The following is a 57,671-nucleotide window of genomic DNA, read 5'->3' as shown; positions in this document are numbered from 1 at the left end:
CCGCTCTGGATGAGCTTACGCAGATCCTGAATTTAGGGTCGATCTATGAATTCCAACGCTAAATTGGAGCGGATATGGATCTGTTAACTTTATTGCTTGAAAATAAACTTGCCGACCATCTGATATTTCCAGAAACAATGAATGCGAGCTGGCTAGCAGAAGGGGTATTGCAACTTATTCCCCATACTCCCCATGAAGGAAAAAACCGGTCCTTGGTTATTTCTGCCGGTATTCACGGTAATGAAACTGCGCCCATTGAAATACTGATTCAATTACTGGCACAGTTGGCGGATGGCACGTTGCCGCTAAAAAATAACCTGCTGATTATCTTTGGTAACTTGCCGGCTATGCGGACGAATCGACGTTATCTGCATAACGATTTGAATCGTATGTTTGGTGGCCGTTATCTGGATTTTCCTCTGGGAAATGAGCGATCGCGTGCGGCTGAACTTGAAAATATTGTCAGCCGTTTTTTTACTGAACCTTCTGTGTCCTCTGCAAATATGCGCTGGCATATTGATCTGCATACCGCTATACGCGCTTCTCATCATGAGCAATTTGCGTTATTGCCTGCTCAAAGCTGTCCATTTTCTGCCGAATTTATGCAATGGTTGAATGACAGCGATATTGATGCGCTTGTTTATCACCGTTCAAAAGGAGGAACTTTCAGCCATTTTCTGCATGAAAAGTTTGGGGCGGATAGCTGTACGATGGAAATGGGTAAGGCAATGCCTTTTGGCGGAAATGATTTAAGCAGGTTTCAAAGAATTACTGATTCTCTTTATGGCTTAATCTCTTCATCGCAAATAGTCGCACGAGTTAAATCTGAGCTGAAACATTACCAGGTAATTGATTCCATTATTAAGAGCGATGAAAGTTTCCAGCTTCATATTCCCGCAGATACCATGAATTTCACTGAGTTGTCAGAGGGATTTGAAATCGCCAGCCAGCATGATTGCCATTGGAAAATTAAATTCCCAGCGAAATTTATTTTATTTCCTAATGCTGAGGTTGCTAATGGATTACGAGCGGGATTGTTACTTGCCTTAAATGAAAAAAATAATTAAATAAAACATAACTCCATTTTCTTTCTGAAGCAGTAGCAACTTTTTCTTCAGAAAGATTCAGCGGTCTGTTTCTTCGCTTTAATGACGGACAGGTATTATAATGATAAAAAATAATAAAAATCAACAAAACATTTCGGCAGGAAAATTTACTGATCCGCAAGAGCTTCATCGAGGGCTAAGTGCACGTCATATTCAATTAATTTCCATTGGCGGCGCTATTGGCACCGGCTTATTTATGGGTTCAGGAAAAACCATTGCTGTATCCGGTACATCGATCATTATTACCTATGCCATTGTGGGTTTCTTTGTCTATATGGTGATGAGGGCGATGGGGGAATTACTTCTCACTAAACTGAATTATCGCTCTTTTGCTGATTTCGTATCTGATTATTTAGGGACGAAAGCGAGTTTTTTTCTCGGCTGGACTTATTGGATGAGTTGGATTGTATCCTGTATTGCTGATGTCGTTGTTTGTGGCGGATATATTCAATATTGGTTCCCTGGCGTTTCTCTTTGGATACCTGCGTTTTTGACTCTGGGTTTACTTTGTACTTGCAATCTTCTTTCCGTGCGATTATTTGGCGAAGCTGAATTCTGGTTTGCTATTATTAAGGTGATTGCGATTTTAGCGTTGATTATTGTTGGTGTCGGTATGGTGATGATAGGTTGGCAATCACCGGATGGTATGACGGCATCGGTTAATAATCTGACTGATCCGTCAGTATTTTTGCCGAATGGTATTTTTGGTTTTTTTGCCGGTTTCCAGATAGCGATTTTTTCTTTCACTGGGGTTGAGCTGGTGGGTACCATGACAGCGGAAACAAAAAATCCGGAAAAGATATTGCCGAAGGCAGTCAAAAGTATTCCGATAAGAATCATTATCTTCTATATTTTCTCCATGTTAAGCATCATTGCGGTAACTTCCTGGGGGAGAATTTCATCTGAAACCAGCCCTTTTGTGACCTTATTTGCTTTGGCTGGTTTGCCCGCCGCGGCAGCTATTGTTAACTTTGTTGCATTAACGTCGGCAATGTCCTCCGCTAACAGTGGATTATACGCCTGTACGCGTATGCTTTATGGTTTATCGACTGAAAGAAATGCGCCTCGGAAATTTAAAGTTCTTACCCGTAATACAGCGATTCCTGTACATAGCCTGATATTTTCCTGCTTCTGTATGATCGTTGGCTCGTCACTTTTATTTATCATGCCGAATGTCATGAGATTATTTACTATTGTATCAACCGTTGCTTCTATTATGGTTATTTATAGCTGGTGTATGATATTAATTGCTTATTTAGCTTACCGTAAACATCATCCTGATTTGCATAAGCGTTCAATATTTAAGATGCCTCTGGGGGTGCCAATGACTTGGATAACGCTGGTTTTTTTCGCCCTGACCATTGTCGTTATGGTTTTTGATCCAGATACGTTGGTAGCTCTCTGTGGTACGCCTTTGTGGTTTATCGCGTTAAGTATTCTATGGCGCGTGAAAAAGAAAAATGAAGCACAGGAAGAACATGGTCATTCCTCATAACAAAAATAATAATTTCAGATCAAAAACTGGGATTATTATTTTATTTATGTGAGATATATTGGCGGTAATATATGAACTAAGCATTTGTGCATATATTACCATCCTATATTTAAGGCTCACTCCTCGTTTCATGATTACGATAATCTTTATCCGGAGATTCACAGGTTATTTTTGAAGTAATATTGTATTCTCCATTTTTGGATACTCTGACAAAATCTACACTTACTTGTAGAGCATAATTTATTGCAGTACCGAGTATAGTAAGTAGACCTGTTAGTTCTTTTGAAGAAGTTGTGACTCCATCAAGTATAAAATGGTAATAATTATTTTCTTTGTCTAACAATGTGAATGACACATATGTCTCACCATCGCCGATAGAAACAGGAAAAGTATAGTCTTTAATGATGCCAGATACTCTTTCATTTATTTTTAGGATACTGGTATTTTTCATGTATTCTCCATATGTTTTTCCACGCAATGGAATTTATTGTACGAAAATCAGTGGCATATTTTGAGGTATAAATATTCCTTATGATTTATGTATGCCCAGCCAGAAATTTTGTATGGGCATATAAGGAATAATGGAGTTTTTGATTTAATATTTAATTCATACGCCTCCGAATTTATCAACAGCGGCATTGTAATGTTTTTTTAACAAACTTGTCTCAGTGTAATTAACTGATCTTGATTGAATATCAATTTTCGTCTCTTTCCCTGGATCGTTCTTACTTTTTCCTGTCCAATTTACAATTCGAAGCCGCCAATTGACAACTGCTTCACCAATAGCATCAACGTTATCGCCATCAGGGTTAAGGGCAATTTGGATGGCTGTTGCTTTTTGACCAGAGTCGAAATCTGCTTTGTCATCCGAGCTCAGTCCGGCAAGCCAGCCACTCATAATAGACTCCATGCTTTTCTTATCAAGTGGAGAAATCAGTGTTGCAGATGTTGTATATGCGACTTTAACAAATGCCTCTTTGATTGCATCCACAGTTGAATAATAAGACTTGTTATGAGATGCAACGGAGACCTGACCAGGGAAATCCTTGTATTGGGTTTTAAGCCAGTTAAAAATTTCTTCATTTCTGGTAATGTAATCTAGCTGTCTCATTTCATGTAGCGCTCCATCAGGCTCCCAAAGCCCCTTGGATATTGTGACGACAGAGTTATGAAGGTGATTAATTCCGAATGCTTGGTACGCCCCGTTATATAATTGTGATCTGACATCTGTGATGTATTGCTGAAGTTTATCCAGGGTTGTATCTTCGCAGGTAAGACCAAGGATAGTTAATGTGTCTTTCAAACTTTCGACAGTGACTTGATCTGGGGTGATACTGTATAGCTTAAAGGGGAATCCACCTTCTTTGATAACCATAATTTTCTCCATATAATTTAATAGAATGTTTTTATTGACATATCTTAATAATTCAAAATGCATCAAAACTACATCAAGACTGAGCTTTAATTATTATAAGTATTAGGCTTTAATTATTAATAGCAAACTTACTTTTGTGTTTAAAGTCACATTTTATAAAAATAAATAGATTCTCACCCAATTTTCCTTTTACTGTAATAATAAATATAGCTGAATAAGTGTTCTCTGAATTATTTTCTCATATTGAATGAGTTAGGTATTATTCTTTATGAAAGAAATGGAATTTATATAAATTAGATAGATTATTTTATTACGATTACATTATTTAGGCCATTATGGCATAAGAACAATAACCACTTTATCGCATATATTGTTGACATGTTGTTACTATTTTGTTTTTATATATTTAAATTAAATATTTTTTATTTTAATCATATTGGAATTTGTTTTTGTTTTTTATGATTTAATAACATATCTTTATTTAAGTCAAGTAGTCACAAGAGAGAATAATATAATCGGTTAATTTATCATATGTCATCTGTAATGATATGTTTTAAAATAAGTATATTAATAACAACAATGAAATTTATTTTTATTCCATTGAACGTTAAACTTCTTAATTAAATAAAGCAAGGAGATAAGTATGATTTTGAATAAAAAAGTTTTCCTGATTTCCCCATTTTTACTCGCTATGAGTAGTTTTAGTATGGCATGTAAGACAGATCCACAGATAGAAAAAATAATCACTAAAAATGGACTAGAAAATACCAAAGTGATGTCTATGTATAAAAATTGCACACTTTCAGTCTTGGCAAATACACCTAATAAAGTGACATTAGTCAATAAGAAAGCGGCAAAACGTGATGATGAAGCAAAAAATGCGATGTACTGGTATAGAGGGATGGAAATAAAGGAATATAAAGTATTTCACCAGAATAAGTATAAAAGCCTTCCTTGTGTTAAAGGAGAAAGTTTTTGTGGCATTGCTCCCCAATATACCTATTCGCAAAGTTATCTGACAAATAAAAAACCTGGAGTTGTTATTGAGTTTAGTACAATAGAACCGAAATGGTTATATAATGACTTTACAACTAAGCATAAGTGTCAAGTTAAAGCTGAGGGAGGAGGCACATACGGGCTTGGTGTGACAGGAACATCAGCGAGTTGTGATGACCAATACAAGAAACTTGGAATAGGGAATGTATTTAATAAGTGGCTTGAAAAACCAGCAAAAATAGATGTTATAATTTCTTATGTATTATTAGCAAAATAAGATTTTATATCTTTTTTCAGTTTTGTGATTTTTAGTTTTAAATGTTTATTTTCAGAATATACAGCACCGAAACATTCATGATTTCGGTGCTGTATATTGGTGATGGATTCATACATAAATTGTAATCTTATAAGATTGTTTATATTATTATGATATAAAAAACCAATAGTTATTACGTAATTATAGATAACATGTAAATATTGATAAATAATTTATTTTATATGTTATTGAAATTGTGTTTTTTGATTTAATAATCTATCTTTATTTTATAACAATATTATGTATTAGGTAATTATATTCTTATGAAGTTGATATATGTTTATTAATTATAAAGATGAAGTATATATTATTCCATTTTGGATTAAATCAAGAAATTAAATCAAGCAAGGAGATAAATATGCATTTGAATAAGAAAATTTTCCTGATTTCCCCTTTCTTACTCGCTATGAGTAGTTTTAGTATGGCATGTATGAAAGATCCGGAGGTAATTAGGAATCAGGTAAAAGATGCAATAATTAAAAATGAATTGGAAAAAACCAAAGTGATGTCTATGTATGAAAATTGCAAACTTAGGGCAAATGTAAAAGATTTTGAAAAGAGAAATGATATTGAATTAAAAAAAGTTAAAGATTCCCAGGATCCTGAAGATTCTAATATAGAAAATGCGAAGTATTGGTATAGGGGAATGGATCAATATGAATATAGATCATTGAATGACAAGAATAATAATTATGAAAGAGTCGTTTGTGTTACAGAAGAGAAAAGCTATTGTGGAATTACACCTCAGTTTACTTATGCGAAAATTTATCCGAAACCTTCTCCGGGTAAATCTAAGGACAGAATAAAACCAAAAATTACTATAAGATTTAATACTGAAGAACACGGTTGGCTGTATAATGATTTTAACGGTAAACATGGCTGTGAAGGTAAAACTGAAGCTGGAGAATCGTCGTACGGACTTGGTAAACAAGGAACATCGAAAAATTGTGATGAGGAATATAAGAGACTTGGAATAGGAAATGTATTTAACAAATGGTTATCAGAAGGGAAAATACAAGCCGAAGTTTATTATGTACTATTGCCAAAAGATCCAAAAAAATAATTGTAACATTTTTCCTACAATTATGTAATCGTTAACCCTAAATTTGTGCAGATAAATGTAAACATGAAGTGCCGCATATCTGCGGCACAATTAAATTTTTCTGTAGTAACTTATGTTTTTACTTGGCAAACATAATTAGATTTCAATCAAACGGGTGAACAACAAATGCTGAATATCCTGCTTCTGGGCCATGATGACATGTGCTGAGATCTGATTAACATTATCTATTGAGTAAATAATTCGGTATCCACCTGATGTATTGCATTCACGGTATTTGCTGCAACCTAGTTTCATGAGTTCGGCAGAAATAGGTGATCCCTCAGGAAAAGAGCAAACTTTATTTTCAAATTCCTTCACTAGTTTTTTAATTATTGGCCTTGGGTCTATTTCCTTACTGCGTAAAAATTCTGAAATAACTTTTACGCTGGTTTTAGCTGTTTCTGTATATTGAACGGTAACATTATCTGACATTTTTGATGGCATTTAGCTCTCCGGTTATTAACAGCTCATATATTTGCCAATAACTGATCACTGGTATAGGTTCGTCCTTGTTCTTTATCTTTCTCAGAAAGTGTGAGTAATTTAAGTAAAGCTATTGCTTGATCTCGTTGTTTTCTTTCTGTAAATGATTCAATAACATAGGCTGGTACACCATTTTGTGTGACCAGAATTGGTTCAGATAATTCAAGAGCGGAGGCGTTCTTTTTTATAAAGCTGATCGTTTCTATTCTCATTATGACCTTCTAATCATTTTTGTAATTAATAGTATGCTTCCTCAAGTCTGGTGTGTCAGCGCTTGTCACTACCGTCCATGATGTGATTAAGTTGGCTGATTGGTCTAAATATAGTTTTTATTTGGTCTGCTTGCAAATTTTTATCTCACTTTACTTTGCCCTATTGAATTACGTTGATGATAGTACGTTCTTGAAGATATCAGTTTGAATTGGAAGCGATTTAGTTTAATAGAGAAATAGGAGAGGTTAGTAAGGACTGAGTTTTGTGTGGAATTCAGCCCTTATATTAGTTTGATATGCCAGAAACGGTTACGCTTCTCCCTGTGCCGATTGAATCGCCGTCAGTGCAACAGTGTAAACAATATCGTCTACTAAAGCGCCACGGGACAAATCGTTCACTGGTTTACGCATACCTTGCAGCATTGGCCCGATAGAAACCAGATCCGCAGAACGTTGTACCGCTTTATAAGTGGTGTTGCCGGTGTTCAAATCAGGGAAGATGAACACGGTAGCTTGACCGGCGACCGGTGAGTTTGGCGCTTTGGATTTCGCTACATCTGCCATGATAGCGGCGTCATATTGCAGTGGGCCATCAATGATCAGATCTGGACGTTTTTCCTGTGCTAAACGGGTTGCTTCACGAACTTTCTCAACATCACTGCCCGCACCGGAGTTACCGGTAGAGTAGGAGATCATAGCAACGCGAGGCTCGATACCAAATGCTTTAGCCGAATCCGCCGATTGAATAGCGATTTCAGACAGTTGTTCCGCCGTCGGATCCGGGTTGATCGCACAGTCGCCGTAAACCAGAACTTGTTCTGGCAGCAGCATAAAGAACACGGATGATACCAGTGAGCTGCCAGGTGCGGTTTTGATTAACTGTAATGGTGGACGGATCGTGTTTGCCGTGGTGTGTACCGCACCGGAAACCAAGCCGTCAACTTCACCCTGTTCCAGCATCAATGTACCCAGAACAACGTTGTCTTCCAATTGCTCGCGTGCGACGACTTCGGTCATGCCTTTGTTTTTACGCAGTTCAACCAGACGTGGGACATAACGCTCACGTACAGCAACCGGATCAACAATTTCAATGCCGGTACCCAGTTCTACTCCCTGAGCAGCTGCAACACGGCGGATCTCTTCTGGATCGCCCAGCAGCACACAGCGCGCAATACCCCGGTCAGCACAGATAGACGCCGCTTTCACGGTACGAGGCTCATCACCTTCAGGCAGAACAATCCGCTTACCTGCTTTGCGTGCCAGTTCAGTGAGTTGATAACGGAATGCCGGCGGCGACAGGCGGTGTGGACGTTCAGAGTTTGCTGTCAGCGAGTCGATCCACTCTTTGTTGATGTGTTGTGCGACGTAGTTTTGCAGTTTTTCGATACGTTCATGGTCATCTGCCGGGACTTCCAGGCTGAAACTTTGCAGGCTGAGGGAAGTCTGCCAGGTGTTGGTATCAACCATAAAGACGGGCAGGCCAGTGCCGAAAGCACGTTCACACAGTTGCTTAATAGGTTGATCAATGGCATAGCCGCCGGTTAGTAGAATTGCACCGATTTCAACACCATTCATGGCCGCCAGGCAAGCTGAAACCAGAACATCTGGACGATCAGCAGAAGTCACCAGCAGGGATCCCGGACGGAAGTGCTCCAGCATATGTGGAATGCTGCGTGCACAGAAGGTCACGGATTTCACACGGCGGGTTTTGATTGCGCCTTCGTTGATAATGCGGGCGTTCAGGTGTTTTGCCATATCGATTGCACGCGTCGCAATCAGATCAAAATTCCACGGAATGCAGCCAAGGATTGGCAATGGGCTATTTTTAGCCAGTTTGTTTGGATCGATGTTAGCTACGATGGCTTTTGAGGATTCGTCAAAGATTTCTGACAGATCAGGACGGGTACGACCTTGATCATCAACCGGCGCATTCAGTTTGTTAACAATAACACCCGTAATGTTCTGGTTTTTGCTGCCGCCAAATTCAGCACGAGCCAGTTCAACGCGTTCTTTCAACTGCTCTTGGGAATCGCTGCCTAGCGCTAGTACGAACACAATTTCAGCGTTCAGTGTCTTGGCGATTTCATAGTTCAGCGATTGGGCGAACGGATGTTTACGGGTTGGAACCAGACCTTCAATCAGGATAACTTCTGCGTCTTTGGTGTTTTCGTGGTAAAGGGCCACGATCTTTTCCATCAGGACATCTTTCTGATTTGTGGTCAGTAAAGATTCCACATAGGCCATATCCAGTGGTTCAGCGGTTTTAATGCTGGAGTGAGAACGGATGATTGTAGTGGTTTGATCTTGCGCGCCACAGCAACGGGATTGGGCGATGGGTTTGAAAACACTCAGGCTGACGCCTTTCTGCTCCATTGAGCGGATAACACCCAAACTAACACTGGTCAGGCCGACGCTGGTGCTGGTAGGGATCAACATAATTGTGCGAGACACGGAAACCTCTTTACGGTTGCTCGTTGGTCAAAATAGTACCGCCAGCAGCAGCTGGCGGTGTGCAAAGTATTACGCGGTCAGGCGCGCAGCGTCTTGAGCGATGACTAATTCTTCATTCGTCGGGATCACCAGAGCAGGACGGCTGTTGTCAGTCGTGATGGCGCCGGATTTACCGAAACGGGCAGCCAGGTTGCGTTCGTGATCATATTCAAAACCTAACAGCGCCAATTTTTTCAGCACCAGTTCACGCACCAGCGAGGAGTTTTCACCGATACCACCGGTAAAGATAATGGCATCCAGACGACCTTCCATCAGGGCAGAGTACGAACCGACGTATTTAGCCAGACGGTGGCAGTAGACATCCATAGCACGTTTGGCATCGGCTTTGGTTGCGTAGTTATCTTCTATATAACGGCAGTCGCTGGTGACTTCTGTCAGACCCAGCAAGCCGGATTCTTTAGTCAGCAGTTTGTTGATCTGTTCAACGCTCATGCCCAGAGCGTCATGTAGGTGAAAAATGATAGCAGGATCGATATCACCGCTGCGAGTACCCATGACCAGACCTTCCAATGGCGTTAATCCCATAGAAGTGTCAACACACTGACCATTAACGATAGCGGAGATAGAACCGCCATTACCCAGATGGCAGACGATAACATTCAGCTCTTCAACCGGTTTGTTCAGCACTTTCGCTGTTTCACGGGAAACGAAGAAGTGGCTGGTTCCGTGTGCGCCATAGCGACGGATACCATGCTCTTTATACAGGTTGTATGGCAGGGCATACAGGTAAGCTTCTTCCGGCATGGTCTGATGGAAAGCGGTGTCGAAAACGGCAACGTTTTTGTCCGCCAGATGTGGGAAGCCTTTTTTCGCTTCTTCAATACCAATCAGGTGAGCAGGGTTGTGCAGTGGCGCGAATGGAACCGCATCTTTAATGCCCTGAATAACGTCATCATTGATGGTGACAGACGCGGTGAACTTTTCACCGCCGTGAACAATGCGGTGACCGATGGCGGCGATTTTAGCGGAAAGTTCTGGTTTCTCCGCCAGAATAGTATTAACAATAAAGTTCAATGCTTCACTGTGGGCTGCACCAGCACCTAAAGCGGCTTCATGTTTTGCGCCATCCATTTTCCACTTAATACGGGCTTCAGGCAGGTTAAAACACTCAGCTAGACCAGAAAGATATTCTTCACCGTTAGTAGGATCGATGATAGCAAATTTCAGAGAAGAGCTACCGCAATTGAGAACCAGTACCAGCTTACTTGACATGGAAATACCTATATCTTGTTTGTCATTGTGTCTTACAGATAAGACATGTGATTAATAAAACGTCAATTACTCATTAGCATAGCGCATAACAGTGATGACGTTAAATGATTAACATCATGCTAAGTGTAAAGAGCATGATGATAAGGTTTACATTTTTTAAGAACCTTTTTTACCCGCCTGGTGTTAAATCATAGGGTAATTTGTTAACAAAATGAGCCTAAATGCAATAAAAAAGGTAAAATATGCTGCTTTACTGCTATGGACAGTATAAAAATGGATGTAGGATACCGATAGCCAGCAGTAAAGACAAAATATACTTAATCCTACAAAAAATATTTTATCACTTACAGACTTTTTTTAAAAATTATGTTTTTAATTGATCGAGGTCATGATGAGTACAATGCCTCCTGCCAGTAGTGGATGGATAAGAAAGATGCGACTGGGACAGCAATATATGAAAACTTGGCCGATTGAGAAACAACTTGCGCCCATGTTTCCTGAAAACCGGATTATTAAAGCAACCCGTTTTGGTATCCGGTTTATGCCGCCGTTGGCTATTTTTACGCTGACGTGGCAAATCGCACTGGGTGGTCAACTGGGCCCGGCTGTTGCGACTGCGCTGTTTGCGTGTAGTTTACCTATGCAAGGATTATGGTGGTTGGGGAAACGGGCATCGACACCTTTGCCCGCAACGTTGCTGAAATGGTTTCATGAGATCCGCGATAAATTTGCCGAAGCCGGTATTGCAATGGCGCCGGTGCGACAAACACCGACTTATCAATCTCTCGCAGAACTGCTGAAACGGGCGTTTAAACAACTCGATCGGTCGTTTCTTGATGATATTTAACCGGAAAAAATTGAAAAAACAGACGCATTGTTGATCGCAACTGGAGATTTTCCCTCAATAAAATGGTCTACTAATCACGTTTTCGACACCATATCTTCTTTAATTGTTGATAGAGGCCATTTTGAATAGCGAACTCTTGTGGGTGCTGACCCTGTTATTGATAGCTATCGTTCTTTTCACTACCAATAAACTTCGTATGGATATTGTCGCGTTATTGGTGATTATCGCATTTGTCATGAGTGGAACCTTGACGCTGGGTGAAGCAACTAGTGGTTTCAGTGATCCCAACGTTTTGCTGATAGCAGCCTTGTTTGTGATCGGTGAAGGGCTGGTGAGAACCGGTGTCGCTTATCAAATGGGGGACTGGCTGGTAAGGGTCGCCGGAAACAGTGAAACCAAGATGTTGGCGTTACTGATGATGACAGTTGCCGGTCTTGGTGCTTTTATGAGCTCCACGGGGGTGGTGGCGATTTTCATTCCGGTGGTGCTGAGTGTTGCGGCCAGAATGAAAATTTCACCGGGGCGGTTGATGATGCCTCTGAGTTTTGCCGGGCTGATTAGTGGAATGATGACGTTGGTCGCGACGCCGCCTAATATGGTCGTTAACAGTGAGTTGATCAGGGAAGGGCTGCCCGGTTTCAAATTCTTCTCCATTACCCCTATTGGTGTTTTGATTCTGTTTGTTGGCATTGGCTATATGCTGGTCGCGCGTCACTGGCTGGCAAGAAACCAGTCTGATAGTGGTGATGATAAATGGAACCGCCGCACTTTCCGTGACCTTATACGCGACTATAAATTATCAGGTCGTGCTCGTCGCCTGGCAGTCCGGCCTGGTTCACCGCTGATTGGCCTCTCTCTTGATGAATCGAATTTGCGTGCCCGCTATGGGGCTAATGTCGTTGGTATTGAGCGCTGGCGGCGTTTCCGGCGTGTTATGGTCAGCGCGGTCGGCAATACGGAATTGAGAGAACGGGATGTCTTGCTGATTGATATGTCAGACAGTGAGGTGAATCTGCGTGAATTTTGCAGCGAGCAATTGTTGGAGCCGATGGTGTTGCGCGGGGAATATTTCTCCGAACAATCCCGTAATGTGGGTATGGCTGAAGTCTCTTTGATCCCAGAGTCGGATTTATTGGGTAAATCCCTGCGGGAAATAGGTTTTCGTACCTGCTATGGTTTAAATGTTGTCGGCATTCGGCGTGATGGTGAACCGTTGTTAGGTAAACTGGTAGATGAACCACTGCAACTTGGGGATATTTTACTGGTTATTGGTGATTGGAAACTGATCCGCGTCCTGCAAACTAAAATGCGTGATTTTATTGTTCTCAATTTGCCCGTTGAGATTGAGGAAGTCGCGCCGGCAACATCTCAGGCTCCGCATGCAATTTTTAGTCTGGCGCTGATGGTTGCCATGATGCTTACCGATGAAGTACCCAATGTGATTGCTGCGTTGATAGCTTGTCTGTTGATGGGGAAATTCCGCTGTATTGATATGGAAAGCGCTTACCGTTCTATTCACTGGCCCAGTATTATCCTGATTGTCGGGATGATGCCGTTTGCACTGGCATTACAGAAAACCGGCGGGATTGATTTGATTGTCCGCGGCCTGATGGATATTGCGGGTGATATGGGGCCGAGAGTGATGCTGTTATGTCTGTTTATACTTTGTGCCGTAATCGGTTTGTTTATTTCCAACACGGCAACAGCGGTATTAATGGCGCCGATAGCCATTGCTGCGGCGCGTGAAATGGCAGTATCGCCGATGCCATTCGCCATGATTATTGGCGTGGCCGCTTCTGCCGCATTTATGACCCCGGTTTCATCACCGGTGAATACGCTGGTTCTTGGCCCAGGTGGTTATAAGTTCTCTGATTTTGTCCGTTTGGGCGTGCCGTTTACCATTTTAGTGATGGTGATTAGTGTGCTGGTTATCCCTTGGTTGTTTCCATTCTAATCTGGGATGTCGAGGCTAATCTCGTCCAGTGACAGGCTGAACCCCGGCACAAAAACTGTCATAAAGTAATTCATCTCTTGGCTGTGGCGAGCAGCCAAGGTTTTTTCAAGCCGGGCTTTCGCCAGATTGAATTCACTGTTACCTGCTGATAGCTCTTCCAGACATTTGAGGTAAGCGCACAGGGCGTCAGCCTGTTTAACAATAGCAATTTCTTCTTCTGTATGCTGACTATCATCCAATATCGGACGAAAATCTTCTTGCAACTCTGCCGGCAGCATTTCCAGTAATTTTTTCTGCGCGATTTTTTCTATCTTTTTATATTCCCGTGCAATATGCGGGTTGTGATATTTGATAGGGGTGGGCAAATCCCCGGTGATAACTTCGCTGGCATCGTGATACATCGCCAGCAGCGCAATGCGTTCAGCATTCACATTGCCGCTGAATTTGCGGTTTTTGATAATCGCTAAAGCGTGTGCGACAAAGGCCACTTGCAGGCTGTGTTCAGAAACATTTTCTGTACGCACATTGCGCATAAGAGGCCAACGATTAATCAGTTTCAGACGGGAAAGATGGGCAAAAAAATGGCTCATACTCATTCTCTTACAGTGGGAAATTGCTTTTATTGTGATCGGTTGGCTGGGGTAAGTAAACTTCTTAATTTTTATCCCTTGGTTGCAGAGGTAAGATGCTGTTTATCCGGCAATGTTATAATCGTAGTGGATATATTTTTTTGAGAAATTGATTTTCCCATTCCGTTTTATATACAATTTGCATACAAAAATTTAATATAATTTACAATAGTTCATTATTCATTCAAGCGATCTCCTTTATCAAGTTTAATAAATGCGATGTTTAATTCTTTTATATCCCGCCAATGCCTTATATAATCACCATAGACTCTCTGGTGAAAATAAAAAAAAACGGGTTTGTGTTACCGGTAAAAAATGAAAATTGACTGACCTTATTTTGTAAAGCGTCGTCATTTGATATGGATTATGCCAGTCATCTCCACTTGCAAACCAAAACCGTAAAAATCTATGGGAATACTCAGTAAAAAGAAAGTAATGGAAATGGTTACTAGGGATTTCTCTGGCTGACAGATGACGTTTTCACCAGTGAAGACAAATCGGGAGAGTAATTTATCGGTGTAATCGGTATCGTTGTAATCGGTGTAGAAGAAAGTCGGTTTTCTTCTACACCGGTAGAACTCATGGTATGAATAATGCCTGTTATCAGTAATATCCGCTTATCAAATGGTTCTTATTTTTACTGATGATATTTGCCAATAAATCGGGCGAATTTCTGAATAGCCATCTCCAGTTCATCAAGCCTTGGCAGTGTTACGATACGGAAATGATCGGGTTCCGGCCAGTTAAATGCAGTTCCCTGCACGAGCAGGACTTTCTCCTGTAATAAGAGATCAAGCACCATCTTCTGGTCATCATGAACGTTAAAACGCTTCGCATCAATTTTCGGGAACATATATAAAGCTCCCTTAGGTTTCACACAGGAAACGCCAGGGATTTGATTAATTAATTCCCATGCTCGGTTACGTTGTTCATACAAACGACCACCAGGTAAAATGAATTCACTGATACTCTGGTAACCGCCTAACGCGGTTTGAATAGCGTGTTGCATTGGCACATTGGCGCATAAACGCATTGATGCCAGCATCTCCAAACCTTCAATATAGCTCTTGGCGTGCTTCTTCGGACCGTTTAATACCATCCAGCCCTGACGAAAACCGGCAACCCGATATGTTTTAGATAATCCGTTAAATGTTACCGTTAACAGGTCAGGGGCAAGTGCGGCAATTGAATGATGCTCTGCATCGTCATATAAGATTTTGTCGTAAATCTCATCAGCAAAAATAATCAAATTATGCTGACGGGCAATTTCAACAATTTCCAATAACAGCGCCTTACTATATACAGCACCCGTTGGATTATTGGGGTTAATAATCACAATCCCGCGCGTGCGAGGAGTAATTTTGTTACGGATATCATCTAAGTCAGGAAACCAATCTGACCCTTCATCACACATATAATGTACGGCTTTACCGCTGGAAAGTGAAACCGCTGCGGTCCAGAGAGGATAATCGGGGGCAGGAACCAGCATTTCATCACCGGTATTCAGTAATGCCTGCATTGCCTGAACGATTAATTCAGAAACACCATTGCCGATATAAATATCTTCAACACTCACATCCAGCATATTCCGGGCTTGATAATGTTGCATGATCGCTTTACGTGCAGAATACAGACCTTTTGAATCCGAATAACCCTGTGCTGTTGGTAAGTTGCGGATAACATCTACCAAGATTTCATCGGGTGCTTCAAAACCAAAAGGGGCTGGATTACCGATATTTAATTTGAGGACTTTGTTACCTTCTTCTTCAAGGCGTTTAGCTTCCTTGAGTACGGGGCCGCGGATGTCGTAACAAACATTATCTAATTTGCTGGATTTTTTAACTGCTAGCATAGAGAGTCTTACCTTAGTCTTGGTAAAAAGGGGGCCTGGCATATAGCGTCTGACATTTAATGTACTCTTCCCTCCAGGTGTTTTGAAGATGCATTGATATATTTGGTTAAAATGGTTGTTTTAGTAGGGATGTTGTTATTTTAGTATCTTTTTATGCAAATTATGTTAGTTTTAAATTCTAAATTTCACTATAATATTGAAATTATAATCTGAATTATTCTTGTTTTTTAGTGTGGATATGAGGCATTTTTAACGTCGCAGCGGTGTGGTCGCATGGTTGTGGGGGGAAAATGAGCGCGGTTCAATTTGCCAATAAAAGTTATTGTGTTTGTATAATTTATTCTTATGTATAAGATTTGTCTTGAATTGGCAATTGAGGACTATATATTTTAGAAAGATCGAACAATATTTTTGAGCATTTCTGGAAACTAGTTGTAAATTTATCTGAATAGGATTATCAAACATTAGTAATATTGTAGATTTTTACTTTATATTTAGTTTTTCTGATATAACTTATGTTATTCTTTGACGTGAGTCAGAAAACAAAATAACCAAACTAGAAATCACATATAGGGTGTTGTAAATAGGGATTGTCCTTAGTTTATTTAGGAATCCGAGTAACTTTTGCTAAGAGAGAGGAGAAAATAAAACCCACTATGGGTTCAATAGGTAAAAAAACAGCAGTAAATCTTTGCCCTATTTAATAGAGTAGAGTACTGTCTAATCGACGTTATTTAATTTGATAGTGCTTACGTAAAAACACCAGGTTAGTTAGTAATTAAAATCAAAAAAAAGTGATGAATAAACAATGATAAATGCAAATCGTCCGATAATGAATCTCGATCTCGATCTGCTAAGAACTTTTGTTGCTGTTGCTGATTTAAATACGTTCGCAGCAGCAGCAGCAGCAGTCTGCAGAACGCAATCGGCTGTAAGTCAGCAAATGCAACGTTTGGAGCAGTTGGTGGGCAGAGAGTTGTTTGCCCGTCACGGCCGTAATAAGCTTCTTACAGAGCATGGTCTTCAACTTCTTGGCTATGCAAGACAGATCCTGCGCGCTAATGATGATGCCAGTGCATCATTAACCTATAGCGATGCAGAAGGCGAGTTAAGAATCGGTGCATCCGATGATACTGTGGATACACTGCTCCCTTTTTTGTTAAATCGCATCGCTTCGGTTTATCCGCGGATGGCAATAGATGTTCGTATAAAGCGAACTCAATTTATTGAAAGTATGCTGGATAACCATGAGATCGATTTGGCGTTAACAACGGCAAAGATCAATCATCATCCACGGACTGTTCTGCGCTCGACACCGGTATTATGGCATTGCGCTCCTGATTTTCAGCTACAGCCAAGCGAGCCTGTGCCGCTGGTGGTGATGGATGAAACAAATCCATTCCGTCAGCTGGCGCTGGATACGCTGGATGAGGCTGGGGTATCGTGGCGTGTTGCTTATGAGGCTGCTTCTCTGTCGGCTGTTCGCACGGCAGTGAATGCAGAAGTCGGTATTACTGCCCGTCCTTTGGAAATGCAAAATGCTGATCTGCGTATTTTAGGCGAGAGTGAAGGGCTTCCTCGTTTGCCTGAAACCCAGTTCTCTCTATATAGACATAGTAATGAACAGAATGAATCTGTTCTGACTGTTTTTAGTGCGATAGAGAATAAGAAAACCCCATACACTATATCGGTTGTTTCTGAAGAGCCGCTTTCTGATGACGAAGATATTATTGATGAGTAATATCTAAGGCATTTACTTTTGCTAATACCTCCATTATGGATGAAAGGAGGTATTAGCTTTCCAGTTATATTTATAAGTAATCATCAACTAAACTCACCTTATTTTACCGTTATCATGATCATTGAATATACGGTAGCTTTTTTCCTAACCCCGCCCTGATTTGGTTAACAAATTGTTATATTGTTAACAAAGTAATAATTTGCAGAATTGATAAAATAAGAGTTTCTGTAGTTAACCGTGATTTTTTTCTTATCTTATGGATGAAAAATATAATTTCCTCAGATTTGAATGAATTATCATCAGTGTTAACATTTTTTTCTGCTGAATTGTGTACTTGATCAAAGAAATACCTCCTATGAAACAGTGGAAAGGCCGGTTTTTCCTGAGATAATGATGTAGTAAAAGCGAGTTATCGGTTAAACTGGATTCCGATGCTGTTTGCATGTCAAGTGACTGACACGTTTTAGCAGTGTGGTAGCACGATCCGTTAAGATTAAGTTTGTTGTTTGTAAATAAATGTTAGATTAATTTTGTCATAACAGACAAAATATTGTTGAGAGGAGTAAAAACCAAGAAGATTCACTCCATCAATCATTGATTAGCAGTGTTTCAGATTTGGTTGTTACCCCTTCCCTTGAATCGATGTGGTGCAACACTGCCAGACAAAAGAGCAGACATTTTTGACACCACTTTTGATGAGTAAGCAATGAGTATGTCAACATCCACTGAACTCTTTGCCCATCACTGGGCATTCGCGGTATTTCTTTTAGGTGCTTTCGGTCTGTGTGCTTTGATGCTGTTAGGGGCATTTTTTCTGGGCGGGAGAGCTAAAGCCCGGGCAAAACATATCCCTTATGAATCAGGTATTGATTCTGTCGGCAGTGCTCGTCTCCGTATGTCGGCCAAGTTCTATCTGGTCGCCATGTTCTTTGTCATCTTCGATGTCGAAGCCCTGTTTCTATATGCATGGTCAGTCTCTATCAAAGAGAGTGGTTGGTTAGGCTTTATCGAAGCAAGTATTTTCATTTTGGTGTTATTGGCAGGCTTGTTTTACCTGGTGCGTATTGGTGCGCTGAATTGGACGCCATCCCGATCAAGTCGTCAGGTAAGTAAACCAAGCGTTGTGATTAACATTAACAATAGTCATCCGCAGTAATAGCGAGGCATAAAGATGGATTATACGCTCACCCGCATAGATCCGAACGGTGAGAATGACCGTTATCCCCTGCAAAAACAGGAAATTGTCGCTGACCCACTGGAGCAACATGTCCACCGCAGTGTTTACATGGGCAAATTGGAACACGCCCTGCATGATTTGGTGAACTGGGGACGTAAAAACTCCCTGTGGCCTTATAACTTTGGTCTTTCCTGCTGTTATGTGGAAATGGCGACATCATTTACTGCCGTTCATGACGTCGCCCGTTTTGGCGCTGAAGTTTTGCGGGCGTCACCCCGTCAGGCGGATTTTATGGTGGTCGCTGGAACCTGTTTCACCAAAATGGCCCCGGTTATTCAGCGTCTTTATGACCAGATGCTTGAGCCGAAATGGGTTATCTCAATGGGAGCCTGCGCCAACTCTGGTGGTATGTACGATATCTACTCTGTGGTTCAGGGGGTTGATAAGTTTATCCCCGTTGATGTTTATATCCCTGGTTGTCCTCCCCGTCCTGAAGCTTATATGCAGGCTCTGATGTTGTTGCAGGAGTCGATCGGCAAAGAACGTCGCCCATTGTCTTGGGTCGTGGGCGATCAAGGGGTTTACCGTGCCAATATGCAGTCAGAAAGAGAACGTAAGCACGGGGAACGTATCGCAGTGAAAAATCTGCGTACGCCAGATGAAGTTTAGGGCTTTTAGCCGTACAGCGTAACCAGAGCAATGTGTTGCGATAACAATACCTGATCAAAACAAACACTGATCAAAGCGTTGTGGTGAAGAATGATGATAGATCAGATAGCGCAAGAAAGTGCCCGGCCTGCGTGGCAAACTCATGACCATCTTGATGATCCGGTCGTGAGTGAACTACGTAACCATTTTGGCCCGGATGCCTTTACTGTTCAGCCAACCCGCACCGGTATACCGGTTGTCTGGGTAAAGCGTGAACAATTACTGGAAGTAATCACTTTTCTGAAAAAACTGCCTAAGCCTTATGTCATGCTATTTGATTTGCATGGCATGGATGAACGCCAGCGTACTCACCGCCAGGGGCTGCCTGACGCGGATTTTTCTGTGTTTTATCATTTGCTCTCTATTGAACGTAACCGCGACATTATGTTGAAGGTCGCGCTCAGTGAGAAAGATTTGCATCTCCCAACTGCAACTCCTCTGTTTCCAAATGCCAACTGGTATGAACGCGAAACATGGGAGATGTTCGGGATTGTCTTTAACGGCCACCCGAACCTGCGCCGCATTATGTTGCCGCCGACCTGGGAAGGGCATCCGCTGCGTAAGGACTATCCGGCCCGTGCGACAGAGTTCGATCCTTTCGAACTAACCCGACAGAAAGAAGATCTGGAAATGGAAGCGTTGACTTTCAAGCCGGAAGAGTGGGGAATGAAACGGGGTACCGATAATGAGGACTTTATGTTCCTTAACCTTGGTCCTAACCATCCTTCTTCTCATGGCGCATTCCGTATCATTCTTCAATTGGATGGCGAAGAGATTGTCGATTGTGTACCGGATGTCGGCTATCACCATCGCGGTGCGGAAAAAATGGGTGAGCGCCAGTCTTGGCACAGCTATATTCCCTATACAGACCGTATTGAGTACCTTGGTGGTTGCGTCAACGAAATGCCTTATGTGCTGGCGGTGGAAAAACTGGCGGGTATTGAGGTGCCTGACCGGGTGAAAACCATTCGTGTCATGTTGTCGGAATTGTTCCGGATTAATAGCCACCTGTTGTATATCTCGACCTTTATTCAGGACGTCGGTGGGATGACGCCGGTGTTTTTCGCCTTTACTGACCGCCAAAAAATTTATGATCTGGTGGAAGCGATAACCGGTTTCCGTATGCATCCGGCCTGGTTCCGTATTGGCGGTGTGGCGCATGATCTGCCGCGTGGTTGGGATAAATTGCTGAGTGATTTCTTGGACTGGATGCCGAAACGCCTTGATTCCTATGTGAAAGCGGCGTTGAAAAACAGCATCCTGAAAGGCCGTTCTATTGGCGTTGCCGCCTATAATTCCAAACAAGCTCTTGACTGGGGCACGACCGGAGCTGGTTTGCGGGCGACGGGTGTTGCATTTGACGTGCGTAAATGGCGCCCATACTCTGGCTATGAAAATTTTGAGTTCGACGTGCCTATTGGTAATAACGGCGACTGTTATGACCGTGTGATGCTGAAAGTTGAAGAAGTGCGCCAAAGCATGCGGATCCTGAAACAGTGTCTGAAAAATATGCCTGAAGGCCCATTCAAGGCCGATCACCCACTGACGACGCCGCCACCGAAAGAACGTACTTTGCAGCATATTGAAACCATGATTAACCACTTCCTGCAAGTGTCATGGGGACCGGTAATGCCGGCAAATGAGTCTTTCCAGATGATTGAAGCAACTAAGGGTATCAACAGTTACTATCTGACCAGTGACGGCAGTACCATGAGTTATCGTACCCGTGTCCGTACACCGAGTTTCCCTCATTTACAGCAGATTCCTTCGGTGATCCGCGGTAGCTTGGTTTCTGACCTGATCGTGTATCTGGGCAGTATTGATTTTGTTATGTCTGATGTGGATCGCTAACTATGCAAAGTGAAATTAACGCGAATGCTCAACAGGCGCGCCTTGATGTGGTTAACGTGACAGAGTCTCAGGCAAAAGCAGATTTTGTACTGAGCGCCGAAGAGCACGATGCGATTGAGCATGAAAAACACCACTATGAAGACCCGCGTGCCGCTTCTATCGAAGCATTGAAAATTGTGCAGAAGCATCGTGGTTGGGTGCCGGATGGCGCCATTTACGCGATTGCTGATGTTCTTGGTATTCCCGCCAGTGATGTGGAAGGCGTGGCGACGTTTTACAGCCAGATTTACCGTCAGCCAGTGGGCCGCCATATTATCCGTTACTGTGACAGCGTGGTTTGCCACATTACCGGTTATCAGGATGTCCAAGCCGCTATTGAAAGGCATTTGAAAATCTGTCCGGGCCAGACGACCCAAGACGGGCGTTTTACGCTGCTGCCAACTTGTTGTCTGGGTAATTGTGATAAAGGTCCGACCATGATGATCGATGACGATACTCACAGTTCGGTCAAACCTGAAGAGATTGAGAAGTTACTGGAGCAGTATCCATGACAGCACATTCAGGAATAAAAGAAATGATCCGTACTGAGGAAACCCATCCTCTTACCTGGCGTCTGCGTGATGACAAACAGCCGGTATGGCTGGATGAGTACCGCAGCAAAAGTGGTTACTGCGGCGCTGAAAAAGCGCTGAAAGGCATGGCTCCGGCGGAAGTGGTTTCTCTGGTAAAAGACGCTGGGCTGAAAGGCCGTGGAGGCGCCGGTTTCTCCACCGGTCTGAAATGGAGTCTGATGCCAAAAGACGAAAGCATGAATATCCGTTATCTGCTGTGTAACGCAGATGAAATGGAGCCGGGTACTTACAAAGATCGCCTGTTAATGGAGCAACTTCCTCACCTGCTGGTGGAAGGAATGCTGATCAGTGCGTTTGCCCTGAAAGCTTATCGTGGTTATATCTTCCTGCGTGGTGAATATGTAGAAGCGGCGGTGCATCTGCGTAAAGCCATTGAAGAAGCTAAAGCGGCAGGTTTACTGGGTAAAAACATTATGGGCAGCGGCTTTGATTTTGAGCTGTTTGTTCATACTGGCGCAGGGCGCTATATTTGTGGTGAAGAGACCGCGCTGATTAATTCCCTTGAAGGTCGCCGGGCTAACCCTCGCTCAAAACCGCCATTTCCAGCCACTTCCGGCGCATGGGGCAAACCCACTTGTGTCAATAACGTTGAAACTTTATGCAACGTTCCCTCAATTCTTGAATTCGGTAAAGAGTGGTATATCGGCCTGAGTGCGGGCAAGAGTAAAGATGCCGGTACTAAACTGATGGGATTCTCCGGTCGGGTGAAAAATCCGGGGTTGTGGGAGTTGCCATTCGGTGTGACTGCTCGTGAAATTCTCGAAGATTATGCTGGCGGCATGCGTGACGGCCTGAAATTCAAAGCGTGGCAACCGGGTGGCGCAGGGACAGACTTCTTGACCGCTGACCATCTGGATCTGCCAATGGATTTCGAAAATATCGCTAAAGCGGGCAGCCGTCTGGGCACTGCATTGGCAATGGCTGTTGACCATGAAATCAACATGGTTTCTTTGACCCGTAATCTTGAAGAATTCTTTTCCCGTGAATCCTGCGGCTGGTGTACGCCATGCCGTGACGGACTGCCGTGGAGCGTGAAAATTCTGCGGGCATTAGAACGTGGCGAAGGGCAGCCGGGGGATATCGAAACGTTGGAACAGCTCTGTCGCTTCCTTGGGCCGGGTAATACATTCTGTGCTCACGCACCCGGGGCTGTGGAACCATTACAGAGTGCCATCAAATATTTCCGTGATGAATTCGAAGCTGGAATTGTGACCAAAAACTATGGGAATTCCCACCTGATTGCGGGTATCCAACCAAACCTGCTAAAGCAGCGTTGGTAATGGGTTCTTCACGAAATTAGCAGAATTTTTGATTAACACTTGCTGAAAAGCAGGTCACTTGGAAGCATGCTGACTATGGCTACGATACATGTAGACGGCAAAAAATATGATGTAAACGGGGCTGATAACCTGTTACAAGCTTGCCTCTCTTTGGGGCTAGATATTCCTTATTTTTGCTGGCATCCGGCGCTGGGAAGCGTTGGCGCTTGCCGCCAATGTGCGGTAAAGCAATACCAAAATGCGGATGATACGCGCGGTCGTCTGATTATGTCCTGTATGACTCCGGCAATGGATGGCGCCTTTATCTCTATTGATGATGAAGAGGCTAAACAGTTCCGTGAGAGTGTGGTTGAGTGGTTAATGACTAACCACCCGCATGATTGCCCGGTGTGTGAAGAAGGGGGCAACTGCCACTTGCAGGATATGACCGTGATGACCGGCCATACATTCCGTAAATACCGTTTCACTAAGCGAACTCATAATAACCAGGAATTGGGGCCGTTTATTTCTCATGAAATGAACCGCTGTATTGCCTGTTATCGTTGTGTGCGCTACTACAAAGACTACGCTGATGGCACGGATTTTGGTGTCTATGGCGCTCACGATAATATCTATTTCGGTCGTCCTGAAAGCGGCACGCTGGAAAGTGAGTTCTCTGGTAATTTGGTTGAAATCTGCCCGACCGGGGTATTCACGGACAAAACCCATTCTGAACGTTATAACCGTAAATGGGACATGCAGTTTGCGCCAAGCATCTGCCAGCAGTGCAGTATTGGCTGTAACACTAGCCCGGGGGAGCGTTATGGTGAATTACGCCGTATTGAAAATCGTTATAACGGCACGGTAAACCACTACTTTATGTGTGACCGCGGTCGTTTTGGTTACGGTTATGTCAACCGTAAAGACCGTCCTCGTCAACCACAGCAACTGCGTGGCGATCATTGGATCTCGCTTAACGCTGAACAGGCCATGCAGGGTGGGGCGGATATTTTGCGTCAGGCCAAAAATGCTATTGGTATTGGTTCACCACGCGCCAGCCTGGAAAGCAACTTTGCCTTGCGTGAACTGGTGGGGGCGGAAAACTTCTATAGCGGGATTGCCGCTGCTGAACAGCAACGTCTTGATATGATGCTGGAAATTCTCCAGCAGGGTGGTGTTTATACTCCATCGCTGCGTGAAATTGAAAGCTATGATGCGGTACTGATTTTAGGTGAAGACTTGACTCAGACCGGCGCCCGTATGGCACTGTCCGTTCGTCAGGCGGTGAAAGGCAAAGCCCGCGAAATGGCGGCAGCTCAGAAAGTCGCTGACTGGCAGATTGCCGCGGTGATGAATATCGGCCAGCATGCTAAATATCCCCTATTTGTGACTAACGTGGATGATACCCGTCTGGATGATATCGCGGCGTGGAATTACCGTGCGCCGGTTGATGATCAGGCTCGTTTTGGTTTCGCCGTCGCTCATGCATTGGATAACACTGCGCCGGCGGTCGAAAATTTACCTGACGAACTGAAAGCGAAAGTGGAAATGGTTGCGCAGGCACTGATTGGCGCGAAGAAACCACTGATTATCAGCGGCAGTAACGTGGGCAGTGATGCGATCATTCAGGCAGCGGCCAATGTTGCCTGGGCGCTGAAAGATAAAGGCTCAGATGTCGGCCTGTCATTTGTCGCGATCTATGCGAACAGCATTGGATTGGGAATGATGGAGGCTCAACCACTGGATGTTGCTTTGCAACGTATCAGCAGTGGTCAATCTGATACGGCTATCGTGATGGAAAATGATCTCTACCGGCATGCGGCAGCTGATAAGGTCGATGACGCACTGAACAAGCTGAAAAACCTGATTGTGGTTGACCATCAGCGCACGGCTATCATGGATAAAGCCCATCTGATTCTTCCGGCTGCCAGTTTTGCAGAAAGCGACGGCACGCTGGTGAATCAGGAAGGCCGGGCGCAGCGTTATTTCCAGGTTTTCCAGCCCTCTTTCTACGACAAATCCGTGGTGATGCTGGAGAGCTGGCGTTGGCTGCACTCCCTGCACATGACTTATACCGAATGTCATTTAGATTGGACTCAGCTTGACCATGTCATTGATGCCTGTGTTGACGTGATGCCACAGCTTAAGGGCATTGTTGATGCTGCGCCTGATTCCACATTCCGCATCCGTGGTCAGAAACTGGCGCGTTCACCGCACCGTTACAGCGGCCGTACTGCGATGCTGGCGAATCTCAGTGTCCATGAGCAGCGTCAGCCTCAGGATATTGACTCGCCGTTTGCTTTCTCAATGGAAGGCAACAATAGCCCTGATGCCTTTCGTCAGCAGGTTCCGTTTGCCTGGGCGCCGGGCTGGAACTCACCGCAGGCATGGAATAAATTCCAGGCGGAGGTCGGGGGTCATTTGCGCTTTGGTGATCCGGGGGTACGTCTGATTGAAACAACTGACGGTGGTCTGAACTACTTTGATCAGATTCCGGCGGAATTTTCTGTACAGGATAACCAATGGGTCGTCGCTCCTTACCACCACCTGTTTGGCAGTGAAGAATTAACCCAACGTTCCGATGTGATTCAGGAACGCATGCCGGAGCCTTATGTGATGCTCAATAACAAAGATGCGGATCAACTGGGTGTGAAAACAGGTTCTGTTCTGGAGTTTGATTGTTTTGGTCAGCAACTGCGCTTGGCAGTCCGTCTGAGTGAAAAGCTCGCTCAGGGTCAGATTGGCTTACCAATGGGAATGCCGGGTATTCCTCCGGTACTGGCGGGTGTTTCAGTGAATAATCTGCGGGAGGCGGCACAATGAGTTGGTTAACCTCCGACGTTATTGATGTACTGATCGCTATTCTGAAATCAGTGGTGATCTTGGTGGTGGTGGTTGCCTGCGGGGCGTTGATGAGTTTTGGTGAACGACGTTTGCTGGCGCTGTTCCAGAACCGTTATGGGCCAAACCGTGTCGGTTGGGGCGGATCATTACAGATCGTGGCCGACATGATCAAAATGTTCTTCAAAGAGGACTGGGTGCCGCGTTTTGCTGACCGGTTGATCTTCACCTTAGCGCCTGTTATTGGTTTCTGTTCTCTGTTGCTTGCCTTTGCCATTGTGCCGATTACGCCTAACTGGATGGCTGCGGATCTCAACATCGGCATTTTATTCTTCATGATGATGGCGGGTCTGGCTGTCTACGCGGTTTTGTTTGCCGGGTGGGCAAGTAACAACAAATACTCCCTGTTGGGGGCGATGCGTGCTTCTGCACAGACACTGAGTTATGAGGTGTTTCTCGGCCTCTCTTTTATGGGCGTTGTTGCACAGGCCGATTCTTTCAATATGGTGGATATCGTCAACGCACAGGAACACATGTGGAATATCATTCCGCAATTCTTTGGCTTCCTGACTTTTGCTATCGCGGGTGTGGCCGTGTGTCACCGTCACCCATTTGACCAGCCGGAAGCAGAACAGGAGTTGGCTGATGGTTACCACATTGAATACTCCGGTATGAAATTTGGTCTGTTCTTCGTTGGTGAATATATCGGTATTGTCACGGTTTCTGCCCTAATTGTGACAATGTTCTTTGGTGGTTGGCACGGTCCATTCCTGCCGCCGTTTGTCTGGTTTGCGCTGAAAACTGCGTTCTTCATGGTGATGTTTATCCTGATACGTGCATCTTTACCGCGCCCGCGTTATGACCAGGTAATGGCGTTTGGCTGGAAAATCTGTTTGCCGCTGACCTTACTAAACCTGCTGGCGACTGCGGCAGTGATTTTGTACAACGCTCAATAAGGGGGGAATGAACCATGACATTGAAAGAGTTAGCGGTTGGTTTCGCCACCCAGGTACGCAGTATTTGGATGATTGGCCTGCATGCCTTTCATAAGCGCGAAACCCAAATGTATCCTGAAGAACCGGTTTATTTGCCACCCCGTTACCGTGGCCGTATTGTGTTGACGCGCGATCCGGACGGCGAAGAGCGTTGTGTTGCCTGTAACCTGTGTGCGGCAGTTTGCCCGGTCGGCTGTATCTCATTGCAAAAGGCCGAACATAAAGATGGTCGCTGGTATCCGGAGTTTTTCCGCATTAACTTCTCACGCTGCATCTTCTGCGGCCTGTGCGAAGAGGCTTGCCCGACTACCGCAATCCAGTTAACGCCGGATTTCGAAATGGGGGAGTTTAAGCGCCAGGATCTGGTGTATGAAAAAGATGACCTGACGATTTCGGGTCCGGGTAAATATCCTGATTATAACTTTTACCGTAAGACAGGTATGGCGATTGACGGCAAATCAAAAGGTGAAGCCGACAACGAAGCGAAACCTATCGACGTTAAAAGCCTGTTGCCGTAAGGAGCGATATTCATGGAATTTACGTTTTATACCGCCGGGCTGGTTGCGATATTGGCAACCATCAGGGTGATTACACACACCAATCCGATACACGCGCTTTTGTATTTGATTGTTTCTCTGCTGGCGCTTTCAGCGGTGTTTTTTTCGCTGGGCGCTTATTTTGCCGCGGCGCTGGAGATCATCGTTTACGCCGGGGCCATTATGGTGCTGTTCGTTTTCGTGGTGATGATGCTTAACCTTGGCAGATCTGTTGTTGAACAGGAGCGTATTTGGCTGAAACCGCGAACTTGGGTTGGCCCGGGTTTGCTGTCAGCCGTGTTGCTTATCGTGCTGGTGTATACCATTGTCAACGTTTCTCATGGTGATATTGCCGACAATATCTCAGGTGAAGTTGTCAGCGCCAAAGAAGTGGGCATCAGCCTGTTTGGCCCATATGTGCTGGCCGTTGAACTGGCCTCTCTGTTGTTACTGGCCGGTATGGTGGTGGCTTATCACATTGGCCGTGAACACAAACAGGGTGAAGTTCTCAGCAACCGAAACGCGGAGGAGCAACCATGATACCTCTTCAACATGGACTAATTTTGGCGGCAATCCTATTTGTTCTGGGCCTGACCGGGCTCATTATCCGTCGTAATCTGTTGTTTATGTTAATTGGCCTTGAAGTGATGATTAATGCTGCGGCCTTGGCTTTTGTGGTGGTAGGCAGCTATTGGGGTCAGCCGGATGGTCAGGTGATGTTCATTCTGGCTATTAGCCTGGCTGCGGCAGAGGCGAGTATTGGCCTGGCGCTGTTATTGCAGCTTTATCGTCGTCGCCAGAGTCTGAATATTGATACAGTCAGTGAGATGCGCGGATGAACTTACTCTATTTAACAATTCTGCTGCCACTGCTGGGATTTTTGCTGTTGGCATTTTCCCGTGGCCGCTGGTCTGAAAACACATCAGCCACCGTTGGGATTGGTTCTGTTGGTCTGGCTGCGCTGGTGACTTTGTGGGTTGCTATTGATTTCAACAGCCAGAATGTGGCGGGTGATCTGGTTTACAGTCAAAACTTGTGGAACTGGATGGAAGTCGGGGATTTCAGTATTCCTTTCACTCTGGTTCTCGATGGTTTGTCTCTGACCATGCTGAGTGTGGTCACCGGTGTCGGTTTCCTGATCCATATGTATGCCTCATGGTATATGCGTGGTGAAGAGGGTTATTCCCGTTTCTTCGCTTATACCAACCTGTTTATTGCCAGCATGGTGATACTGGTTCTGGCAGATAACATGATGCTGATGTATCTCGGTTGGGAAGGGGTGGGGCTGTGCAGTTATCTGCTGATTGGCTTCTACTATACCAACCCGGCAAATGGCGCTGCGGCAATGAAAGCCTTTGTCGTTACCCGTGTGGGCGACGTCTTCCTGGCTATCGGCATGTTTATTCTGTATGACAATCTGGGAACCTTGAACTTCCGCGAATTGGCGGTTTTGGCTCCGCAACATCTGGAAGCCGGTTCTTCGGTGATTACTTGGGCGACCCTGATGATATTAGGGGGAGCAGTCGGTAAATCAGCTCAATTGCCGTTACAAACCTGGCTGGCCGATGCGATGGCTGGTCCGACGCCAGTTTCTGCGCTTATTCACGCCGCAACGATGGTGACCGCAGGGGTTTATCTGGTTGCCCGCAGCCACGGTCTGTTCTTGATGGCCCCGGAAATCCTGCAACTGGTTGGGACTATTGGCGCTGTCACTCTAGTGTTGGCAGGTTTTGCTGCGTTGGTGCAAACCGATATTAAACGTGTACTGGCTTACTCAACGATGAGTCAGATTGGCTACATGTTCCTGGCATTGGGTGTTCAGGCGTGGGATGCGGCAATTTTCCACCTGATGACGCATGCATTCTTTAAGGCGCTGTTATTCCTGGCATCCGGTTCCGTCATCCTGGCCTGTCATCACGAGCAGAATATTTTCAAAATGGGTGGCTTGCGTAAATCCATTCCACTGGTTTATGCCTGCTTCCTGGTCGGTGGCGCGGCGCTATCGGCGTTGCCAATCGTCACTGCCGGTTTCTACAGTAAAGATGAAATTCTGTGGGGGGCAATGTCACATGGTCATATCAATCTGATGCTGGCGGGTTTGGCAGGTGCGTTTATGACCTCTTTGTATACCTTCCGTATGATTTTTATCGTGTTCCACGGTGAGGCGAAAACCAAAGCGCACTCTGTTAAAGGGATTACCCATCACCTGCCATTACTGGTATTGCTGGTGCTTTCCACCTTTGTGGGCGCACTGATTGCGCCACCACTGGCGGGTGTGTTGCCGGTAGACCATGCAACGAGCGATACAGGTAAAATGATGCTGGAAGTGGTTTCTGGTGTGGTTGCGGTTGCAGGTATTTTGCTGGCGATGGCACTGTATTTAGGTAAACGTCAGTTGGTGAATAGCGTGGCGCAAAGTGCTCCGGGACGCTTCTTTTCCGTATGGTGGTTTAATGCCTGGGGCTTTGATGTTCTATATGACTGGGTATTTGTTAAGCCATTTAAGAGCATTACCCATTTGTTGCGAAACGATCCGCTAAATTCACTGATGAATATTCCGGCGGTGTTATCACGCTGGAGTAACAAAGGTCTTAGCCTGAGTGAAAACGGACAAGTCCGTTGGTACGTTGCCTCTATGGGGTTGGGTGCAGTGCTGGTTTTAGCTCTGCTGCTACTGGTTTAATTTAAGGGACACATTGCGCCATGCTATTACCTTGGCTAATTCTTTTGCCCTTCATCGGAGGTTTGCTGAGTTGGCAGACTGAACGCTTTGGTACCCGTGTACCACGTTGGATCGCGTTAATTTCGATGGGGTTGACTCTGGTGCTCTCACTGCAATTGTGGTTGCAGGGGGGCTATACCCTGGCTAATCCGCAGGGGATCCCGCAATGGCAATCAGAATTTCTTATGCCGTGGATCCCACGTTTTGGTATCAGCATTCACCTTGCACTGGATGGCTTATCCTTGCTGATGGTCGTATTGACTGCGTTGTTGGGGCTGATGGCTATTCTCTGTTCATGGACGGAAAACCAGCCGTATCAGGGATTCTTCCACTTGAACCTGCTGTGGATCCTGGGTGGTGTGATGGGGGTGTTCCTCGCTATCGACATGTTCCTGTTCTTCTTCTTCTGGGAAATGATGTTGGTGCCGATGTACTTCCTGATTGCATTGTGGGGACACAGAGGATCTGGCGGTAAGACCCGTATCACCGCAGCGACCAAATTCTTCATTTATACCCAGGCGAGCGGTCTGGTGATGCTGATTGCGATTATGGCGCTGGTATTGGTGCACTACAACGGGACAGGCGAATGGACATTCAGTTATGAGAAATTGCTGAATACGCCGATGTCACATACCGTTCAATACCTGCTGATGTTGGGTTTCTTCATCGCCTTTGCGGTAAAAATGCCGGTTGTGCCTTTGCATGGATGGTTGCCGGATGCTCACAGTCAGGCGCCAACCGCAGGTTCTGTTGACCTGGCGGGGATCTTGCTGAAAACGGCGGGTTATGGTCTGTTGCGTTTTGGCTTGCCGTTGTTCCCGGAGGCTTCTCATGAATTCACCCCAATCGCGATGTGGCTGGGTGTGCTTGGGATCTTCTATGGCGCATGGATGGCATTCAGCCAGACAGATATCAAACGCCTGATTGCTTATACCAGTATCTCGCATATGGGATTTGTGTTGATAGCGATTTACTCTGGCAGTCAGCTTGCTTACCAGGGGGCGATTATCCAGATGATTGCTCATGGTTTATCAGCCGCGGGCCTGTTTATTCTCTGTGGTCAGCTTTATGAGCGCTTGCATACCCGTGATATGAGTTTAATGGGTGGTTTGTGGCGACGAGTGCAGTTTTTGCCTGCATTATCGCTGTGCTTTGCTGTTGCGACACTGGGGATGCCGGGAACCGGTAACTTTGTCGGTGAGTTTATGATTCTGTTTGGCAGTTTTAGTGAATACACGTTAATTATCACGATTTCTGTGTTCGGCTTGGTTTTCGCTTCTGTATATGCCCTGTATATGATGCAGCGTGCTTATTACGGAGCGCCAAAATCAGATGAACCACTAAGACGGATGGATATGCGGGAAATATCTATTGTCATGTTGTTGTTGATATTACTGGTGGTGATGGGTTTCTACCCACAACCTATCCTTGATACTTCAGCGGCAGCGATGGATAACATCCAGACCTGGTATTCAGCTTCAATTTCAACTACAAGGCCGTAATTCGCCATGACAATAACTCCTCAACAACTGATCGCGCTGTTACCGCTGTTGATCGTCGGATTGACGGTAGTGGTTGTGATGCTGTCCATTGCGTGGCGACGCGATCACTTTATCAATACCACGCTGACCGTAGTAGGTTTGAATCTGGCTCTGCTGTCCCTCTACTTTGTTGGGCAGCAGGACGCGATGGATGTCACACCACTGGTTCATGTGGACGGCTACGCTATGCTCTATATCGGCTTGGTGCTGGTTGCGAGCTTGGCAACTTCTACTTTCGCTTATTCCTGGCTGGAAAATTATCCGGATAACAAAGAAGAGTTCTACCTGCTGGTGCTGATTGCGACCGTAGGCGGTATTCTTCTGGCTTGTGCAAACCATCTGGCGTCATTGTTTATCGGTATTGAACTGCTTACTTTGCCGCTATTTGGTTTGATTGGTTATGCATATCGTCAGAGACGTTCTCTGGAAGCGGCGATTAAGTACATGCTACTGTCTGCGGCGGCATCGTCTTTCATGCTGTTTGGTATTGCGTTGCTCTATGCGGAATCCGGCGATCTCTCTTTTGCTGCATTGGGGCATCGTTTGTCTGACAGCTATATCTATCAACCTTTAATACTGGCAGGTTTGGGTATGATGGTTGTTGGTCTTGGCTTCAAATTGTCGCTGGTCCCTTTCCATCTTTGGACGCCGGATGTTTATCAGGGGGCACCTGCACCTGTTTCTACCTTTCTGGCAACCGCCAGTAAGATAGCGATTTTCGCAGTAGTGATGCGTCTGTTCGTTGAAGCGCCGATGGCGGACAATGAAGCGCTGCGTACGGTATTAACCGTCATTGCGATTGCCTCTATGTTGTTCGGTAACTTAATGGCGCTGACCCAGACGAATATCAAACGCCTGCTTGGTTACTCTTCTATTGCGCACTTAGGTTATCTGTTAGTGGCGCTGGTAGCGGTACAAAACCATCAGCTTTCAGAAGAAACCGTGGGTATCTACCTGGCGGGTTATCTGTTTAGCAGCATCGGTGCGTTTGGTGTCGTTAGCTTGATGTCCAGCCCATATAAAGGGCCGGATGCGGATTCCCTCTACTCATACCGTGGTCTGTTTTGGTATAAACCGATTTTGTCTGCGGTCATGACGGTGATGATGTTATCACTGGCGGGTATCCCAATGACGCTGGGCTTTATTGGTAAGTTCTATGTGATTGTCGTGGGTGTGCAATCTGAACTGTGGTGGCTGACTGCGGCGGTGGTTCTTGGCAGTGCTATCGGCCTTTATTACTATCTGAGAGTGATGGTCAGTCTGTACTTACACGCGCCGAAAGCCCTTAACCGTGATGCACCAAGGAATTGGGCCTTAACTGCCGGCGGGATGGTCGTTCTGATTTCTGCATTATTAGTGCTGGCGCTGGGTATCTGGCCTCAGCCACTGATTGATGTGGTGCAACAAGCGAAAATCATTCTCTAAATAGTCAGTCGGTTGTGATGAATTATTTGGAATAATCGAAACCCGGTAAGGTTGTCCTTACCGGGTTAGTTTTGAAAATATTTTGGTTATAAAAATAAAATCTTTTATTGATTAAAATAGTCTCGTCATATGATTTTAGGTTTTCTATTAAAACCATGTCTATTTAAATGATGTTTAAATAAATCAGCAAGTTCATTTAATAATGTTTTATTACAGGGGGATTAATTAGCTAGAAAGGTTATAATATTTAAATGGATATTTAAGCGTTAACAGAGTGCGAAAATAACTTTGAAAAGTAACGTTATAAATTTATTTTAGCGTTAAATTACATTAAAGGTATGATTTAAATAAAACCGTAAAAAAGCAATGTTATTGGACAGGGTAAAATAGTGCAAAAAATTTAAACGGACATATTTAATGTATTGCGGCATTGCATAATAAATACAACATAATAACGATAAAAGTAATCCAGTTTGTACTTTGTTAAATCATTTATTTTCGGATTTTGTCATTCGTATTCTTTATAAACGATTATTTGACTGGCGGATAAAAATTTAATCTCTAGTTGAAAACGTTATTAAAATCGGTTGATTTTTTAAATATACTGTCTGATTAATCTATTGCATATTCTTATTTATTCTTTTTACCGGGTATATAAGCATTAATAAAGCCAATTCCTTTTTCTCATTTTCCACTGATAGCTTTATGATAGGTAGGTTTTAAACTACTTTTAATGCCTGGTTTCTATTAAGTTTAATCATCAGGTATATTGTGTTTTACATTTAATCAACGTTAGTCATACTTGCTTTTTATCTTTATTGGTATTGTTTCACTGGCAATTTTTAATAGCTTTCATAAATTACACTCCTTTCTTTTATCTTTATAAATCAGACGGTAAATAGCTTGATGGTATAAATATTTTTCTTTATATTTTTTAGGAAAATATTATTTTTTCGCTGATTTTTTTAAATTTTCTGTTAATGGTTAATGAGCTTCGGTTAAATTTGATTAACGTCTTTTTAAAAAACTGCGCTTATATTTAAATTTGTCTTTTATATAAAAGATTTAATATCTCTGTTTTTGTTTTTTTAAATGGTTATGGCAGGTTAGGTAAATGTAAAATAAGCCGAAGATAATATCGTCGGTAAATACATTAAACATGACAGGGAATAAGCCGTTTTTAGTCACTCTGTACCTTTTAAAATCTGGCGTTAATGGATACCTGTTTTTTTTACCCTTAGCGAATTAATCACTGAAAAAGAAAACAGTTTGCCGATCACCAAAAATGAAAGAATCAGCTCAAAGTTAAATGGCCTGAGTCTGGTGGAGTTCCGGACTTAGGTATTAGAGAGAATTTATGGTCACCCTGTTAGCGTACCGCTTATCGGGCGACCATCTCATTAAAGTCCTAAAGAGGCTTAAACATTTATGTGCTATGTAGTTAAGCAGCTTTGTTGCGCTTATTGACTGATTTTCTTTTTTTACTTTTCATTGCATTGCTGTGAGTTTCAATAAGAATCCGTTTTTTTTCACAATTAGCAAAGCGATTTAAAACTTGTCTGATTAGTGGTTGATAACCTAAGCCATTAAGGTCAGCTATCATTTTAAAGTCTTCTATCAGAGACTTATTTAATCTGATTGATATTAGCTGTAACTCCAATGCTTCATTAATCAGATCTTCTGTCATATCATCAGATACTTTAACGTGAGCCTCACTGCAACCGAGCTCACGGTTATCCCATGCTTCATCAGTGGAAGCTATCAGGTTATTTGTTCGCTTATCAGTTTGTTTGCTCATTTTTCTGTTCCTAGACCGTATTTTTCGTAAATTCTCAATTCATCTTCATTAGGTGAGTATGCTGTCCTTATAGCAACCCCTTTTTCTGGGTAATAGATAAAGACTATCTTTAACTTAACACCATAATCAGTTTCAGATATAAACCACTTAGTTGGCGGGTCAGTTCTGTTGTCTTCTCTTGTGTCCTCAAGAAAACGCCCGACCCGATTACAAAAACACTGGAGTACATCCTCTTCATTAACCGGAGGGATTTTACCTGCTAACTTCAACCTGATTTTTGATGATATCAAGAGCTTCATGTGGTTCGGTGTCTTTAACTCATGGTTGATTTGTATATACAGATTACACCACGAAACAGATCTAAACAACTCAATATAACTCACATAAAATCAAAGAAATTTTGTATTACAAACAGATGAAATGCACTAGCTGTTTATCATTTTGTATATACAAAATGATATGGCTAACCAACAAATCTATGTTTCCCCTTTTTTGCGACACTGATTTTGATGTATGGTGTGTTCGCTTAAATCTATCCGGCGTCTGCTGGGAACCTGTTCCCGCGCCACGATGGGTTTTGATGGTCGCCGATTTGTTCTCGACTCATTGATTTTTATTCCCCTGCTCATCTTTCTGCACTTGCAAATCCAATCCGGTGAATAGTGTTGTGGCGAACAGATCGCTAGATTGGTCAATAACCTGACCCGGTAAGGCTACCCTTACCGGGTTATTGTGAGTTGTTGATAACGCTTTCTTCCCCCTGAGCTGTACTTCACATAAGTTTCATTGACCTATTATGCTTATACTTTGTATTACCTGGTGAAAGCCCGGGGACAGTTGTGTTTAGCTCAATAGGAGCGTGCTGTATTGCGACTCCAGATTATTAAGGAAGTTCAGCTGATTATGTATGAGTTTGGTCAGATCTTGCTGGTCAGTTTTATTGTCTATTGTCTCCTGTAATTGATTGGCAAATATGCTCCATACTTGTTCCAATGTTGTTGCCTGGCTTAGTAGTGTGGTGCGCTCTGTCTCGATTTGTTGTGCAGCGCTGATACCGGTAATGCGTTTTTCTGTCTCTTTCAACTGGTTTTTCAGGTTATCGGACACCTTATTCAACTGAGTAATTTGCTCATCCAGTTTGGATCTGGCATCAGCTAATTCTATATATTTCAGACCCTTAGAAATATTGTCGAGAATCTTTTTGGCGATTTCAATTCCCTGCTTAAGTGCCTGTTTGATGGCCTCTTTTTTAGGGTTGCTTATGTCCAATTTGTCCACTTCGCTGGCATTGGGAATGTAGTCCTTGAACATATCAGCCAGATTGTATTGGCGAATGACATCTTGGCTTGCGATGATTTTGTCGCGGTCTTCGGCTAGCTTGGTTTTTTTCTGCTCCTTCTGGGCAATATCAGCTTGCAGTTCCACTTTTCGCGCTTGTTCTTCTTCCAGGACTCCTCCCAGACGTTCTGAAATCACAACGTTACGCACATCAGCAATTTTGCTGGTCAGTTGATTAGCTTCATTGTGTAAGTTGAGAATAACGTTTTTGACATCTTTATTCAGGCTGCGGATCTGCTCTGAACGTGCTTCTAACAGCGTATCCCGGGTTTCATCGTCCAGCTCAGGATTTTCCAGCTCTGCATCAATTTCGACGATGGTCTGAAAGTATTCTTGAGGAGGGAGCTGCCGCAGGATCGTTTGCAGGTGAGGCACAGAGATACGTACCGTTTCGTCAAGATCACGGCTGTATATGCCGACCCGCAGCGTTTTTTCCTGGATTATTTCAATGCCTGAAGTTTGCTGCTGTACCAGACGCCAGATATTTTTCACCGCTTGATTCAAAGCTTTGATGTTAATTTCTGGATAAATAGCAGAGTTTTGTGGAAAAGTGATAATTTCAGTCATTTTAATGCTCCTTTTTTCTATTTCCTATGTAATACAGGGGAGAGTTGTGATTAGTTATAGCGCTGTTTGTACTCTTTCAACGCCTCATCGAAAACCTTGACCAGTTGTTTAGCGGAACCTTCTACCTCTTTCCAAGGGCTTATCACTTGCTGGAATTTAGTGATAAAAGAGGTCAGTTTCAGTGCATCGTTAATTTCGGCGAATTTATCTTTGGAAGCATTGATCTGAGTTAGCATGGCTTGCCACATGTAATCCAAGTGGTTCAGTGCGATTTCTGCATCCAGCAAACGGGTATCAATATCGCTAAAGTCAAGAGACAAATTAGCCATAGATTCTTGCAATGCACGTTTACCTTTGATGCTTTCTTCCAGGCCGCGCACTTCTTCGATCAATACGTTTTTCCGTTTACGTACTTCCTCTGCTTTAGCACCAAAAATACCACCTGTAATAGCAAGGCCAATAAGTCCCGCAGCGATGCCGGAGAAAGCCAAGCCCACGAATTTGTCGTAGTCTTTCTTAAGCTGAGTGATTTCTGCTTTTTTCTCGCTAATTTTTTCATCCAGATCTTTGATGCCAACTGACATTTTATTGTCTTTCATCAGCTTTTTCTTATTTTCTACCTGTGGCTGTAAACCAAATGCAATACCGCCATTTGAGAGCCTGCCGCCGATCAATTTGAGCTTGAAATCAGATACTTCGGTTTTGACTTTTTCGGTTTTCTGTTGTTGTTTTTGAATATCGTTCTTCATGTTATCCAGGATTTCTTCCAGTGCGTGCGACACCTCTTTATCTTCATTGGTGTAGGTGATACTGGCTAATTGTCCATCCGATAACTCTCCCAGTTTTTTCTTTATGCGTTCAATAATTGGCATCTCATTAATGATGCTGATGATATTCCCTCCGGTCTCGGTAATTTGTTTACCGACAATTTCCAGATCGATACTCTGTTGCATAATATCGTTTTCCACTCCGCTCCAGCTAAGTGAGTGAATGCGGATTTCTTCAAATAAAGTATGAATATCTGCTGGTTCCAGTCCAGGAATATCGACCTTTTGGTAGCCTAGATAGTTTTTCACTTCCTCCAGATTAAAAGGCAGTGAAAGACCTTTCTTAACATACAATTTGATATTAATAAGGTCTTCTTTGGTAAATATTCCGCCGGGGCGGGCAACACCTGCTTGTTTACCTGTCAGTAATTGCAAGGTAGCTGAGGGAATATCTGTTTCATTCAGTGTTTTTTCCGCTGGAAGTTGAACTAATAACATATATTTCTCCATTATTGGTTATTGCTTTATTGAAAAAATTGTTAAATACATCAAGGCACAACCGGATGTCATAATACCCATGCTGTTGAATTTTCGTTGTATTTTTTATTGAGTAATCTTAATTAAAAATACATTGATTAGCGTGATTGTTTGTTGAAAAAATAGATTAATTCATAATTTTAATTAAACATTTGCCTTCATTTTGAGCGGAGTTGAAATTAGGTATTTTTAATATATAAATGTGATATATATGGAATTAAATATTGTTATTTTTTTAATGGTTGATAGTTAAGTTTGAAAGTAATACTTTGGTTTGCTTGTTTATTTGTTTTGATTTTTTATATTATTTCTTGATGTTAGCATGAAAAATATGAAATATTTAAATACTATTTGTATGAAAATGTATTTTAAAACAAGTAATTACATTTGTGTTGTTATGTAATGATTATATAATCTCTTTCTTTTTGATTTACCGTTTATGGCATGTTTAAAACATGGGTAAGATTGCACCCTACTTATCTTGTGTCATGAAATAAAGATTTAGAACCCTATTTTTACTAAAGTCTTAATTGTTCATATAATGGCCGGAGTTAACAAATAAGGGGGGTGTTTTTATAATTCTATTTTACTATTGTGCAAATAAGATATGTTTTTTAGAGAAAGGATTTTATTCGGAAAATAAAGGTTTTTTTATTTCCTGGCTTATAATAACAGTCTTTATTTAGTAAATTTTTAGTAGTAAGTGAAAGAGTTGCCTTGTTGCAAATTACATAGTGCAAATTGATCATATTAATGAACTTAATATTCGTTATCGGAAGAGCAAAACGTCTGATTTATGCTGTCTCAACATTGTAGAGAGAGTCTTCGCCGCTAATATAATTGAATACGTATAACTACACAAATAATCAGGGCTTTAATTATTATTAATGCTCCGTATAATCCTACTTTTTATCATGTTTTTTGGGGCAAAGACTATAAATCAAGTTGCCAAGGTGGTCGTTGATGCAGGCAAAGGCTGGAGAAGGTAGTGATAGAGCAAGATTCAATTGATACTGGGTGAATCCTTATCTGTTGTACCGCTTATGGCTGCAAGTTGTCAGATAAAGCACCGTAGTCGGTGAAAACAAGTCTTCGATTAAATGGCAATTCATTGAACTAGGATAAAGAAAAAATTATCCGTGTCGTTAAGCTGACAGCGAGCTTTTATCAATGTTTTTTGAGTGAAATATGTCAAACAGCGCATTTAACCGCCGCTGGGCGGAACTTTTATTGGAAGCACTTACCCGCCACGGATTACGTCATGTTTGCATTGCGCCAGGTTCACGTTCCACGCCTTTAACAATGGCCGCGGCGGAAAATAACAAACTGATTTGTCATACCCATTTTGATGAACGCGGGTTAGGCTATCTGGCACTGGGATTAGCCAAAGCAAGTAAAGAGCCGGTTGGGATTATCGTCACTTCCGGGACGGCGGTGGCAAACCTCTATCCTTCATTAATCGAAGCTGGCTTAACGGGTGAACGCATGGTTTTCCTGACTGCCGATCGGCCACCAGAATTGATAGATTGCGGTGCGAATCAAGCTATTCATCAGCAGGGTATTTTTGCTTCTCATCCATCTCAGACAATTTCTTTGCCAAGACCAACAGACGATATCGCTGCAAGCTGGCTGGCTTCTGTCATAGATAATGGTATGGCGAACTTGCAACACGGGGCCTTGCACATTAATTGCCCATTCGCGGAGCCGTTATATGGTAATGAAGAGCCTTCTTATTATGCGTGGCGGCAACAGCTAGGCAACTGGTGGAACAGTAATAAGCCTTGGTTAAGTCAGCCGGCGATCTGTGCGGTGGCAGAAGTGCCGGATTGGAGATATTGGCAACAGAAACAAGGGGTTGTACTGGCTGGACGAATAAGTGCTGAAGAGGGGATTTATGTTGCTGAATGGGCAAAAACGTTAGGCTGGCCGCTGATTGGTAATGCGCTTTCACAAACCGGGCAACCATTGCCTTGTGCCGATTTATGGTTGGATAATCCTCACGCACAGGCAATTTTGGCGCAAGCGCAACTGGTTGTTCAGTTTGGTTCCAGTCTGATGGGAAAACGTCTGTTGCAGTGGCAGGCTAAATGCCAGCCGGAGGAGTTTTGGATTATTGATCCAATTCCTGGCCGGCTTGATCCCGCCAATCATCGTGGCAGAAAATTAACCTGTAGTATTGCTGACTGGTTACTGGCTCATCCGGCACAATCGCGTGCATCGTGGGCAGAAGAGCTGATAATCTGGTCAGAGAAAGCAGTTAACTGCGTCAAAACAGAATTAGCAGGGAAGTTCAGTGAAGCCGCCGTAGCTTATCAATTAGATGAATTACTGCCTGAATATGGACAGTTATTTGTGGGTAACAGCCTGATTGTGCGTTTGATAGATGCACTTGGGCAATTACCGGCAGGGTATCCGGTCTACAGTAACCGGGGGGCAAGCGGTATTGATGGATTGATTTCCACTGCGGCAGGCATGCAACGGGCAACGGCAAAGCCAACTCTGGCGATTATCGGTGATTTATCTGCACTTTATGATCTGAATGGCCTGGCATTGCTGCGTCATCCTTCTGCGCCAACCGTATTAATTGTGGTAAATAATAATGGCGGACAAATTTTCTCTTTACTGCCTACGCCGGAAGAGGAAAGGCAACGTTTTTACTGTATGCCTCAGCATGTTAATTTTGATCATGCGGCGGCGATGTTTGGTTTGAATTACGCCAGTCCACAAAGCTGGGCTGAATTACGGCAATGTACTGAGCAGGCATGGCAACAAAATGAAACCACGCTGATTGAACTGAAAGTGCCAGATAAAGAAGGGGTTGAGTGTTTGCAACAGCTTTTAAAACAGGTGGCTATGTTGTGAGTCTGGCTGGTCGCAAGTTCAACAGTCACAATGACCGTCCTTGGTTGGTGTGGTTGCATGGATTATTGGGTAGTGGCGATGAATGGTTGCCATTAGTGAATCTGTGCGCTCATTATCCCTCATTGGTAATCGATCTGCCTGGTCATGGTGATTCCAAGGATGTTCAGGTAAAAGATTTCACCGATATGAGTCGTCTGCTGTCTGAAACGTTAACAAAACAGCAAATTGATAAATACTGGCTGATTGGCTACTCCTTAGGGGGCCGTATCGCTATGAGTCATGTCTGTTATGGTGATATTCAGGGATTGTGTGGGGTGTTGGTTGAAGGAGGAAACCCCGGTTTGTTCTCCCAACAGGAGAGAGATGCCCGTCTTGAACATGATAGATGCTGGGCCAGACGTTTTCGTTCTCAGCCGATTGAACAGGTTTTGTCCGATTGGTATCAGCAGGCGGTTTTTTCTGATCTATTACCTGAACAGCGCCGGCAACTGATCAACGTACGCAGTCATAATTATGGCGATGGTGTGGCTGATATGCTGGAAAATACCTCGCTTGGATACCAACCTTGGCTGGTGCCTGAACTGCAACAATTGGCGTTACCTTTTGCTTATCTGTGTGGCGAAAAAGACGAAAAATTTCAGCAAGTAGCAAAGTACTGCGCTTTACCACTGCAAACCATTGCGCATGTTGGGCATAATGCTCATCGATCGAACGCGGCGGCGTTTGCTGCGGCAGTAAACCATTTTTTATCACTCTTTGATTGAAGGAATACGAATATGATTTACCCGAGCGAAGAAGAGCTGTATGCCCCGATTGAATGGCAGGACTGCTCTGAAGAATTTGAAGATATTCTTTATCACAAATCCATTGATGGCATTGCTAAAATCACCCTCAATCGCCCGCACGTACGTAATGCGTTCCGTCCATTGACTGTTCAAGAGATGATGCAAGCGCTGGATGATGCCCGTTATGATGACACTATCGGTGTGATTATCCTGACCGGTATGGGTGAAAAAGCTTTTTGTGCTGGCGGCGATCAAAAAGTCCGGGGTGACTACGGTGGTTATCAAGATGCCAGAGGCACCCATCACCTGAATGTGCTGGATTTCCAGCGTCAGATCCGTACTTGTCCAAAACCCGTCGTTGCTATGGTGTCCGGATACGCGATTGGGGGCGGTCATGTATTGCATCTGGTGTGTGATTTGACTATCGCTGCTGATAACGCTGTTTTTGGTCAGACTGGGCCTAAAGTCGGTTCTTTTGACGGCGGTTGGGGGGCATCTTATATGGCGCGGGTTGTCGGTCAGAAAAAAGCCCGCGAAATTTGGTTCCTGTGTCGTCAATATGATGCGAAACAAGCACTGGATATGGGGCTGGTTAACACCGTTGTACCTTATGCAGATCTGGAAAAAGAGACTGTTCGCTGGTGCCGTGAAATGCTGGAAAATAGCCCAATAGCCTTGCGTTGTCTGAAAGCTGCTCTGAATGCTGACTGTGACGGCCAGGCTGGATTGCAGGAGCTGGCCGGTAACGCCACTATGCTTTTCTACATGACAGAAGAAGGTCAGGAAGGGCGTAACGCCTTTAATGAGAAACGCCAACCTGATTTCAGCAAATTTAAACGTAACCCATAATGCGTACTGCAACTTTATACCGGTTCAGACTGCCGCTGGAGGCAGGCGTTATCCTGCGATATCAGCGGCTTAAAACCCGTGATGGTTTGTTGGTTCACTTGCAGGAAAATGGTCAACAGGGATGGGGCGAAATTTCACCCCTGCCGGAATTCAGCAAAGAAACTGTTGAGCAGGCGGGGGAAGCTGCGGTGGAATGGCTTAAACTGTGGTGCCTTGGTGCTGAACCGGGCGAAAGTGAATTGCCTTCTGTCGCATTTGGGATTAGCTGTGCATTAGCTGAATTACAGGGTGAATTGCCGGAAGAAGCTGATTACCGGAAAGCGCCACTGTGTAGCGGTGATCCTGATGAACTGATTGTTCGTCTCAGTGAAATGAGTGGGCCGAAGGTTGCTAAAGTGAAAGTCGGGCTGTATGAAGCGGTGCGTGATGGTATGGTGGTGAATGTTCTGCTGGAAGCGGTACCGGATTTATCTTTGCGACTGGATGCTAACCGTAGCTGGAGCCGCGCTAAAGCGGATGGTTTTGCTAAATATGTTGATCCTGATTACCGCCACCGGATTGCCTTTTTGGAAGAGCCTTGTCAAACCCCGGCAGAATCTCTCGCTTTTGCCTGTGATACTGGGATCGCCATTGCCTGGGATGAGAGTCTCCATGATGAAGGTTTCAACGTGGAGGCCCAGGAAGGTGTTGCTGCTATTGTAATCAAACCCACCTTGACAGGAAGCCTTGCCCGTTGCCGTCAGTTAATTTCAACAGCGCACAATGCCGGATTGGAAGCGGTGATCAGCTCCAGTATTGAAACCAGTTTTGGTCTGACTCAACTTGCCCGCATTGCTCATTGGCTGACGCCTGCGACCATTCCAGGGTTGGATACGCTGGAACTTATTCAGTCTCAGTTAGTGCGCCGCTGGCCGGATAGTACGATTCCAGCGATCGGATTGGATGAATTGGACATCGCATGGCGCAGTTAAATCCATTTACCCAGTGGCCGTGGCGCTACTGGGCATCTTTTAACCCCGAAAAGATTGCCATTCGGTTGTGTGACCGCGTTTTAAACTGGCATCAGTTGGTTGCTGCTTTGGATGTGATCGCGGCAAATTTCCGCCAACAGGGGGTAATTGAAGGTAGTGGCGTAATGCTACGGGGGAAAAATAGCGAACAGATGTTGCTGAGTTATCTCGCAGCACTACAGTGTGGCGCCCGGGTGTTGCCACTGAATCCTCAGTTGCCAGAAGTACTGCTGTCTGAATTACTGCCTCATCTGAATATTGATTTTGTTGCTGATTTCTGTGGTGGCGATTTGCCGGTTATAGATGCCAGATCCCTTGATTGGCAAAGTGAACCACTGAATTTTGATGCTAACTCAGCAGCGTGGGATGCAATGCGCCCTGCCAGTATGATTTTGACTTCCGGCTCTTCCGGGTTACCTAAAGCTGCCGTTCACTCAATTCATGCGCATTTTTCCAGTGCGCGGGATGTCCTTTCTGTGATGAATTTTCAGCAGCAAGATAGCTGGTTGCTCTCATTGCCGTTGTTTCATGTATCTGGTCAGGGGATTATCTGGCGTTGGTTAATGAAAGGGGCTGCTTTGGTATTGAAAAATATTAATCCACTGGAGCAGGCTTTAGCCGATTGTACTCACGCTTCATTGGTTCCGACTCAGCTCTGGCGGTTATTGGAGCAGTCGCAAAATCAGCCGCCGAATTTGAAGGAAGTGCTGCTGGGTGGGGCGATGATCCCTGTTGAATTGACGCAAAGGGCAGAGCAGCAAGGTATTCGTTGTTGGTGTAGTTATGGTTTAACCGAACTGGCTTCAACAGTATGCGTTAAACGGGCCGATGAGTTGCCTGGTGTGGGAAATCCATTACCGGGCAAGGAAGTTCGATTGATCAAGGAGGAGATTCAAATTCGTTCTGACAGCCTAGCCTGTGGATATTGGCTGGATGGAAAATTACAACCGTTGGTTGATCGTGACGGCTGGTTTCATACCCGTGATCGGGGAGTGATACAGCAGGGTGAATTACGAATACTTGGCCGGATGGATAATCAGTTTTTCAGCGGTGGAGAAGGCATTCAACCGGAAGAGATTGAACGAATGATTAATACCTATCCGCAGGTAGAACAAAGTTTCGCTGTTCCTGTGCCCGATCCTGAATTTGGTTATCGACCTGTCGTTGTCATTGATAGTAACTCGCCTGAAATTATTGATTTATTACCTGAATGGTTGGTTGATAAACTGGCTGCTTTTCAGCGCCCGGCAGCTTACTATCTCTTACCTCAGCAGTTTAAAAATGACGGTATTAAAATTTCCCGTCAGCAGATCAAAAAATGGGTATTGGATTTACCTGGTTTCTCTTGAGCTATTTTGATTTGCTATCAATATGCTGAATTTCGTACTGCCCATTATCACTGATGGAGTCATGGGCAGAGATAATTAATGATATGGTGTTGTTAGCAATCAGTCTTTAATTTTTGCAGTGCTTTTTCGACACCAGCGCCATATTCTGGGTGAACTTTTCTAAATAGCTCAACCTGACGGCGTTGAGTCTCTTCATGTGCTTGTGACAGTTCACTGGCGATACGGTCGAACATACGCTGACGCTCTTTACTGTTGATTAAGTTAAACAGTGCGCGGGGCTGACTGAAATAATCTTCATCTTTACGGTGGTTCCAGTGGTCAGCATCTCCTTCTAAAGACAATGATGGGTGTTTGAATTCAGGTTGTTCTTGGAACAACCCGGCGTTGTTTGGTTCATAAGTCACTGTGTTTCCGCTGTTGCCATCTACACGCATTGCTCCATCACGGTGGTAATTATGGAACGGACAGCGAGGTGTATTAACTGGAATTTGATGGTGGTTAACGCCAAGGCGATAGCGTTGAGCATCACCATAGGAGAACAGGCGGCCCTGTAACATCTTATCAGGGGAGAAACTGATACCTGGCACGACATTCGCAGGGTTGAAAGCGGCTTGTTCAACTTCTGAGAAGTAGTTCTCAGGGTTACGGGTCAGCTCAAAATAACCGACATCAATCATTGGGTAATGGCCATGAGGCCATACTTTTGTCAAATCAAACGGATTGTATGGCACCTGAGAAACGTCTTTCTCTGGCATAATCTGAACTTTTAATTTCCAGCGTGGGTAATCTTCTTGCTCAATTGCAGTAAACAAGTCACGCTGAGAGCTTTCGCGATCTTTACCGACCAGCGCTTCCACCTCATCATCCAAAAGATTTTTAATGCCCTGTTGACAACGGAAATGGAATTTCACCCAGAAACGTTCATTATCTGAGTTGATAAAGCTGAATGCATGGCTACCAAAACCGTGCATATGGCGGAAAGATCTCGGTATGCCACGGTCACTGAAATCAATGGTTAATTGATGCAGTGATTCAGGTTGATGAGAGAAGAAATCCCATTTATAGGCAGGATTTCGCAGGTTGGTATGCGGATCACGTTTAACTACATGGTTAAGGTCTGGGAATTTCAGGGGGTCACGAAGATAGAATATCGGGGTATTGTTACCGACTAAATCCCAGTTACCTTCTTCAGTATAGAACTTAAGCGCAAAACCACGAATATCACGTTCCGCATCTGCTGCCCCGCGCTCACCGGCAACGGTTGAGAAACGGGCAAACATTTCTGTTTGTTTGCCTATTTCAGAGAAAATCTTAGCTTTGGTGTACTTAGTGATATCGTGAGTAACGACAAAGGTTCCATAAGCTCCAGAGCCTTTGGCGTGCATACGGCGCTCTGGAATAACTTCACGGTCAAAATGGGCAAGTTTTTCTAAGAACCAAACATCTTGTAACAACATAGGACCCCGTTGGCCTGCGGTTATGACATTATTATTGTCAACGACAGGGGCTCCGGCATTCGTTGTAAGTCCTCTCTTTTTCATCACACTTCTCCTGTTTTACATGAAAAAAAACAGCGTAATCGCTGATTAAAAAAAACAGTTCTGGTCAAATGTTAAAATTCAAATGTTGTATTTTTTCTATAAGTTATTTATTGTTTTCTTCTTTACTGTTTAATATTAAATTATTTATATAGTTAATTATTAAGTAAATGAAATGAAAAATTCACACATATTTAGTAAGTATAGATGATTCATTTCCTTTTGTTGTCTACAGGTTTAGTTCTATTTAAGTAAGATGCTTAACATTAAGTAAATAAAGAGGAAATATATGAAGGCTTATTTTGCCGCAGCAGCAACCAGTTTATTGTTCATTGCCGGGACAGCCAATGCGATTTCGGTGAATGTTCAGGCTGGTCGCCATTTCACCAATACTTCAGCTGCAATTGGTGATAACGGTGCTGGATTATCTTTTAACGGTAACTGGGCACGCAGTGATCATAATGGGCAACTGGGAAGTTTGGGAACCGCCTTCAGCCTGCCCGTCGGCCCATTGACCGCTAGCATTGGCGGTAAGGTGCTTTATTTATCGCCTAAAGATGGGGAAAAGGGTGAGGCATTGGCAGGCGGTATGGGTTTGAGTTGGGCGGTTATGCCGTCTTTATCTCTGTACGGTGAAGTTTACGGTGCGCCATCCAGTTTAACTTCGGGCATTGATTCTTATACTGAAGCGACGGGGGGATTGCGTTTTACTGTATTTAAGCCGTTGACAGTGGATGCAGGTTATCGAGTGATGAATATGAGAGGGAAAGAGGGCTACAGGGATAACAAACTGGCTGATGGGTTTTATGTTGGCGCCGGTTTAAATTTCTAAACTGTTTTTATGAACTCAGTCCGCATCATTTCTGATGCGGACAATTTCAACTTAGGGTTAACCCACTTCTGGCAGCAGTCCGCTGACAATACCAATCTGGATAGCAATAACTGCGATGCCACAGAGAAATACCAGCGCCAAAGCGAGCTTTCCGCCTATTACCCGATAAGCTGTTTGTTCAATTTGGCGGCTGCGCCATGCCAGTATTGAAGGCAGCAGCAGAGCAAGAATAGACAGTGCTACAGCGGCGAAAGTCAGAGCCATAACAAAGTTTGGATAGTACAACGCGCAAAGCAAGGGCGGAACAAAAGTAATCATCCCTGTTTGCAGGCGGCCTGCCGCATTGTTACGGCGTTTGAACAGATCCGCCATGTAATCAAATAGACCTAAAGAGACACCAAGAAATGAGGTTGCCAGCGCCAGGTCAGCAAACAGACGAACAGCAAGCTCTACACGGGGAGTGGCAACGACGTCTCTCACTGCCTGTAACAGCCCATTCAGCCCCGCCTGTTCTGCGAGTATGCCGACAAAAGTATGGGAAGAAATGGCTCCCAGTGTTGCTAATTGCCACAGAATATAGGCCGTCAATGGGATAGCACTGCCGATAACAAATATTTTGCGTAACTTGCGGGTATCGCCGCCCATATAGCTCACGATGCTTGGCACACTGCCGTGAAAGCCAAAAGAGGTGAATACTACGGGAATTGCTGATAATACCAGACCTTGCTCCAGGGGCATGGAGAGCAGGTTAGTGTTTTTGATATGAGGCATCATGACTGCCAACATAATCACTAGAAAGATGATTTTTGCAGTAAACAGCAAGCGGTTAATCATATCGACAGATTGAGTACCGATAGTAACAACACAACCTGCGACCATGGTGAAAATCAGTATTCCGAATGAGATCGGAACAGGTTTATCCAGCCATGAAGACAGGCTGCCTGCAAGCAATTCACCGGCGCCGCTGATATAAGCGGTGGTCAGGGCATACATCAGGAATAACATACTGAAACCGGTAAGCCATTGACCACCACGTCCCAGATAACGTTTTGCCACGGTTCCTAAACCGGTATCTGCTGGGCTGTACTGATAAACTTCTACCAGCAATAAAGCGGTATAGCTCATCAAAACCCAAAGAGCGACTAACATCACGAAGGTTGTCCCAAAACCAACACCGGCCGCAGCCAGTGGCATAGCCAGCATCCCTGCACCAATTGTCGTCCCGGCGACGATAAAAATACTGCCAATAGTGCGATTCTTCACGCTTTCCTCTGCTTCTGAACTGATTGAAATAGTTATGGAAACGAGGCTAAAGGATTAAGTTATTTCTGTCAAATAACGGTTACAGTATGTGTAAATAAATAATTACATTATGTGTGTTTGTATTATTCTGGATTGTGTATTTCGTTAAGTATGGAAAGTTACTAATTCTATTAAATGTTAATAAATAAGGTTATTGATCACATTTAAAAGTAATATTCATTATTATTATCTGAATTGACGGGTAAGATAAGACATTATTAATTCTTTTAACAATTAACTTATTGTGAAATGAAATTTATCAATGGAAAGAATATTTGTTTGTCTTAGAAGATTCGCGGTATCTGTTGTGTTAGCTATAGCTATATCAGGGGAGGCTTATGCTTCAGAGTTTATTAGCCCCGCAGATCAGGAGATTATCACTCAACAACAGAAGGTATTGCTGCAGCAAGCTCAACAGCAGCGTGATGCTATGCGTAATAACATTACTTTATCTCCATCTTTAGAGCCCAAGCCTGATGGAGTTGAATCTATTTGCCATACTATTAACCATATTCAATTTGACAGTGTTGAAAGCCTTTCCCGATCAGTGCGGGAAGATTTAACACGGCCTTATTTATCCCGTTGTTTAACCTTACAGGATATCAATGGGCTGGTGCGTAAAGTATCGAATGCCTATATCGAACGGGGTTATGTCACTTCCCGCGCTGGACTCAGGGCGCAGGATTTATCTACCGGTATCCTCATTATTACCGTGAGCGAAGGTAAAGTTGAATCAATCAGCCTTGACGATGAAACACCGCTCTCATTGAAAATGGCCTTTCCGGGAATAGTTGGTAAAACGTTGAATCTACGGGATATTGAACAAGGGATGGAACAATTTAACCGGCTTCCTTCCCAACAGATGACGATTGATATTCAGCCCGGAAAGCAACCCGGTTATTCTGCGATTATCTTGAAACGAGTATCACATCGTGTGTCGGTCAGTGCCAGCTTTGGAACGGATAATAGTGGTCAAAAAAGTACAGGCACTGGACAAATCAATGTCAGTGTGAGTTTGGATAATCTATTACATTTTGCTGAACAGTGGTCATTATCAGCCAGCCGTAACAGTGACTTTCGTAATAACCACCAGAGCCGGAGTCTCTCTTCCTATGTAACAATTCCTTATGGCTACTGGCTGTTTACCTACCAATATTTGTGGAATGATTCTTTTCAAATCATTCCGATCGACTCACAAATCTATCGCTATGAAGGTGACAGCCAAACTCATCGGCTGGTGGTAAATCGGACGTTATATCGTGACGGTAAGCAGAAACTTGTACTGAATGTAGGAATGATGCGCCGTCAGACGACCAACGTGATGGCGGGAAAGAAATTATCTATTAGCAGTCCGACATTAAGTGTTATCAACTTTGGCGTTAATTACAGTTCAGTACTGGCGGGTGGTTATATCACTTTCAATCCTGTACTGAGTCGTGGCCTATCCGTGTTAGGTGCTACAAAAGATGACCCACATTTCCCCGATACTCCACGGAGTCAATTTCGCAAATTCAGTCTGAGTGCTAGCTATTTTATTCCGGTCACGGATTCCATTTATTACCTCTCATCCATTTACGGCCAGACCACATTGGACAACCTTTACGCCAGCGAACGCCTCTCATTGGGCGGGCAATACTCCGTTCGGGGGTTTAAAGAGCAATACCTTACCGGTAATCGCGGTGGATATTTGCGCAACGAATTGAATTGGCAGGTGTCAAAGTTTTCCGCACTGGGTGAACTGGCCTTAATCGGTGCGTTGGATGCCGGTTGGTTACAGAAAAAAACAGGACAAATTGATGGCGGTAACGTTGCAGGTACTGCGCTTGGTGTCTCACTGACCAATCGCAGGTTCAGCCAGATGATGACTTTAGGAACGCCATTGACCCACCCTAACCATCTGAAACCGGATAACTGGGTGGTTTACTGGTCTGCATCACTGATTTTTTAGTGATGTAATACAGGGAGTTATACCAATAACCTTGTACTTAAATTAAGAAAGGATAGAACGATGGATAGACGTAACAACCCTATGGCAAGGGGCGCTTGTTATCTTTTAATTTATCTGACCTCAGTATATCCCCTTCATCCGGCTATAGCCGCTGGGATCACACCTGATAATAATCATACTCAGGTACAAAACCAGGGCAATATCCCGGTTGTGAATATTGCTACTCCTAATGGAGCAGGGATATCTCACAACACCTATAAAGAGTTTAATGTTGCTACTCAGGGCGCTGTACTCAATAACGCCACTCAGGCGGCTAAATCACAATTAGCCGGGCAGATAAATGCAAACAGCAACTTGAAAGGTAAAGCAGCCGAATTAATTATTAATGAAGTCACCGGTAACGGGCGGTCTGACCTTCAGGGCAAGTTGGAGGTGGTAGGTAATAAAGCCAATGTGATGATTGCCAACCCTAACGGCATTACCTGTGATGGCTGTGGCTTTATTAATACCTCCAGCGCAACACTGACTACCGGGAAACCTCAGTTTGACAAACAGGGTGCATTGGAAGCATTGGAAGTCAAAAAAGGCCAAATTACGATTGGTGGTAAAGGGTTGGATGGCAAGGCGACAGATTATATTGACATTATCAGCCGGGCGACTGAGTTAAATGGAAAAATTCAGGCTAACAACTTGTCTTTTACACAGGGCGCTAATCGGATTGATTTTAACGATGGCACAGTGAAAAAAATCACAGGGGAAGGCGCTAAACCTCAATTAGCCGTTGATACCAAAGCATTAGGCGGCATGTATGCCAATAAAATTCGTTTGGTTGCTACTGAAGATGGCGTTGGGGTTAACTTGAAAGATTTAATCAGCGACCAGCGTGATATTACTTTAAATGTTAATGGTAAAATTGAACTGGGAAATGCCAAAGCTAAAATGGATTTTAATCTTAGTGCCAGAGAAACTCATATCGCTCCCAATATTAAGATACAGGCAGAACGGGATATTACCTTGGCAAACACGGCACTGGAGAATAAAGGCAGCGTAACCGCTGGTCGGGATATGCGGGTATTCGGTGACACCGTGCGTAATACCGGTGATAAAGCCTTGCTGCAAGCCAACAATAATATGTGGATACAAAAAGATGCACAGGGAAATAAAGGTCAGTTAGTCGAGAATAGATCGGCAACGATAAAAACCGTGAAGGGGGATTTGGTTGTCAGGACTAATGCGCTGAATAACGCCCGCAGTATCTATTATTTTGAAAAAAGAGAAACAGCACCCAACCCGGCAGATAAGAATTTCAACATTCTCGAAGCGCAATATAAGCATGGACATAATTTAAAAAGTATGCAACCCAGTGTTCTCACATCGGGTGGAAATATTTATATTAACAGTGATATATTATCAAATCAGGAATTGAGCAAAATTGAAGCCGAAAAAGATATTTTCTTAACCGGAAAAAAACTTTTAAATACAAGCAGAATATCTGAGGAAACATCAGGGTATCTTAATCTCTTTGAATACTTCCCTAAGGACACTTATGTATCTATAACCGATTCACTTAATACCCCCTCCGGTATCTATAAACTTTCTTCTAATAAGATCCTTGAAAAAATCAACACATATCACCAATGGGATGATAAAAGTTATCATATTTTATCGCCAGGTGAAGTAAAATATGATATAAAAGAAGACAACCTTATTCTTGAACGGGCAAGTATCATAGCAAAAGGTAATCTTATCGCTGACTTTAGCGACAGCATTAATATTGATACTGACTACCCTCATAAATCCCCTTCTGGTTTAGGTTTATTCAATGATCGCCCAATCGACAGTGAAAAACTGCCAGAAATATTGTCAGCTAAAAATATCTTATTGCATGGTGGACAAATAACCCTCAAGGATAAAATTAGAGCCTTTGATGAATTAAATATTATTTCTGAGAACGATATTGTCCTCAAGAATTCAATACTTTCATCACAAAATAGTTTATCTATTGCTGCCGTAAATAATATCAATATCTGGAAAAGTAATATAAAAGGAAGGGATGTCACTGCTATCAGCCGTAATGGCGACATTCAGTTTAAGAATGGTGATCAATTCGGTTATCTCTGGGGCCAATATGCTACTGGCGATCACCCAGCATCAAACAAGTTAGGTGCTAGCGGTAATTTAACTATCAACGCCGGTAAAAACCTTCTTTTACAAAATGTCTATTTACAGCCGAGTAAAAATATATCTCTGATAGCCAACAGTGATGTTACGATAGAAAACCATGCAGATACCTATATTTTTGCAAAATCAAAGAAAAGAAATGAGCGCTTACCTATAGCAGGCATGTTGAATGCCTCAGAATCATTGACGATTAACGCCGGGGGTAATCTTTATGCTAAAGGCTCAGATATGTCAGCCGGAAAAGATATTTATTTAAGTGCGGCAAAACAGATTGATCTGAGTTCTGCTGAATTAGGAGATCGGGGAAGTCTTCTCATACCCAGCGACTCATCAGAACTCAGCAGCAAAATTTTTGCAAAGAATAATATCAGCATAATGAGCGGTGGTGATATTCATGGGAAAGCTGTTCAGATACAGGCTAACGGTAACACATTATTATCCGCAGGAGGAAATATCACATTGCCTTCCCTTGCTTATTCTGCAATTAACAAGGCGAATGATAACAACAAAGATGACCGACATATTATTGCTCAAGTCCGTGGTGATAAAAAACTGACAATAGCGGCAAATGGTACCCTCACTACTGCGGGTACTAAATTGACTTCTGATGGTGATGTCACGCTCTCCTCCGGTGGCAATATGCGTTTTGAATCGGTACAGAATCACACCTACCGGGAAGGTAATAGGGAATTCACCGAATCGGTGACTCAGCAAGGCACTGAATTGACTAGCGGCGGTGTACTGACCGTTATCTCAAACGGTAGCATTCTTTTACAGGCCACTAAACTGGCTACTAAAAGGTGCGATGGATGTCGCGGCAAAAGGTGGCTATCTATACGCTCAGGCGATGGAAGAATCCAGCCACTATGAGAAAACAGAGACAAAGCGTAAATGGTATGGCAAGAAGAAAACCATTAAACGTACCCGTCATGATGTCACTAATAAAGTTACTGAATTTACCGCTGGTGGTGATATTAATCTGTTAAGCCGGGATGACAGTACTTATGAAGCCAGTAAAATCTCCACTAATAAAAATGCCAAACTGACCAGCACTCACGGTAAGGTCAATTTTAAAGCGGTAAAAAATACCACTTTCGAACAGACCATTACCAACTCTAAAGGCTTTTATATCAAACATAGGGATAAAGGTTATACCAAAGATACGTGGATTCTTCCTGCTATTCATATCGGCGGAAAACTTACTGTAGATGCAGCAAATGGTGTTAGCGCGGATATCAAAGCAAAAAATGGTCAGACATTACAGAATGCCATATCAATCTTCGGTAATACGCCGGAAACGGCTTGGCTGAAAGGACTCAGTGAACGTAAAGATGTTCAATGGAATTTGGTCAAAGATGCTTATAACAGTTGGGATCACAAGAGCCAGCATTTAAATCCGGTGGTTTCTGCGGTGATTGCTATTGCAGCGGCGGCGGCAACAGCAGGTAGTTCTCTGTCAGCATCTGTCGCATCTTATGCGGGTAATAGCGTTGCGGGTGGTGCGTTAACTGCGGGGATGTCATCACTGGCTGCACAGGCAGCTGTTGCTATTGTGGACAATCAGGGGGATATATCCAAAGCACTAAAAGTATTAGGTAGCAGTGATGCGGTTAAATCAACCATTACCTCAATGGCGATTGGGGGTGCCTTGGCCGGATTTGATTCCTACATGGGATGGGATAAAGCGGCTGATGGCACTACATTAGATCCCACAAAAGCGAAATTACCTCAAATCAGCAATGGTGACTGGAATAAAGTCATCCAGCGGGTCGCGGGTCAATCCATTATCAGTTCCAGCCTGAATACCACCATTAACGGCGGCAGTTTTAAAGATAATTTGACTACGGCTCTGTTGGCTAATATTGGCAGCCAGATTAACGCGGAAGGCGCCCGATTGATTGGTGATAATGGCGAGGTCCTGGGAGTGCCGGGCAAAACGTTAAGCCACGCTGTTGTCGCAGGTATCAGTGCTGAAATTGGCCGGGGGAATGCCAAAGGTGCAATGGCGGGGGCTTTGGCTGCGGAACTGGCGGGTATCATGATGGGAGATAATCTTATCAAAGCCGAAGAATGGCAGAAAACCTCGGAGCGACAAGCACAAATTGCCCGTGTTTTTGGTGGTTTTGCCGGTGCGGTATTTACCGGTAAAGCAGACGGTGCTTATAGTGGCGCAAGCGGTGCGGAGAACACTTTCCGTTATAATTACCTGGCTCATCACCAGCAGCAATTAATGGAAAAAGAACTGGCGGCAGAATCCAACTACCTTAAAAAGGCGCAGATTTTTGCTAAATGGGGTTTGATGAGTGGTTCACAAGATGGTCATCTGGCGGCAGGTTTTGTCTCCGGTATTCCATCAGAACTCTATGATAGCGTGATGGCTATTGTCGGTGCGGTCTCTAATCCTTCGGAAGTCATTGAATCGCTCAGGACACTGTTAATTCAGGAAGATATGCCCGGCTTTATCTGGCAGGCAACAAAGGATAGTTATCTCAAGCAGCTTGATGTTGTCAAAGCCGAATATGAAAAAGCGGGTCCAGAGGGAGCCTATAATGCGGGGCTGGAGATAGGAAAACTGGTTACTGGAATAGCCAGTATGGCTGGCGGTGGCTTGGGGGCGGTTAAAGGATCTACGTCTGCCACGGCTAAGTTATCGAAAATCATCTCAAAAGATCCACACTCAGCAGTAGACATTCGTCATGTGTATCGGGTAGAAAAAGATGGAAGTCAGACCCAAATGGCGTGGGGAGAAGGGAACTATAAGCAGGGGTATCCTTTTGAGGACTTTGTTGCTACGCAGATGCCAGCAGGTTCTCGGTTGCCAGAGAATTTCAAAACTTTTGATTTTTATGATCCCGCTACACGTACAGCTATTAGTGTTAAAACTATAGATACACGTACACCAGCAAGGATAAAAGATCCCAAGCAGATATATACGTCAATGAAAGGGAATATTGATTCAGCGGCAGATTTCCGAGGGTACATTAAAGATGATAAAGAGGTAACATCTTCGATAATTTCACAACGAGAAATGCGTATTGCTGTACCGAAGACAACAACAGTAGATCAGTGGGAGCAAATTAATCGCGCTATAACTTATGGAACAGGTAAAAATGTTAACGTCAAAATCACGGTGGTGAAATAATGAGCGAAAATTTCAAACAAGGGTTAAATGCAAGAGTTAAATTTAATGGTGATTTCTATTCAGTACAAACCTATTCAGGCAATGGCTTATTGGGAGCAGATCCCTCAGGAAGTAACTATTTATTACAGCCAATTGTATCTGATCAAGAGTTGGGAAAGGCTGTGCTTGATGCTTTATCAAAAAGCAGACTAATCCCACTGGATAAGTATGGGGATTATTTTGATCATGATGCAAATGCTGAACAGTATAAAAATTGGATCACCGAGATGATGGAATCTTATGATTACCGTTCAAAACGGCAGTTATTTAAGAAAATGTTAAGCTGTGGTATCTGTATGCTTGATGGTCAAATAACGATCCGGCCATCCCGCCATGAAAAATTGGAAGGCTGGTCTGAAGATGGTATTTCTGAATCTGATCATGTCGTAATTTCTGCGGATAGTTCCCCTGAGGAAGTTGGAGCAGCATTACGATTGGCTTTTTCACGTTGTAGAAGTTATGTTTGACGATAAGGTAACAGTTTATTTTTGCATTGATTATTCATGATCTTTGATTTAGAGAGTTAATTAAGATGGACACGTAATCACTATTATGTGTCCGCTAATTATCTCGAAAAGATTCAAATAGTTATTAAATGAGCCTGACCGCTAAAATTACAGTGGTGAAATAATGAACAATCATCCTGACCAAGGGTTGAATGCCGGAGCTAAATTTAATGGTGATTTTTATTCAATACAAACCTATTCAGGCAACGGTTTATTAGGGGTAGATCCCTTAGGAAGCGAACACCTATTACAGCCAGTTGTATCTGATCAAGAGTTGGGAAAGGCTGTACTTGATGCTTTATCAAAAAGTAGGATAATCCCACTTGATGAGTATGGGGATTATTTTGATCATGATGCAAATGACAAACAGTATAAAAACTGGATCACAGAGATGATGGGATCTTATGGTTATCGCTCAAAACGTCAGTTATTCAAGAAGATGAACAGTTGCAATATTCGCTTGTTAGATGGTGTGATAACTATTATGCCCTATGGTCACAAAAAACTTGAGCTTTGGACAGGACAAGGTATTGTCGAGTCAGATTATGTCATCATCCCGGCAGACAGTTCCCCTGAGGAAGTGGGTGCAGCATTACGGCTAGCTTTTTCACGTTGTAGAAGTTATGTTTGACGATAAAGAAACAGTTTGTTTTTGCATTGATTATTCATGATCTTTGATTTATAGAGTTAATTAACCTCAGCTTCGTTTAAAGATAGCGATCTCATTATCCCGTAGATTCAAGCTCGGTTTTTTAGGCTGGAATGTATAAGCAATAAGACCGGCAGCAACTTCTAACAAAAAA

General features: G+C 43.6%; 48 protein-coding genes and 1 pseudogene (1 of these 49 running past the window's edge). 33 read left to right on the top strand and 16 right to left on the bottom strand.

Annotated features, from left to right (window positions below):
* The 3 genes from astB to ABR397_RS02690 form a co-directional block, all read left to right on the top strand.
* Nucleotides 1-62, top strand: partial view of an N-succinylarginine dihydrolase gene (astB, locus tag ABR397_RS02700; protein WP_350304358.1) — the 3' end only. It extends 1,282 nt beyond the left edge of the window; the window shows 62 of its 1,344 coding nt (coding positions 1,283-1,344); the start codon falls outside the window, past its left edge; the stop codon is at nt 60-62.
* 12 nt (nt 63-74) lie between these two features.
* Nucleotides 75-1,067 carry a succinylglutamate desuccinylase gene (gene astE, locus ABR397_RS02695; RefSeq protein ID WP_350304357.1) on the top strand — a complete coding sequence of 331 codons (993 nt, stop codon included), beginning with the start codon at nt 75-77 and terminating at the stop codon, nt 1,065-1,067.
* Nucleotides 1,068-1,167: 100 nt separating this feature from the next.
* On the top strand, nt 1,168-2,601 hold the full coding sequence (locus ABR397_RS02690; protein ID WP_350304356.1) for an amino acid permease: 1,434 nt from the start codon (nt 1,168-1,170) through the stop codon (nt 2,599-2,601).
* Nucleotides 2,602-2,710: 109 nt separating this feature from the next.
* Here ABR397_RS02690 and ABR397_RS02685 read toward each other — a convergent pair whose 3' ends face one another.
* Both ABR397_RS02685 and ABR397_RS02680 read right to left on the bottom strand, forming a co-directional pair.
* Nucleotides 2,711-3,052: a hypothetical protein gene (locus tag ABR397_RS02685; protein WP_350304355.1), complete on the bottom strand. Its 342-nt coding sequence runs from the start codon at nt 3,050-3,052 to the stop codon at nt 2,711-2,713.
* 156 nt (nt 3,053-3,208) lie between these two features.
* The gene (locus ABR397_RS02680) at nt 3,209-3,976 is read right to left on the bottom strand and encodes a hypothetical protein (protein WP_350304354.1); all 768 of its coding nucleotides are present in this window, start codon (nt 3,974-3,976) and stop codon (nt 3,209-3,211) included.
* 643 nt (nt 3,977-4,619) lie between these two features.
* On the opposite strand from ABR397_RS02680, the gene ABR397_RS02675 reads away from it, so the two are divergent.
* Complete coding sequence (locus ABR397_RS02675; protein ID WP_350304353.1) at nt 4,620-5,249, top strand: hypothetical protein; 630 nt, start codon at nt 4,620-4,622, stop codon at nt 5,247-5,249.
* A 397-nt stretch (nt 5,250-5,646) separates the two neighbouring features.
* A complete protein-coding gene (locus tag ABR397_RS02670; protein WP_350304352.1) occupies nt 5,647-6,351 on the top strand; it encodes a hypothetical protein in 705 nt (234 codons plus the stop codon).
* Between the two features lie 135 nt (nt 6,352-6,486).
* Here ABR397_RS02670 and ABR397_RS02665 read toward each other — a convergent pair whose 3' ends face one another.
* The 4 genes from ABR397_RS02665 to ackA form a co-directional block, all read right to left on the bottom strand.
* Complete coding sequence (locus ABR397_RS02665) at nt 6,487-6,834, bottom strand: type II toxin-antitoxin system RelE family toxin (RefSeq protein ID WP_350304351.1); 348 nt, start codon at nt 6,832-6,834, stop codon at nt 6,487-6,489.
* A 23-nt stretch (nt 6,835-6,857) separates the two neighbouring features.
* Nucleotides 6,858-7,085: a prevent-host-death protein gene (locus tag ABR397_RS02660; RefSeq protein ID WP_023045495.1), complete on the bottom strand. Its 228-nt coding sequence runs from the start codon at nt 7,083-7,085 to the stop codon at nt 6,858-6,860.
* 309 nt (nt 7,086-7,394) lie between these two features.
* Nucleotides 7,395-9,521: a phosphate acetyltransferase gene (gene pta / locus ABR397_RS02655; protein WP_350304368.1), complete on the bottom strand. Its 2,127-nt coding sequence runs from the start codon at nt 9,519-9,521 to the stop codon at nt 7,395-7,397.
* Between the two features lie 84 nt (nt 9,522-9,605).
* The gene (gene ackA / locus ABR397_RS02650) at nt 9,606-10,808 is read right to left on the bottom strand and encodes an acetate kinase (RefSeq protein WP_350304350.1); all 1,203 of its coding nucleotides are present in this window, start codon (nt 10,806-10,808) and stop codon (nt 9,606-9,608) included.
* Between the two features lie 391 nt (nt 10,809-11,199).
* Between ackA and yfbV the strand changes: the two genes are divergently transcribed.
* Nucleotides 11,200-11,655, top strand: a complete 456-nt coding sequence (gene yfbV / locus ABR397_RS02645; protein ID WP_046976922.1) for a terminus macrodomain insulation protein YfbV — start codon at nt 11,200-11,202, stop codon at nt 11,653-11,655.
* Nucleotides 11,656-11,776: 121 nt separating this feature from the next.
* Nucleotides 11,777-13,609 carry an SLC13 family permease gene (locus ABR397_RS02640; protein ID WP_350304349.1) on the top strand — a complete coding sequence of 611 codons (1,833 nt, stop codon included), beginning with the start codon at nt 11,777-11,779 and terminating at the stop codon, nt 13,607-13,609.
* Here the strand turns inward: ABR397_RS02640 and yfbR are convergent.
* From yfbR to ABR397_RS02625, 3 genes are all read right to left on the bottom strand, one after another.
* A complete protein-coding gene (yfbR, locus tag ABR397_RS02635) occupies nt 13,606-14,205 on the bottom strand; it encodes a 5'-deoxynucleotidase (RefSeq protein WP_350304348.1) in 600 nt (199 codons plus the stop codon). The two genes, ABR397_RS02640 and yfbR, sit on opposite strands and share 4 nt — an antisense overlap.
* A 481-nt stretch (nt 14,206-14,686) precedes the next feature.
* Complete coding sequence (locus tag ABR397_RS02630; RefSeq protein WP_350304347.1) at nt 14,687-14,821, bottom strand: hypothetical protein; 135 nt, start codon at nt 14,819-14,821, stop codon at nt 14,687-14,689.
* Nucleotides 14,822-14,875: 54 nt separating this feature from the next.
* Nucleotides 14,876-16,090, bottom strand: coding sequence for a pyridoxal phosphate-dependent aminotransferase (locus tag ABR397_RS02625; RefSeq protein WP_021325725.1), 1,215 nt, complete (start codon nt 16,088-16,090; stop codon nt 14,876-14,878).
* 808 nt (nt 16,091-16,898) lie between these two features.
* Here ABR397_RS02625 and hexA point away from each other — a divergent pair.
* The 14 genes from hexA to nuoN all read left to right on the top strand — a co-directional run bounded on the left by hexA (nt 16,899) and on the right by nuoN (nt 33,518).
* Nucleotides 16,899-17,831, top strand: coding sequence for a transcriptional regulator HexA (hexA, locus tag ABR397_RS02620; RefSeq protein ID WP_350304346.1), 933 nt, complete (start codon nt 16,899-16,901; stop codon nt 17,829-17,831).
* 706 nt (nt 17,832-18,537) lie between these two features.
* Nucleotides 18,538-18,987, top strand: a complete 450-nt coding sequence (locus tag ABR397_RS02615) for an NADH-quinone oxidoreductase subunit A (protein WP_023045489.1) — start codon at nt 18,538-18,540, stop codon at nt 18,985-18,987.
* A gap of 15 nt (nt 18,988-19,002) precedes the next feature.
* Complete coding sequence (locus ABR397_RS02610) at nt 19,003-19,677, top strand: NuoB/complex I 20 kDa subunit family protein (protein ID WP_021325722.1); 675 nt, start codon at nt 19,003-19,005, stop codon at nt 19,675-19,677.
* Nucleotides 19,678-19,767: 90 nt separating this feature from the next.
* A complete protein-coding gene (nuoC, locus tag ABR397_RS02605) occupies nt 19,768-21,567 on the top strand; it encodes an NADH-quinone oxidoreductase subunit C/D (protein WP_196815169.1) in 1,800 nt (599 codons plus the stop codon).
* 2 nt (nt 21,568-21,569) lie between these two features.
* A complete protein-coding gene (gene nuoE / locus ABR397_RS02600) occupies nt 21,570-22,118 on the top strand; it encodes an NADH-quinone oxidoreductase subunit NuoE (protein ID WP_350304345.1) in 549 nt (182 codons plus the stop codon).
* Entirely contained in the window at nt 22,115-23,479 is a 1,365-nt protein-coding gene (nuoF, locus tag ABR397_RS02595; RefSeq protein ID WP_350304344.1) for an NADH-quinone oxidoreductase subunit NuoF, read from the top strand. The genes nuoE and nuoF overlap by 4 nt, the downstream gene beginning before the upstream one ends.
* A gap of 75 nt (nt 23,480-23,554) precedes the next feature.
* Entirely contained in the window at nt 23,555-26,281 is a 2,727-nt protein-coding gene (nuoG, locus tag ABR397_RS02590; protein WP_350304343.1) for an NADH-quinone oxidoreductase subunit NuoG, read from the top strand.
* On the top strand, nt 26,278-27,255 hold the full coding sequence (nuoH, locus tag ABR397_RS02585; protein WP_021325719.1) for an NADH-quinone oxidoreductase subunit NuoH: 978 nt from the start codon (nt 26,278-26,280) through the stop codon (nt 27,253-27,255). The genes nuoG and nuoH overlap by 4 nt, the downstream gene beginning before the upstream one ends.
* A gap of 14 nt (nt 27,256-27,269) precedes the next feature.
* Nucleotides 27,270-27,812 carry an NADH-quinone oxidoreductase subunit NuoI gene (gene nuoI, locus ABR397_RS02580; protein WP_021325718.1) on the top strand — a complete coding sequence of 181 codons (543 nt, stop codon included), beginning with the start codon at nt 27,270-27,272 and terminating at the stop codon, nt 27,810-27,812.
* A gap of 12 nt (nt 27,813-27,824) precedes the next feature.
* Nucleotides 27,825-28,370 carry an NADH-quinone oxidoreductase subunit J gene (nuoJ, locus tag ABR397_RS02575; RefSeq protein WP_023045486.1) on the top strand — a complete coding sequence of 182 codons (546 nt, stop codon included), beginning with the start codon at nt 27,825-27,827 and terminating at the stop codon, nt 28,368-28,370.
* Entirely contained in the window at nt 28,367-28,669 is a 303-nt protein-coding gene (gene nuoK, locus ABR397_RS02570) for an NADH-quinone oxidoreductase subunit NuoK (protein WP_036843392.1), read from the top strand. The genes nuoJ and nuoK overlap by 4 nt, the downstream gene beginning before the upstream one ends.
* Nucleotides 28,666-30,513 carry an NADH-quinone oxidoreductase subunit L gene (gene nuoL, locus ABR397_RS02565; protein ID WP_350304342.1) on the top strand — a complete coding sequence of 616 codons (1,848 nt, stop codon included), beginning with the start codon at nt 28,666-28,668 and terminating at the stop codon, nt 30,511-30,513. The genes nuoK and nuoL overlap by 4 nt, the downstream gene beginning before the upstream one ends.
* 20 nt (nt 30,514-30,533) lie before the next feature.
* Nucleotides 30,534-32,054: an NADH-quinone oxidoreductase subunit M gene (nuoM, locus tag ABR397_RS02560; protein WP_350304341.1), complete on the top strand. Its 1,521-nt coding sequence runs from the start codon at nt 30,534-30,536 to the stop codon at nt 32,052-32,054.
* Between the two features lie 6 nt (nt 32,055-32,060).
* Nucleotides 32,061-33,518, top strand: coding sequence for an NADH-quinone oxidoreductase subunit NuoN (nuoN, locus tag ABR397_RS02555; RefSeq protein ID WP_350304340.1), 1,458 nt, complete (start codon nt 32,061-32,063; stop codon nt 33,516-33,518).
* Nucleotides 33,519-34,959: 1,441 nt separating this feature from the next.
* Here the strand turns inward: nuoN and ABR397_RS02550 are convergent.
* Together ABR397_RS02550 and ABR397_RS02545 are read right to left on the bottom strand one after the other, a co-directional pair.
* The gene (locus ABR397_RS02550) at nt 34,960-35,316 is read right to left on the bottom strand and encodes a hypothetical protein (protein ID WP_350304339.1); all 357 of its coding nucleotides are present in this window, start codon (nt 35,314-35,316) and stop codon (nt 34,960-34,962) included.
* On the bottom strand, nt 35,313-35,615 hold the full coding sequence (locus ABR397_RS02545) for a hypothetical protein (RefSeq protein WP_350304338.1): 303 nt from the start codon (nt 35,613-35,615) through the stop codon (nt 35,313-35,315). The genes ABR397_RS02550 and ABR397_RS02545 overlap by 4 nt, the downstream gene beginning before the upstream one ends.
* A gap of 214 nt (nt 35,616-35,829) precedes the next feature.
* Here ABR397_RS02545 and ABR397_RS02540 point away from each other — a divergent pair, with 214 nt between their 5' ends.
* Nucleotides 35,830-35,979 carry a hypothetical protein gene (locus tag ABR397_RS02540; RefSeq protein WP_350304337.1) on the top strand — a complete coding sequence of 50 codons (150 nt, stop codon included), beginning with the start codon at nt 35,830-35,832 and terminating at the stop codon, nt 35,977-35,979.
* Nucleotides 35,980-36,159: 180 nt separating this feature from the next.
* On the opposite strand, the gene ABR397_RS02535 is transcribed toward ABR397_RS02540, so the two are convergent.
* Entirely contained in the window at nt 36,160-37,221 is a 1,062-nt protein-coding gene (locus ABR397_RS02535; RefSeq protein WP_350304336.1) for an alpha-xenorhabdolysin family binary toxin subunit B, read from the bottom strand.
* Nucleotides 37,222-37,271: 50 nt separating this feature from the next.
* Nucleotides 37,272-38,498, bottom strand: a complete 1,227-nt coding sequence (locus ABR397_RS02530) for an alpha-xenorhabdolysin family binary toxin subunit A (RefSeq protein WP_407072851.1) — start codon at nt 38,496-38,498, stop codon at nt 37,272-37,274.
* A 1,215-nt stretch (nt 38,499-39,713) separates the two neighbouring features.
* On the opposite strand from ABR397_RS02530, the gene menD reads away from it, so the two are divergent.
* From menD to menE, 5 genes are read left to right on the top strand one after another with little or no spacing between them, the layout of a single operon-like run.
* Nucleotides 39,714-41,387, top strand: coding sequence for a 2-succinyl-5-enolpyruvyl-6-hydroxy-3-cyclohexene-1-carboxylic-acid synthase (gene menD, locus ABR397_RS02525; RefSeq protein WP_350304334.1), 1,674 nt, complete (start codon nt 39,714-39,716; stop codon nt 41,385-41,387).
* Complete coding sequence (gene menH, locus ABR397_RS02520) at nt 41,384-42,151, top strand: 2-succinyl-6-hydroxy-2,4-cyclohexadiene-1-carboxylate synthase (RefSeq protein WP_350304367.1); 768 nt, start codon at nt 41,384-41,386, stop codon at nt 42,149-42,151. Before menD ends, menH begins: the two co-directional genes overlap by 4 nt.
* Before the next feature lie 12 nt (nt 42,152-42,163).
* Nucleotides 42,164-43,021, top strand: a complete 858-nt coding sequence (gene menB, locus ABR397_RS02515) for a 1,4-dihydroxy-2-naphthoyl-CoA synthase (RefSeq protein ID WP_350304333.1) — start codon at nt 42,164-42,166, stop codon at nt 43,019-43,021.
* Entirely contained in the window at nt 43,021-43,992 is a 972-nt protein-coding gene (gene menC / locus ABR397_RS02510; protein ID WP_350304332.1) for an o-succinylbenzoate synthase, read from the top strand. Before menB ends, menC begins: the two co-directional genes overlap by 1 nt.
* Nucleotides 43,980-45,380 carry an o-succinylbenzoate--CoA ligase gene (gene menE, locus ABR397_RS02505; RefSeq protein WP_350304331.1) on the top strand — a complete coding sequence of 467 codons (1,401 nt, stop codon included), beginning with the start codon at nt 43,980-43,982 and terminating at the stop codon, nt 45,378-45,380. Before menC ends, menE begins: the two co-directional genes overlap by 13 nt.
* A 92-nt stretch (nt 45,381-45,472) precedes the next feature.
* On the opposite strand, the gene ABR397_RS02500 is transcribed toward menE, so the two are convergent.
* On the bottom strand, nt 45,473-46,921 hold the full coding sequence (locus ABR397_RS02500) for a catalase (RefSeq protein ID WP_350304330.1): 1,449 nt from the start codon (nt 46,919-46,921) through the stop codon (nt 45,473-45,475).
* Between the two features lie 286 nt (nt 46,922-47,207).
* On the opposite strand from ABR397_RS02500, the gene ABR397_RS02495 reads away from it, so the two are divergent.
* Nucleotides 47,208-47,750, top strand: coding sequence for a YfaZ family outer membrane protein (locus ABR397_RS02495; protein ID WP_350304329.1), 543 nt, complete (start codon nt 47,208-47,210; stop codon nt 47,748-47,750).
* Between the two features lie 57 nt (nt 47,751-47,807).
* On the opposite strand, the gene tyrP is transcribed toward ABR397_RS02495, so the two are convergent.
* Nucleotides 47,808-49,013, bottom strand: a complete 1,206-nt coding sequence (gene tyrP, locus ABR397_RS02490) for a tyrosine transporter TyrP (protein WP_350304328.1) — start codon at nt 49,011-49,013, stop codon at nt 47,808-47,810.
* Between the two features lie 301 nt (nt 49,014-49,314).
* Between tyrP and ABR397_RS02485 the strand changes: the two genes are divergently transcribed.
* From ABR397_RS02485 to ABR397_RS02465, 5 genes are all read left to right on the top strand, one after another.
* A complete protein-coding gene (locus tag ABR397_RS02485) occupies nt 49,315-51,000 on the top strand; it encodes a ShlB/FhaC/HecB family hemolysin secretion/activation protein (RefSeq protein ID WP_350304327.1) in 1,686 nt (561 codons plus the stop codon).
* Between the two features lie 60 nt (nt 51,001-51,060).
* A complete protein-coding gene (locus tag ABR397_RS02480) occupies nt 51,061-54,051 on the top strand; it encodes a filamentous hemagglutinin N-terminal domain-containing protein (RefSeq protein ID WP_350304326.1) in 2,991 nt (996 codons plus the stop codon).
* Nucleotides 53,987-56,323, top strand: coding sequence for a DUF637 domain-containing protein (locus ABR397_RS02475; protein WP_350304325.1), 2,337 nt, complete (start codon nt 53,987-53,989; stop codon nt 56,321-56,323). Before ABR397_RS02480 ends, ABR397_RS02475 begins: the two co-directional genes overlap by 65 nt.
* A complete protein-coding gene (locus tag ABR397_RS02470; protein ID WP_350304324.1) occupies nt 56,323-56,829 on the top strand; it encodes a contact-dependent growth inhibition system immunity protein in 507 nt (168 codons plus the stop codon). Before ABR397_RS02475 ends, ABR397_RS02470 begins: the two co-directional genes overlap by 1 nt.
* A gap of 163 nt (nt 56,830-56,992) precedes the next feature.
* Entirely contained in the window at nt 56,993-57,499 is a 507-nt protein-coding gene (locus ABR397_RS02465; protein ID WP_149617425.1) for a contact-dependent growth inhibition system immunity protein, read from the top strand.
* Nucleotides 57,500-57,565: 66 nt separating this feature from the next.
* On the opposite strand, the pseudogene ABR397_RS25400 reads toward ABR397_RS02465, so the two are convergent.
* Nucleotides 57,566-57,671, bottom strand: a pseudogene (locus ABR397_RS25400) (IS982 family transposase); the annotation flags it as partial.

Source organism: Photorhabdus viridis (assembly GCF_040256935.1).
Lineage (GTDB): Bacteria > Pseudomonadota > Gammaproteobacteria > Enterobacterales > Enterobacteriaceae > Photorhabdus > Photorhabdus viridis.
This window is presented reverse-complemented; position numbering and strand designations above follow the sequence as displayed.

What these genes read in the sequence shown, in the direction of transcription:
- astE (WP_350304357.1), top strand. Translation starts at nt 75, where the DNA reads ATGGATCTGTTAACTTTATTGCTTGAAAATAAACTTGCCGACCATCTG.
- ABR397_RS02660 (WP_023045495.1), bottom strand. Translation starts at nt 7,085, where the DNA reads ATGAGAATAGAAACGATCAGCTTTATAAAAAAGAACGCCTCCGCTCTT.
- nuoK (WP_036843392.1), top strand. Translation starts at nt 28,367, where the DNA reads ATGATACCTCTTCAACATGGACTAATTTTGGCGGCAATCCTATTTGTT.
- nuoE (WP_350304345.1), top strand. Translation starts at nt 21,570, where the DNA reads ATGCAAAGTGAAATTAACGCGAATGCTCAACAGGCGCGCCTTGATGTG.
- ABR397_RS02465 (WP_149617425.1), top strand. Translation starts at nt 56,993, where the DNA reads ATGAACAATCATCCTGACCAAGGGTTGAATGCCGGAGCTAAATTTAAT.
- nuoF (WP_350304344.1), top strand. Translation starts at nt 22,115, where the DNA reads ATGACAGCACATTCAGGAATAAAAGAAATGATCCGTACTGAGGAAACC.
- nuoN (WP_350304340.1), top strand. Translation starts at nt 32,061, where the DNA reads ATGACAATAACTCCTCAACAACTGATCGCGCTGTTACCGCTGTTGATC.
- nuoI (WP_021325718.1), top strand. Translation starts at nt 27,270, where the DNA reads ATGACATTGAAAGAGTTAGCGGTTGGTTTCGCCACCCAGGTACGCAGT.
- menC (WP_350304332.1), top strand. Translation starts at nt 43,021, where the DNA reads ATGCGTACTGCAACTTTATACCGGTTCAGACTGCCGCTGGAGGCAGGC.
- nuoC (WP_196815169.1), top strand. Translation starts at nt 19,768, where the DNA reads ATGATGATAGATCAGATAGCGCAAGAAAGTGCCCGGCCTGCGTGGCAA.
- ABR397_RS02630 (WP_350304347.1), bottom strand. Translation starts at nt 14,821, where the DNA reads ATGAGTTCTACCGGTGTAGAAGAAAACCGACTTTCTTCTACACCGATT.
- yfbR (WP_350304348.1), bottom strand. Translation starts at nt 14,205, where the DNA reads ATGAGTATGAGCCATTTTTTTGCCCATCTTTCCCGTCTGAAACTGATT.
- menD (WP_350304334.1), top strand. Translation starts at nt 39,714, where the DNA reads ATGTCAAACAGCGCATTTAACCGCCGCTGGGCGGAACTTTTATTGGAA.
- menB (WP_350304333.1), top strand. Translation starts at nt 42,164, where the DNA reads ATGATTTACCCGAGCGAAGAAGAGCTGTATGCCCCGATTGAATGGCAG.
- nuoM (WP_350304341.1), top strand. Translation starts at nt 30,534, where the DNA reads ATGCTATTACCTTGGCTAATTCTTTTGCCCTTCATCGGAGGTTTGCTG.
- ABR397_RS02675 (WP_350304353.1), top strand. Translation starts at nt 4,620, where the DNA reads ATGATTTTGAATAAAAAAGTTTTCCTGATTTCCCCATTTTTACTCGCT.
- hexA (WP_350304346.1), top strand. Translation starts at nt 16,899, where the DNA reads ATGATAAATGCAAATCGTCCGATAATGAATCTCGATCTCGATCTGCTA.
- ABR397_RS02685 (WP_350304355.1), bottom strand. Translation starts at nt 3,052, where the DNA reads ATGAAAAATACCAGTATCCTAAAAATAAATGAAAGAGTATCTGGCATC.
- ABR397_RS02550 (WP_350304339.1), bottom strand. Translation starts at nt 35,316, where the DNA reads ATGAGCAAACAAACTGATAAGCGAACAAATAACCTGATAGCTTCCACT.
- pta (WP_350304368.1), bottom strand. Translation starts at nt 9,521, where the DNA reads ATGTTGATCCCTACCAGCACCAGCGTCGGCCTGACCAGTGTTAGTTTG.
- ABR397_RS02665 (WP_350304351.1), bottom strand. Translation starts at nt 6,834, where the DNA reads ATGCCATCAAAAATGTCAGATAATGTTACCGTTCAATATACAGAAACA.
- yfbV (WP_046976922.1), top strand. Translation starts at nt 11,200, where the DNA reads ATGAGTACAATGCCTCCTGCCAGTAGTGGATGGATAAGAAAGATGCGA.
- ABR397_RS02625 (WP_021325725.1), bottom strand. Translation starts at nt 16,090, where the DNA reads ATGCTAGCAGTTAAAAAATCCAGCAAATTAGATAATGTTTGTTACGAC.
- ABR397_RS02680 (WP_350304354.1), bottom strand. Translation starts at nt 3,976, where the DNA reads ATGGTTATCAAAGAAGGTGGATTCCCCTTTAAGCTATACAGTATCACC.
- nuoL (WP_350304342.1), top strand. Translation starts at nt 28,666, where the DNA reads ATGAACTTACTCTATTTAACAATTCTGCTGCCACTGCTGGGATTTTTG.
- nuoJ (WP_023045486.1), top strand. Translation starts at nt 27,825, where the DNA reads ATGGAATTTACGTTTTATACCGCCGGGCTGGTTGCGATATTGGCAACC.
- ABR397_RS02485 (WP_350304327.1), top strand. Translation starts at nt 49,315, where the DNA reads ATGGAAAGAATATTTGTTTGTCTTAGAAGATTCGCGGTATCTGTTGTG.
- ABR397_RS02535 (WP_350304336.1), bottom strand. Translation starts at nt 37,221, where the DNA reads ATGACTGAAATTATCACTTTTCCACAAAACTCTGCTATTTATCCAGAA.
- ABR397_RS02470 (WP_350304324.1), top strand. Translation starts at nt 56,323, where the DNA reads ATGAGCGAAAATTTCAAACAAGGGTTAAATGCAAGAGTTAAATTTAAT.
- ABR397_RS02480 (WP_350304326.1), top strand. Translation starts at nt 51,061, where the DNA reads ATGGATAGACGTAACAACCCTATGGCAAGGGGCGCTTGTTATCTTTTA.
- ABR397_RS02690 (WP_350304356.1), top strand. Translation starts at nt 1,168, where the DNA reads ATGATAAAAAATAATAAAAATCAACAAAACATTTCGGCAGGAAAATTT.
- ackA (WP_350304350.1), bottom strand. Translation starts at nt 10,808, where the DNA reads ATGTCAAGTAAGCTGGTACTGGTTCTCAATTGCGGTAGCTCTTCTCTG.
- nuoH (WP_021325719.1), top strand. Translation starts at nt 26,278, where the DNA reads ATGAGTTGGTTAACCTCCGACGTTATTGATGTACTGATCGCTATTCTG.
- ABR397_RS02475 (WP_350304325.1), top strand. Translation starts at nt 53,987, where the DNA reads ATGGATGTCGCGGCAAAAGGTGGCTATCTATACGCTCAGGCGATGGAA.
- nuoG (WP_350304343.1), top strand. Translation starts at nt 23,555, where the DNA reads ATGGCTACGATACATGTAGACGGCAAAAAATATGATGTAAACGGGGCT.
- ABR397_RS02530 (WP_407072851.1), bottom strand. Translation starts at nt 38,498, where the DNA reads ATGGAGAAATATATGTTATTAGTTCAACTTCCAGCGGAAAAAACACTG.
- ABR397_RS02610 (WP_021325722.1), top strand. Translation starts at nt 19,003, where the DNA reads ATGGATTATACGCTCACCCGCATAGATCCGAACGGTGAGAATGACCGT.
- ABR397_RS02615 (WP_023045489.1), top strand. Translation starts at nt 18,538, where the DNA reads ATGAGTATGTCAACATCCACTGAACTCTTTGCCCATCACTGGGCATTC.
- menE (WP_350304331.1), top strand. Translation starts at nt 43,980, where the DNA reads ATGGCGCAGTTAAATCCATTTACCCAGTGGCCGTGGCGCTACTGGGCA.
- ABR397_RS02500 (WP_350304330.1), bottom strand. Translation starts at nt 46,921, where the DNA reads ATGAAAAAGAGAGGACTTACAACGAATGCCGGAGCCCCTGTCGTTGAC.
- ABR397_RS02670 (WP_350304352.1), top strand. Translation starts at nt 5,647, where the DNA reads ATGCATTTGAATAAGAAAATTTTCCTGATTTCCCCTTTCTTACTCGCT.
- ABR397_RS02495 (WP_350304329.1), top strand. Translation starts at nt 47,208, where the DNA reads ATGAAGGCTTATTTTGCCGCAGCAGCAACCAGTTTATTGTTCATTGCC.
- ABR397_RS02540 (WP_350304337.1), top strand. Translation starts at nt 35,830, where the DNA reads ATGGTGTGTTCGCTTAAATCTATCCGGCGTCTGCTGGGAACCTGTTCC.
- ABR397_RS02545 (WP_350304338.1), bottom strand. Translation starts at nt 35,615, where the DNA reads ATGAAGCTCTTGATATCATCAAAAATCAGGTTGAAGTTAGCAGGTAAA.